Below are 55788 nucleotides of genomic sequence, written 5' to 3'. Positions count from 1 at the left end.
GACAACCACCATGGGTTCCGCCTCGAAGCAGTCCGGCAAGCCCGGCACGAACGACCGCCGCGCCCGGATAGCCGAGCTGCGCGCCGTCGAGCAGCGCCGTGACCGCCGCAACAAGATCATCGCCTCGGTGACGGCCGGTGTGCTGGTGATCGGCGCGATCGCCGCCGGCACCTGGATCGTCATGGACGCCAACCAGAGCAAGAAGGACAAGCAGGCCGCCGCCAACGCGGACATCCCGGGCGTGCAGACCTTCGGCGACCTGAGCCGCAACCACGTCAAGGACAAGGTCAGCTACCCGATGACCCCGCCGGTCGGCGGCGACCACAACGCCATCTGGCTGGACTGCATGGGCCACGTCTACGACCAGCCGGTCGAGAACGAGCGCGCCGTCCACTCACTGGAGCACGGCGCGGTCTGGGTGACGTACAACGGCAAGGCGACGCCGGACGACATCAAGACCCTGTCCGACAAGGTCAAGACCACCCCGTACTCGCTGATGAGCCCGTACCCGGACGAGAAGGGCACCATCACCCTGAACGCCTGGAGCACCCAGCTGATCGTGGACAGCGCCAGCGACCCCCGGGTGAACCAGTTCTTCACCAAGTACGTCCAGGGCAAGCAGACCCAGGAGCCGGGCGCCTCCTGCACCATGGGGCAGATGTGACCGCCGGCTCGGGCCTCCCCGAGGACGGCTCCGAGATCACCGCCGCGAACGCCGCGAACGCCGCGAACGCCTCCGAGGAGTTCGCCGGCGAGGCCGAGGCGTCCCGCCCGGCCCGCCGTCGGCTGTGGTGGCCGGCCGCGCTGGCCGCCGCGCTCGCGCTGGTGCTCGGGGTGCCCGCCCTAGTGGCGAGCGGGACGTCGGCGTCCGGGTCGGCCTCGGTGGCCGTCCCGGCGGACGACTCGCCCGAGGCCGGGTTCGCCCGTGACATGGCGACCCACCACCAGCAGGCGGTGGACCTGTCGTTCATCGTCCGGGACCGCACCAGCGACGACCCGACGCGCACCCTGGCCTTCGACATCATCAACACCCAGGCCAACCAGCGCGGGATGATGATGGGCTGGATCGACCAGTGGGGGTTGTCGCAGCACTCGACCGCCAAGCCGATGGCGTGGATGAAGATGGGCCACGACTACCAGGCCCACGACGGTTCGCTGATGCCCGGCATGGCCACCAACACCCAGCTGGCGAAGCTGCGTTCACTCCGCGGCCGGGACGCCGAGGTGTACTACCTGCAGCTGATGATCGAGCACCACAAGGGCGGCGTCGAGATGGCCCAGGGCTATGTGGACCTGGCGAAGAACGACGCCGAGAAGCGGCTCGCCCAGTCGATGGTGGTCGCCCAGACCTCGGAGATGCAGCTGATGACCGACATGCTCCAGGAGCGCGGCGCCGCCCCCGGCGTGCCCGACTCCTGATCCGCCCCCTCGCCCCGCTGTTCCCCGGACGGCCGGAGCGCGGTCGACGGTCCCGTCCCGTCCGTACCGCGCCCCGGCCGTCCGGCGTCCGCCGAGAGCCCCTGGAGATCCGGATGACCCCCGACGCGCCCTGGCTGATCGTCGGACTGGGCAACCCTGGCCCGTGGTTCCGGCTGACCCGGCACAATGCGGGCTTCCTGACCGTGGAGCGACTCGCCGAACGGTACGGCGCGCGGTTCCGGCGGCGCGGGATCGGCGCCCTGGTGGCGGTGATCGAGGTGGACGGCCACCGGGTGGTGCTGGCCAAGCCGCAGTGGTTCATCAACCTGTCCGGCCGCCCGGTGGCCGGCCTGATGCGGCGCCACGGCGTCCCGGTCGAGCACCTGGTGGTCGTGCAGGACGACCTCGACTTCGCGTTCGGCACCGGAAAGCTCAAGCGCGGCGGCGGCCCCGGCGGCCACAACGGCGTGCGTTCGGTGGGCGAGGTGCTCGGCACCCGCGACTTCGTACGGCTGCGCTTCGGCATCGGGCGCCCGCCGAAGGGGCAGAGCATCGGCGACTTCGTGCTGAAGAAGTTCTCGGACGCCGAACGGGCCGACCTGCCCGGAGTGTTGGACCGGTGCGCGGACGCGCTGGAGACCCTGGTACGGCGCGGCCTCAACCGGGCCCAGGACGCCCTGAACGTCCGTACGGAGGCATAGGGCCGGGCCCCACGGAAACCTCCGGCCTCACGGAGACTCAGGCAAGGCGGAAGGCTCAGGCCTGGCGGACCGGCCGGGTCAAGGCGACGGCCGCCACCGCGACCGCCGCGAGGGCGAGCAGCACCGTCCGGCCGCCGGACGCCGCGCCCGCCAGGTGGACGCCGAGGACAGGCAGCGCGGTGCCGAGCGCCGTCCCGAGGCTGCGGGCCATGTTCACCATGCCGCCGCCGACCGCCGAACACTGGGCCGGGATCGCCCGCATCACCAGCGCGTTGTTGGCGGGCAGCAGCAAGCCCAGCCCGTAGCCGGCGAGCAGCAGCGGGGCCGCCACGGCCGGTCCGGAGACCGGCACCAGGGCGAACAGCAGCAGCCCGGCGCCCGCGAGCACCGCGCCGGCACGGCAGCGGGCGACGTCCGACCAGCCGCGCGGCAGCAGCGCGCCGCCGACGGTCGCGGCGAGCGCGAACGCGGCGGGCAGCAGGGTGATCAGCAGGCCCGCCCGAGCCATCGGCACGCCCGCACCGGTGAGCAGCACCGGGCCGAGCACGAGCGGGCAGAACAGCAGCAGGTAGCCGATCAGCGAGACCAACAGGCCGGATCGCACCCCGGGGGTGTTGACCAGGCCGGGCGCGAGGATCGGCCGGGCGGCCCGCCGCTCCTGCCGGACCAGCCCGAGCGCGAGGACGACGGCGGCGAGCAGCAGGGCGGCGACGGCCCAGCCGGGCAATGGCAGTCCGGATGCGGTGGACAGGGCGAGCAGCAGCGCGGTGGTGGAGCCGGTGAGCAGCAGGAGGCCGGGCAGGTCGAAGCGGCCGTCCGCGCCGTCCGCCGGGGAGCTCGCGACGGCTCGCGCGAGCGGGCTCCCGGCGGGCCCGCTGTCGGCGGGCACCCTGTCAGCGGGCACCCTGTCAGCGGGCACCCTGTCGGCGGAAACCGCGAGGGCGCTCCCGGCACGCGTCACGAGCGGGCTCCCGACCCTGGTGCGGGGCAGCAGGAACCAGCCGGCCAGGATGCCGAGCACCCCGATCGGCACGTTGATCCAGAACACCCACCGCCAGGAGGCGTGCTCCACCAGCAGCCCGCCGAGGCTGGGGCCGAGCGCCAGGCCGAGCCCCTGCGCGGCCGCCTGGATGCCGAGCGCGCGCCGCATGGCGTGCTCCGGGACGCCGCGCGCCACCAGCGCGACGCTGTTGGCCTGCATCATCGCGCCCCCGACCGCCTGAACGGCCCGGAAGCCGACCAGGACGCCCAGGCTGCCGGCGCATCCGGCGCCGAGCGAGGCCAGCGCGAAGACGGCGAAGCCACCGAGGTACATGGTCTTGCGGCCGACCAGGTCGGAGAGCCAGCCGACCGGGGCGAGCAGGGCGACCAGCACCAGGAGGTAGGCGAGGGCGACCCACTCGACGGCCGCGAAGCCTGCGTCGAAGTGCCTGCCGAGGGCCGGGAAGACGAGGGCGGTGACGCTGGCGGTGAGCTGTCCGAGGAAGGCGCCGAGGCAGACGGTGGCGACGGCCAGCCAGTGGGCGTGGCGCCAGCCGGCTATGCCGCGCGGCCGGGGCCGCTCGGTGAGCAGCCTCGCGGCAAGGGCGGTGGCGTTCATGGGACAAATATATCTGATGCAGACATGTTCTTTCTACGAGCTGATCGCCCTCCGACGGGAGTCCCGGAGGAGGGCGACCAAGGGGCGGACAGCGCCGCCGGACCGGCCCGTACCAGGCGATACGCTGTCCGCCATGCCGTCGTCACCACACGTTCCCGACCCCGCCACCGAAACCCCCGAAGCAGCGGTCGAACACGCCCGGCGGCTCACCGACACCGTCACCCGGCTGCGCCGTGCCCTGCGCAGCAGCATCCGCACCGACTACCCGTGGGAGTCCCTGCCCATGGCGCAGGTCGAACTCCTCCAGACGCTCGCCGCCGCGCCCCTGCGGGTCGGCGAACTCGCCGCCCGGCAGCGGCTCGCCCCGAACACCGTCAGCGGGCTGGTCGGCAAACTCCTCGAAGCCGGGTTCGTCGACCGCCAGGCCGACCCCGGCGACCGCCGCACCGCCCGCATCGCCCTCACCCCGGCCGGCCGGCGCCAGCTCGACGACTGGCAGCGCGCCCACGAGCGCCGCATCGCCACCGCCCTCGGCACCCTCGCCCCCGCCGACCGCGACGCCGTCGTCCACGCCCTGCCCGCCCTCGAACAACTCGCCCGCGCCCTGGCCGAGCCGGGCCAGGGCCCCGAACAGGGCTGAGAACCCCCGGGCGCCCGGCGGCACCGCCTCACGCGCCGGTCGCCAAAACCGCTGGTCACCGGCCCGTACGGACCACTACCGTCCCTGGTATGACCACAGCACGGGTACTGATCGAGCCCTGGACGGACGCCGACCTCGCGCTGCTGCGCCGGGTCAACACCCCGGAGATGAAGAAGCACGTCGGCGGCCCGGAGAGCCCGGAGCAGCTGCTCGTCCGGCACCGGCGCTATCTGGACTTCGTCCCGTCCGGCCTGGGCTGCATGTACCGGATCGTGCTGCTTCCCGAGGGCGAAGCCGTCGGCACCGTCGGCTACGGCACCCGCACGTGGGAGGGCGAGACCGTCCATGAGATGGGGTGGAACGTCCTGCCCGGCCACCAGGGTCACGGCATCGCCGGCGCAGCCACCCGTGCCGCCGTCGCGGCCGCCCGCCGCGAGGCCGCCCACCGGTACCTGCACGCCTTCCCCTCGGTGGACCACCCGGCCTCCAACGCGGTCTGCGCGAAGGCCGGGTTCAGCCTCGTCGGCGAGACGGACTTCGAGTTCCCGCCCGGGCGGTTCATGCGCAGCCACAACTGGCGGGTAGACCTGCGGGCCCCGGCGAGCATGCTCTAGAACCGAGCACGCCCTAGAACAGCGTGCCGCTCTCCAGCTCCAGCAGCCGGCGCTTGCGGTCCACGCCCGCCGCGAAGCCCGTCAGCGAGCCGTTGGCGCCCATGACGCGGTGGCAGGGGCGGACGATGAGCAGCGGGTTGGCGCCCACCGCGCCGCCGACCGCCCGCACCGCGCGCGGCGACTCCCCGGCCAGATCGGCGAGTTGACCGTAGGTGACGGTCTCGCCGTACGGGATCTCGTCCAGGGCGGCCCAGATCCGGCGGCGGAACTCGGTGCCCACCGGGGCGAGCGGGAGGTCGAAGGTGGTGCGCTCGCCCGCGAAGTAGGCGGTCAGCTGGGCGACCGGCTCGGCGAGCGCCTCCGGGTCGAGGACCCAGTCGTCGGCGGGCTCGGCGAGCGCGTACTTCTGACCGGGCGCGGTGACGGTGGCCAGCGCGGCCGCACCGCCGTCCTCGGGTCGGACGCCGCTCAGCAGCAGCCGACCGAACGGGCTCTCCATGGTGGTGTAGACGGTGGTGTTCATTGCTGTGCGTTCTCCGTTCCAGTGCTGGTGCTCGCGGGCCCGGCCCACAGTCGGTGGACGGCGTAGGAGCGCCAAGGGGCCCACGCCTCGGCCGCGCGAGCGGCGTTCTTCGGGTCGCCGGGGGCGCCGAGCCGGGTGAGGCCGTGCTTGACGCCCACGTCGCTCGGGAGGAAGACGTCGGGGTCGGCGAGGGCCCGCATCCTCAGGTAGCCGACGGTCCATGGGCCGATGCCGGGCAGGGCCAGCAGTCGGGCCGCGGCCTCCTCCCGGTCCACGCCGCCGTCGAGCCGGACCACCCCTTCGGCCAGGGCGGCGCAGAGGCCGGTGAGCGCGAGACGGCGGGCGGCGGGCATCGCGAAGTCCTCGGGGTCGGCGGTGGCCAGCACCGCCGCGGTCGGGAACAGCAACCGCAGGCCGCCGTTCGGCTCGGGCAGCGCGGTGCCGTACTTCTCGGCGAGCCGGCCGGCCAGGGTACGGGCGGCGCCGACCGTGATCTGCTGGCCGAGGACGGCGCGGACGGCCAGCTCGTGCGGGTCCACGTGGCCGGGCGAACGAAGACCGGGGCGCTCCCGGACCAACGGGCCGAGCACCGGGTCGGCGCCGAGCTGCTCGTCGACCGCGTCCGGGTCGGCGTCCAGGTCGAACAGGCCGCGCAGGCGCTGGACGGCGGTCGGCAGGTCGCGCAGGTCGGCGAGCAGCAGGCGGCAGTCGAGCCAGCCGCGGGTGCGCGGTTCGCCCGGCGCCAGCCCGTCGACCTCGGCGATGCCGTGCCCGTACGGGAGCGCGAGGGTGCGCCGGTAGGTGCGGACGCCGGGACGGGCACCGGGGACGACCTCCTCCACACCGGGGACGGCGCGCAGGGCGAGGAAGTCGATCAGGTGGTCGCTGTCGAGCGCGCCGCGGTAGGCCAGCCGCAGGGTGAGGCCGCCGGCCGGGGTCGCGCTGCGGCGGCCGGCGGCGACCTCGGCGCGCAGCCCGGTGGGGGTGCGGTCGTAGACCTCGCGGACGGTGTCGTTGAACTGCCGCACCGAGGCGAAGCCGGCCGCGAACGCGATGTCGGTGACCGGTAGTTCGGTGGTCTGGAGCAGCAGGCGGGCGGTCTGGGCGCGGCGGGCTCGGGCCAGGGCGATCGGGCCGGCGCCCAGCTCGGCGATGAGCTGGCGCTGGAGCTGGCGGGCGCTGTAGCCGAGGCGGCCGGCCAGGCCTGCGACGCCCTCGCGGTCCACCACGCCGTCGCCGATCAGCCGCATCGCGCGGCCGACCAGGTCGGCACGGTGGTTCCACTCCGGCGAGCCCGGTACGGAGTCGGGGCGGCAGCGGCGGCAGGCGCGGAAGCCCGCCCCCTGGGCGGCTGCGGCGCTGGGGTAGAAGACGCAGTTCACGCGCTTGGGGGTCACGGCGGGGCAGCTCGGTCGGCAGTAGATGCCGGTCGAGGTGACGGCCGTGAAGAAGACGCCGTCAAAGCGGGCGTCGCGGCTGTCCACGGCTCGATACCGGATGTCGTCGTCGATCACGTTGTCCAGTCTGCGGCACCGGGTGAGGGGTGACTGGCGGGAATCAGACATCACCGTGTCGACCCCGACTCGCACCGATCGGCCGGGCCGGCGGCCGATCGGTGCGAGGGGTCAAGCCGAGCGGGCCTGGTCAGCGCTTCACCGGACCTCCCGCCGCTCGCATCGACTTGGTGATCGCCTTCCACTTGTTCAACCGGGCCTTGGCCACCCGGGCGTCCGAGCGGGAGGCGATCCACTCGTTCTCGCGCTGGAGCTTGAGGTAGCTGTCCATCCGGCGCTGCGGCAGGGTGCCGTCGGCCAGCGCGGCCTGCACCGCGCAGCCGGGCTCGGTGTGGTGGCCGCAGTCGTGGAACCGGCAGTCCTCGGCCAGCTCGGCGATGTCGGCGAAGGCCAGGTCCACGCCCTCGCCACCGTAGAGGCCGACCTCGCGCAGCCCGGGGGTGTCGATGAGCACGCCCCCGCCGGGCAGCAGGACCAGCTCGCGGGTGGTCGTGGTGTGGCGGCCCTTCTGGTCCACCGAGCGGGCCTCCTGGACGGCCATCGCCTCGACGCCGGCGAGCGCGTTGGTGAGCGTGGACTTGCCGACACCGGACTGGCCGATCACGGCCGTGGTGCCGGGCGTGCAGGCGCGCAGCACGTCCATGCCCTCGTCGGTCTCGGCACTGACCACGAGCACGGTGACGCCGGGCGCGATCGCCTCGACGTCGGCGCGGATGAACTCGGCGTCGTCCACCAGATCGGCCTTGGTGAGGACGACCAGGGGTTCGGCGCCGGACTCCCAGGCCAGGGCGAGGAAGCGCTCGATCCGGCCGAGGTCGGGATCGGCCGCGAGGGACGCGGCGATCTGGACGGTGTCGACGTTGGCGGCCAGCACCTGGCCGTCGGAGCGCTTGCCGGCCACCTTGCGGATGATCGCGGTCGAGCGGGGCAGCAGCGCCACCACGGCCGCCATCGGCTGGGCGTGGAGGTCGACGGCGGCCCAGTCGCCGGTGCACGGGCAGTTGATCATGTCGGCGTCGCCGACCGGGCGGGTGTCGAGCCGGACGGTGCGCGGCTCGCCCGTCTCCGGATCCGCGAGCACGGCGTCGCACTGGCCGCGGTCGACCCGGACGATCCGGGCCGGGACCAACCCGGCCTCGGCGAGCGGCGCGAACTGCTCGGCGAGCTCTGCCGTCCAGCCGTAGCCGGACAGCGGCAGCGGCGAGTCACCGGAGGAGAGCGAGGAAAGAGAAGAGAAAGAGGACGACGAAACGGAGGCAGCGTTGAACAACGCAGTGGGCCCTTCGGGAGGAGATCATCCCGGCGGGCAGCGGCTGGCGCGGAAAGGTCAGCCGGCGGCCGGGAAAAGGAGGTGAACGCGAGTGCTGCCCTGGGCAGCTATCGGGGCGACAACGACCACGGGGTCCACCTCCTGCTCTCTACTCCTCGGGGCGGCCACAACGGCCCCCGAACCGGACGCGACAAACGCTAGCCGACCGGCCCGCCCGGGCCAACCGGTTTTTGACCTGCGAAAACGCGGCGCAAACGCAGCGCACGGGCCAACATTGGCCCTGCAAAAGCGCCGGGGCCAGGGCCGCCTATCCGCCGTACCGGTGCTTGAGGTTCGGGTCGTCCAGCCACCAGGGCCGCATCCCGGCTTCCTCCTCGACCGGCAGCCCCGCCGCCTGCGCCTGGGCCGCCGCCGCCTCGAAGCGGGCGTCCAGCTCGGCGTCCACGGCCTTGATCTCCTCCCGCCCCTGCACCACCATCCGCCGCACCAGCGCGGCCAGGAACGGCAGTCCGACCAGGTCGCCCAGCACCCAGAACGCGTTGCCGCCCCAGGTCTGGTCCTGCGCCAGACTCGGCCCCCACGGCCGCCCGAGCGCCACGTAGTAGTGCTCGGCGACCAGGTGGCCGCCGTAGATCAGCACCAGCCCGAGCCCCGCGTCGAAGATCACCTCGGCGAAGGTGATGAACAACCCGACCAGGTGCGGGTACTCGTGCCCGACCGGGTCGATCTGCAGCCGCGGCCAGAAGTAGGCCAGGCCGAGCAGCACCAGCGCCAGGTGCAGCAGCACGTTCCCGAACGCGCTGGACACCGACTCCTCGTACCAGGGCGTGAAGTAGAGCAGCCACGGCGGAGCCATCAGCAGCGCGGTGGAGACGGCCGGGAACATCAGCACCTTGGAGGGCCCGCTGCGCAGCACCCGCAGGATCCGCTCCCGCCGGGCCGGCGGCGCGGCCGCGACCAGCAGCGAGACCGGTGCGCCGAGCGCGAGCAGCAGCGGGACGACCATGAGCAGCAGCACGACCTGGACGGCCCGGTCGGTGAACAGGATCCGCTCGTACACGCCGAGGCCGGAGCAGGTGCACCAGATCCACAGCAGCAGCCCGCCGAGGAAGGCGGCGGTGCGGGACGGCTGCCAGCGCTCGCCGCCGGCCCGGTGGACGGCGCGCACCGCGGACAGGTACCAGCCGGCGAGCAGCACCGAGAGGGCGAGCACGAGCGGTTCGGCCGTCCACGAGGTGGCCAGGTCGGACCACTGCCAGGGCGGCGGTCCGCTGTAGGCGAGCACTCGCACCGCGCCGTCCATCCGTCCGCTCACCTCGTATCGCGCCCCGCCGCCGGCGGCGCCGTCCGGTCGGCCGTCGGGCGCCGCGGGTCGGACCACGGCGCCCGGCCATGATGGCCTCCCGGACGGGGCCCGCCGCGCCCGGGGCCCACCTCTATACCCGCAGCTGAACAAAGCTTTACCGAGCCTGAACAAAGCTTTGCCCGGGCAAAGTTCCGGCCTCGATACCCCTCGGATCGCAACCGGCGGAGAGCCCCGTTCGTCTGGCAGGATGCACCGTCGGCGATACCGGCCGCGCGGGTGATGACAAGGGGACGACAAGGGTGCACAGCACTGCACGCGGCGAGGGCCGCCGGCTGGCGACGCGCCACCGCAACATCGAGTTGGGCCTGCTGGCGCTCGCGGTGGCCGTCTGTCTGGCGGGACACATCAACGCCGATCTGGCACTGACCGGCAAGATGCCGCACGGACTGCTGGTACACGGCCTGGCCCTGGGCGGACTGGCCGGGGCGGCACATCTGGCGGTGCGGCGGTTCGCCCCCTACGCGGATCCGCTGATCCTGCCCTTGGGCGTCTTCCTGACCGGCTTCGGGCTGATGCTGCTGGACCGGCTGGACATCTCCTACGCGGCGGCGCACGCCAGGAAGGGCGACTACCAGAAGCTCCCGGCCGCGCCCTCGCAGCTGATGTGGGTGTTCATCTCGGTCGCGGTGGCGATCGCGCTGATCGTGCTGATCAAGCACCACCGGTTCTTCCAGCGGTACGTGTACCTGCTGATGACGGGGGCACTGATCCTGCTGGCGGCGCCCGCGTTCTTCCCCGGCCGGGCGGAGGACTTCGGCGCCAAGCGCTGGATCCGCCTGTTCGGGCTCTCCTTCGAGCCGGACGAGTTCGTGAAGGTCGCGATCACGATCTTCTTCGCCGGCTACCTGATGGCGTCCCGGGACGCGCTCGCGCTGGCCGGCCGGAAGATCTGGGGGATGACCCTGCCGCGCGGGCGGCACGTCGGCCCGGTGCTGGCGATCTGGGTGGTCAGCCTGCTGGTGCTGGTCTTCGAGCGCGACCTCGGCACCTCGCTGATCTTCTTCGGCGTCTTCGTCGTGATGCTGTACGTGGCGACCGAGCGGACCAGCTGGGTGGTGCTCGGCGTGCTGATGGCGGTCGGCGGAGCGGCGGTGGTCGGCACCGTGGAACCGCACGTGCACGGGCGCGTCGAGGCCTGGCTGCACCCGCTCGACATCTACAAGGAGCACCACGACCCGGCGATCATCTCCGACCAGCCCGCCGAGGCGCTGTTCAGCCTGGGCACCGGGCACCTGACCGGGACGGGCCTGGGCTCGGGGCGACCGTGGCTGATCGGCTTCGCCGGGCGCAGCGACTTCGTCTTCACCACGATCGGCGAGGAGTTGGGCCTGGCCGGGGTGACGGCGGTGCTGCTGGTGTACCTGCTGCTGGTCCAGCGCGGGCTGCGGACGGCGGTCGGCTTGACCGACCCGTTCGGCAAGCTGCTGGCGGCGGGGCTGTCGACGGCGCTGGCGCTGCAGGTGTTCGTGGTGGTCGGCGGGGTGAGCGGGCTGGTGCCGCTGACCGGTAAGGCGCTGCCGTTCCTGGCGGCGGGCGGCTCGTCGCTGCTGGCGAACTGGCTGATCGTGGCGCTGCTGATCAAGCTGAGCGACTCGGCCGGGCGGACGGCCCTGGAGCCGGCGCCGCCGAGCCCCGATCCGCTCCCGGCGCAGGCCGGACCGGCCGACCGGTCGGCGGCCCCGGGCGGCTCGGCCCCGGCGGCCCCGGGCCCGACCCCGCCCCGCGGCTCGACCCTGACGGCCCCGATCTCCGTGAACCCGGCCGGCCCGGAGCCGACGGGGGCGGACCCGGCCGGCCCGCACGCCCCGGCCGAGCCGTCCGCGTACGGGTACGGGTACCCCCCGGCCCCGCAGTCCCCCTTCCCGCCGAACCCGGCCACCGCCTGACCCCCGTCCGACCACCCGGGCCCCGCCCGGGCCCACGGACCGACGCCCGCGCACCCGGCACCCGCCGAACACCAGGTGACGGCCGCACAGGAAGCGCGCAGGAAACGCACAGGGCCTCCCCCGCATCCCGCGGAGGAGGCCCTGCCCGTCGTGGCGTCGTGGCCCCCGGAGCCCCTACCGCTGCTGCTCCCACGGCGGCCTGGGCGGGTAGTCCGGCGCCTGCCGCTCCGGCGGCGGCCCGGTCGGCCGGTCGCTGTCCGGCGGGGGCGGCGCGGGCCGGTGGTGGGGCCCGCCGCGGGCGGTGAGGCGGCCGCGGACGTTCTCGGCGGCCAGCACGTCGGCCCAGCGCTCGGGGTACTCGGAGGGGACCTCGACGTCGTCGGCCTCCTCCTCGCCCCACTCCTCCTCGACGCCTTCGGCGAGGCCGAGTTCGCGGGCGCGCCGGGCCCGTTCGGCGGCCCGCCGGGCGGCGACCTCGCGGACCACGGCGGCGGCGGCCTCCTCGTGGGCGCGCTCGTTCTCGGCGCGCGCGTCGGCGGTCTCCAGGGTGGGCCAGCGGCGGTCTATGGCGGCGTTCATGGCGGCGCCGATGAGGACGGCCAGGGCGACCACGAAGATCCACAGCAGCACGGCCACCGGCGCGGCCAGCGAGCCGTACACCGAGGGGCCCTCGACCGAGCTGACCAGGTAGATCCGCAGGGCCACGCTGCAGAAGACCAGCACCACCAGGGCGACCAGGGCGCCGGGGATGTCCTCGCGCCAGGGCGTGGAGACGGGGACGGCCAGGTGGTACAGGGTGGTCAGGGAGACGATCAGCAGCACGATGGCGACCGGCCAGTACGCGGCGCCGACCAGCCCGGCGATCCCGGGCACGGCGTTCTCGACCAGTCCGGGTCCGGCCATCAGGAGCGGCAGCACCAGGGAGCCGATGACGAGGGCGCCGAGGTAGAGGCCGAGCGACATCAGCCGGGTCTTGACGATGCCTCGCTTGCCGTCGAGCCCGTACATGACGGTGATGGTGTCGATGAAGATGTAGAGCGCCCTGGAGCCGGACCACAGCGACAGCAGGAAGCCGATCGAGACGAGGTCGGGCCGGCTGCGGTCGAACACCTGGTTCAGCAGGGGCACCACGATCTCCCTGACGGACGAGTCCGACAGGACCGTCCCGGCGGCCGAGACGATGTCGTGCTTGAGCCGGTCGATGGTGCCGGCGCCGAGGAACTCGTCGAGGTAGCCGAGGGTGCCGGCCAGTCCGAGGAGCAGCGGCGGGATCGACAGCAGGGTGAAGAAGGCGGCCTCCGCGGCGAGGCCGGTGACCCGGTACTCGACGCAGGTGTTGGTGGTGTCCTTGACCAGCTCCCACGCCGTGCGGTGCCAGGTGGCCTGCTTGGCTGCACGCCTGGCGCCCTTGCCCCGACGCCGGGAGGGCCGTTCGGGGTTCGGTCTGCTCGTATCGCCTGCTGCTTCCACAGGACTAACGGTATCGGGCCGGGGCGGCCCGGTTGATCTCCCCCGGGGTGCGGGCGCGTGGCCGGGCTCCGACGCGGGGATCGGCGGGAATGGCCGGGAGTCTCACATGGCGAAACTTCAGCGTCCACCATGCGGATGTTAGTGGACCGCGGGTCCCGCGCCGTGCGAATCTCTTGCCATGCCGAGCGCCGGAACCACCCTAGTAGGTCGACTCCACGTCGATCTCCTTCGCGTGTCCAGCGCCATCTGTCCGGTGATCTGAGCCCACCCCGCCGCACCACCGCCCCCGGCGCCACCCTCCTCGCCGTCCCCGCTGAATCGGACGTGCAGGCGCCCGCCCGGTCACGGTCACTGCTCTCCCGGCCCTGGGAATACCCGCAGGTCACAGCAGCAGCGCACCGCCGAGCACGCCCAGCGACCCACCCGGCGTCAGAGCCACCTGCCTCGAAGGACTTCACCATGGCCACCACTCCCGAGACCGCCGAGCCCACGGCCGACCGCGCCGCCGCGCGCCGCCCCGCGGCGACGCGCAAGGCGACCCGCCACCGCGGCGAGGGCCAGTGGGGCATGGGCCACTTCACTCCTCTGAACGCCAACGAGCAGTTCAAGAAGGACGATGACGGTCTCAATGTGCGGACACGTATTGAGACGATCTACGCGCACCGCGGCTTCGACTCGATCGACCCCGCCGACCTGCGCGGCCGGATGCGCTGGTGGGGTCTGTACACCCAGCGCAAGGAGGGCATCGACGGCGGCAAGACCGCGATCCTGGACCCGCACGAGCTCGACGCCGAGTACTTCATGCTGCGCGTGCGCATCGACGGCGGCCGGCTGACGGTCGCCCAGCTGAAGGCGATCGCCGAGGTCTCCGAGCAGTACGCCCGCAACACCGCCGACCTGACCGACCGACAGAACGTCCAGTACCACTGGATCCGGATCGAGGACGTCCCGGCGATCTGGCAGAAGCTGGAGGCCGTCGGCCTGTCCACCACCGAGGCCTGCGGCGACACCCCGCGCGTCATCCTCGGCTCCCCGGTGGCCGGCATCGCCGAGGACGAGATCATCGACGGCACCCCGGCCATCGAGGAGATCCAGCGGCGCTTCATCGGCAACCCGGACTTCTCCAACCTGCCGCGCAAGTTCAAGTCCGCCGTCTCCGGCTCCCCGCTGCTGGACGTCGCGCACGAGATCAACGACGTCGCCTTCGTCGGCGTGGTCCACCCCGAGCACGGCCCCGGCTTCGACCTGTGGGTCGGCGGCGGCCTCTCCACCAACCCCAAGCTGGGCGTGCGCCTGGGCGCCTGGGTCCCGCTGGACGAGGTGGCCGACGTCTACGGCGGCGTCATCGGCATCTTCCGCGACTACGGCTACCGCCGGCTGCGCAACCGCGCCCGGCTGAAGTTCCTGGTCGCCGACTGGGGCGTGGAGAAGTTCCGTCAGGTGCTGGAGGACGAGTACCTCAAGTACCGGCTGGTCGACGGCCCCGCGCCGCAGGAGCCCAGCGGCCGCTGGCGCGACCACGTCGGTGTCCACCGGCAGCAGGACGGCAGGTACTACATCGGCTTCGCGCCGCGCGTCGGCCGCGTCGACGGCCGGCTGCTGGGTCGGATCGCCGACCTCGCCGCCGCGCACGGCAGCGACCGGCTGCGCACCACCGCCGAGCAGAAGATGCTGGTCCTCGACGTCGCCGAGGACCAGGTCGACGCGGTGGTGGCCGGTCTGGAGGCACTGGACCTGCGGGTCACCCCGTCGCCGTTCCGCCGCGGCACCATGGCCTGCACCGGCATCGAGTACTGCAAGCTCGCCATCGTCGAGACCAAGGAGCGCGGCCGCACGCTCATCGACGAACTGGAGAAGCGCCTGCCGGACTTCGCCGAGCCGCTGACCATCAACATCAACGGCTGCCCGAACGCCTGCGCCCGCATCCAGGTCGCCGACATCGGCCTCAAGGGCCAGCTGGTCACGGACGAGAACGGCGAGCAGGTCGAGGGCTACCAGGTGCACCTGGGCGGCGCGCTCGGCCTGGAGGCCGGCTTCGGCCGCAAGGTCCGCGGCCTCAAGGTCACCAAGGAGGGCCTGCCCGACTACGTCGAGCGCCTCCTGACCCGCTACCAGGCCGACCGCACCGAGGGCGAGCGCTTCGCCCAGTGGGCGGCCCGCGCCGGCGAGGAGCAGCTGTCGTGAGTGAACGCGCCGCCCCGTTCTTCTGCCCCTACTGCGGGGACGAGGACCTGCGCCCCTCGGAGGCCGGGCACGGGGCCTGGGAATGCCACGGCTGCCGCCGCGCCTTCCAGGTGAAGTTCCTCGGCCTGCTGTCTCCGACGAACCACGGGGGTGCGTCACATGAGCAACGTGATTGATCACGAGGAGGCGGCCGTCCGGGCCGGCCGCGAGCTGGAGGAGGCGACGCCCCAGGAGATCCTGGCCTGGGCCGCCGACACCTTCGGCAAGCGCTTCTGCGTCACCTCCTCGATGGAGGACGCGGTCGTCGCCCACCTCGCCTCCTCGGTGTTCCCCGGCGTGGACGTCGTGTTCCTGGACACCGGCTACCACTTCCCGGAGACCATCGGCACCCGCGACGCGGTGGCCGCGACCATGCCGGTCAACGTCATCACCCTCACGCCGCTGCGCACCGTCGCCGAGCAGGACGCGGAGCACGGTCCGAACCTGCACGACCGCGACCCGGACCTGTGCTGCTCGCTGCGCAAGGTCGAGCCGCTCAACCGCGGCCTCGGCGGCTACGACGCCTGGGCCACCGGGCTTCGCCGCGACGAGTCCCCGAGCCGGGCGAACACCCCGGTGGTCTCCTGGGACGCCAGGCGCCGCAAGGTCAAGATCGCCCCGATCGCCCGGTGGACGCAGGAGGACGTGGACGCCTACGTCGCCGCCCACGGGGTGCTGCTCAACCCGCTGTTGTGGGAGGGCTACACCTCGATCGGCTGCTCGCCGCTGTCCTGCACCCGCAAGCCCGCCGAGGGCGAGGACGCCCGGGCCGGCCGCTGGTCCGGATCCGGCAAGACCGAGTGCGGCATCCACCTCTGACCACCTGCCACCTACTCCCTAAGGACTTCGAAAAGTGACCACAGCCGACACCCCGGCCGCCGCCGACGGAGCCGCGGAGGCGGCCCCCGCGGCCGCCCCCTGCGAGCGCGGCGCCACCGTGTGGCTGACCGGGCTGCCGAGCGCGGGCAAGACCACGCTCGCCTTCGCCCTGGCCGAGCGGCTGCGCGCCGAGGGCCACAAGGTCGAGGTCCTGGACGGCGACGAGATCCGCGAGTTCCTCTCCAAGGGCCTCGGCTTCACCCGCGAGGACCGACACACCAACGTCACCCGGATCGGCTTCGTCGCCGAGAAGCTCGCCGCCAACGGCGTCAAGGTGCTCGCCCCGGTGATCGCCCCGTTCGCCGACTCCCGCGCCGCGGTGCGCGGGCGGCACGTCGCGGCCGGCACCGAGTTCCTGGAGATCCACGTCGCCACCCCGGTCGAGCTGTGCGCCGAACGCGACGTCAAGGGCCTGTACGCCAAGCAGGCCGCCGGCGAGATCGCCGGGCTCACCGGCGTGGACGACCCGTACGAGGCTCCGGAGAAGCCGGAGCTGCGGATCCGGACGCAGGGCCGCACGGTCGCCGAGTCCGCCGCCGAGCTGCACGCCTTCCTGACCGAGAGGGGTCTGGCATGACCACCGCGACCGACAGCCCGGTCCGCACCGACGACACGCCGTACGCGCTGTCCCACCTGGACGCGCTGGAGGCCGAGTCGGTGCACGTCTTCCGCGAGGTCGCGGGGGAGTTCGAGCGCCCGGTGATCCTGTTCTCCGGCGGCAAGGACTCCATCGTCATGCTGCACCTGGCACTCAAGGCCTTCCACCCGGCCGCCGTGCCCTTCTCCCTTCTGCACGTCGACACCGGGCACAACTTCCCCGAGGTCATCGCCTACCGCGACCGCGTCGTCGCCGAGCACAACCTGCGCCTGCACGTCGCCCACGTCCAGGACTTCATCGACGACGGCCGGCTGCGCGAGCGCCCGGACGGCACCCGCAACCCGCTGCAGACCGTCCCGCTGCTCGACGCCATCGAGAAGGGCCGCTTCGACGCGGTGTTCGGCGGCGGACGCCGCGACGAGGAGAAGGCCCGCGCCAAGGAGCGCGTCTTCTCCCTGCGCGACGAGTTCGGCGCCTGGGACCCGCGCCGCCAGCGCCCCGAGCTGTGGTCCCTCTACAACGGCCGCCACGCGGTCGGCGAACACGTCCGCGTCTTCCCGCTGTCCAACTGGACCGAGCTGGACGTCTGGCAGTACATCGAGCGCGAGGGCATCGACCTCCCGGAGATCTACTACGCCCACGAGCGCGACGTCTTCTCCCGCGGCGGCATGTGGCTGACCGCCGGCCAGTGGGGCGGCCCCAAGGACGACGAGCCCGTCGAGCGGCGGCTGATCCGCTACCGCACCGTCGGCGACATGTCCTGCACCGGCGCCGTCGACTCCGACGCCACCGACATCCAGGCCGTGATCGCCGAGATCGCCGCCAGCCGCCTCACCGAACGCGGCGCCACGCGGGCCGACGACAAGCTGTCCGAGGCCGCGATGGAAGACCGCAAGCGCGAGGGATACTTCTAAATGAGCACCGTCCAGGAAACCACCGCCACCTCCCTGCTGCGCTTCGCCACCGCCGGATCCGTCGACGACGGCAAGTCCACCCTGGTCGGCCGCCTCCTGCACGACTCCAAGTCGGTGCTCGCCGACCAGCTGGAGGCCGTCGAGCGCGTCTCCCTGGGCCGCGGCCAGGACGCGCCCGACCTCGCGCTGCTCACCGACGGCCTGCGCGCCGAGCGCGAGCAGGGCATCACCATCGACGTCGCCTACCGCTACTTCGCCACCCCCCGGCGGCGGTTCATTCTCGCCGACACCCCCGGGCACGTGCAGTACACCCGCAACATGGTGACCGGCGCCTCCACCGCCGAACTCGCCGTCGTCCTGGTCGACGCGCGCAACGGCGTCGTCGAGCAGACCCGCCGGCACGCCGCCGTCGCCGCGCTGCTGCGGGTGCCGCACGTGGTGCTGGCCGTCAACAAGATGGACCTGGTCGAGTACGCGGAGCCCGTCTTCGCCTCCATCGCCGAGGAGTTCACCGCCTACGCCGCCTCGCTCGGCGTGGGCGACGTGGTGGCCGTACCGATCTCCGCCCTCGCCGGGGACAACGTCGTCGAACCGTCCGCGCACATGGACTGGTACGGCGGCCCGACCCTGCTGGAGCACCTGGAGACCGTCCCGGTCGGCAGCGACCCGAGCGCCGAGCCGGCCCGCTTCCCGGTCCAGTACGTGATCCGCCCGCAGAGCGAGGAGCACCCCGACTACCGCGGCTACGCGGGCCAGTTGGCCTCCGGCGTGCTGCGGGTCGGCGACGCCGTGACGGTCCTGCCCTCGGGCCACACCACCACCGTCGCCGGGATCGACGCGCTCGGCCGGGAGACGCGGCTCGCCTGGGCGCCCCAGTCCGTCACCGTCCGCCTCGCCGACGACCTCGACGTCTCCCGCGGCGACCTGCTCGCGGCCGGCCCGGCCCCCGTCCCCACCAAGGACATCGAGGCCACCGTCAGCCACCTCAACGAGCGCCCGCTGCGCGCCGGGGACAAGGTGCTGCTCAAGCACACCACCCGCACCGTGCGAGCCCTCGTCAAGGAGATCTCCTACCGCATCGACATCGACACGCTCGAACGGCGAAGCGGCGCCGAGGGGTTGAACGTCAACGACATCGGCCACGTGGTGCTGCGCACCGCCGAGCCGCTGGCGCTCGACACCTACAGCGACAACCGCCGCACCGGCTCGTTCCTGCTGATCGACCCGGCCGACGGCACCACCCTCACCGCCGGCATGGCGGGCGAGGCCTTCGCGACCGTACGCGCCACCGAACCCGCTGAGGAGGACTGGGTCTGATGCCCAGCGAGGCGTTCTCGGGCATGGACAAGGAAGGCGGCCGCATCGGCAGCGGCGTCCTCGGCAGCGGCCAGGGCGGCCTGACCCGATGTGTGGGCCGACGGGGCTGAGAACGCCCCGTCACCGGGCCGGCTCCCCCGCAGCCGGCCCGGCTTGCCCGGCATCGACGATGCCGCAAGCACCACACCAGACCTTCCGCCCCAGGACCGCCTCCTGCCGGTCCGTCCGTGAACAGGACCCACCCTTGGCATCGAACCAGGCACCCGCCCGCAGCGCCCTCTCGCATAGGCCGGTCCGCCCGAACGCCGGCCGGATCAGACGCTCCGCCGTGGCCGCGGTGGCCGGCCTGACCGCCGTGACCCTGCTGTCGGCCTGCAGCTACGGCTCCAAGGCGGACGACAGGAAGTCCAACGCCGCCGACTCCACCGCCGGCTCGGCCGCCGCCTCCGGCGCGAGGCTCTCCGCGGACACCGTGAAGATCGGCTACTTCGCCAACCTGACCCACGGCACCGCGCTGGTCGGCCTCCAGGAGGGACTGTTCCAGAAGGAGTTGGGCGCCACCCAGATCAAGACCCAGGTCTTCAACGCGGGCCCGTCCGAGATCGAGGCGCTCAACGCCGGGTCGATCGACATCGGCTGGATCGGCCCCTCCCCCGCGATCAACGGCTACACCAAGTCCGACGGCAAGTCCCTGAAGATCATCGGCGGTTCGGCCTCCGGCGGGGTCAAGCTGGTGGTCAACCCGGACAAGATCTCCTCGCTGGACGACCTCAAGGGCAAGAAGATAGCCACCCCGCAACTGGGCAACACCCAGGACGTGGCACTGCTCAACTACCTGGCGGGCAAGGGCTACAAGATCGACGCGGCGACCGGCGCGGGCGACGTCTCGGTGGTGCGCACCGACAACAAGGTCGCCCCCGACGCCTACCGGCAGGGCTCCATCGACGGCGCCTGGGTGCCCGAGCCCACCGCCTCCAAGCTGGTCACCCTCGGCGCGAAGGTCCTGCTCAACGAGAAGGACGTCTGGCCGGACAAGAAGTTCGTGATCACCAACATCATCGTCTCGCAGAAGTTCCTCACGGAGCACCCGGACGTGGTGGAGGCCGTGCTGCGCGGTTCGGTGAACACCAACGCCTTCATCAAGGCCGACCCGGACAAGGCCAAGGCCGACGCCAACGAGGCGATCAAGAAGGAGGCCGGCAACGCGCTGGAGCCGGCCGTCCTCGACCCGGCCTGGGCCGACATCGACTTCCTCGACGACCCGCTGGCCGGCACCCTGCAGGCCGAGGCCGACCACGCCGTGACCGCCGGGCTGCTCAAGAAGCCCAACCTGAACGGCATCTACGACCTCACCCTGCTCAACAAGGTGCTCGCGGCCAAGGGCCAGGGGCCCGTGGCGGACGCCGGACTCGGCGGCAAGTAGCGCCGCGGTCCGCCCCCGACTCCGCGGTCCGGACCCCCGCCCACCCGGTCGATCCCCGATCGATGCCCACCGGGGCGGGCGGGGCCGGACCCCGGCCCCACCTCGCCAGCCTCTGACCACTCACGCAGGAGGTGTCCGGATGACCCCGGCACTGACCACCTCGGCGGACGCCGCCGGTGCCGACGCCGGCGGCGCCGCGCCCGCCGTCCGGATCTCACACGTGCACAAGTCCTTCGGCCGCCCGGGCGCGCAGACCCACGTCCTGGACGACATCACCCTCGATGTCGCGCCCGGTGAGTTCGTCACGCTGCTCGGCGCCTCGGGCTGCGGCAAGTCCACCCTGCTCAACCTGGTCGCCGGCCTCGACAAGCCCACCGCGGGCGCCATCGAGGTGCCCGGCGGCCGCCCCGCGCTGATGTTCCAGGAGCACGCGCTGTTCCCCTGGCTCACCGCCGGCCGCAACATCGAACTCGCCCTCAAGCTCGCCGGCGTCCCCCGCCCGGAGCGCCGCGCCGAGGCCGAGCGCCTGCTCGAACTCGTCCGCCTGGGCGGCTCGTACGGCAAGCGCGTGCACGAGCTGTCCGGCGGCATGCGCCAGCGCGTCGCGATGGCCCGCGCGCTCGCCCAGGGCAGCAAGGTGCTGCTGATGGACGAGCCGTTCGCCGCGCTGGACGCCATCACCCGCGACGTGCTGCACGACGAGATCACCCGGATCTGGGCCGAACGGCAGTTGTCCGTCCTGTTCGTCACCCACAACGTGCGCGAGGCCGTGCGGCTCGCCCAGCGCGTCGTCCTGCTCTCCTCGCGCCCCGGCCGGGTCGCCCGCGAGTGGCGGATCGACCTGCCGCAGCCGCGCCGCATCGAGTCCTCCGGCGTCGCCGACCTGTCCATCGAGATCACCGAAGAACTGCGTGGGGAGATCCGTCGCCATGGCCAGCACTGACACCACCCCGGTCCTGGAGTTGCGCAAGGCCGCCACCGACACCGCGGGCGTCGGCGCCGGCCTGGACGCCCTCGACACCGTCTCGGCCCAGCGCGGCTCGCTCGGCGAGGCGTTGCGGACCAAGGCGCTGCCGCCACTGATCGGCGTCCTCGTGGTGCTCGCCCTGTGGCAGGGCGCGTACAGCCTGCACCTCACCTCCTCCTACAAGCTGCCCAGCCCGACGGACGTGTGGCACTCCGCCCAGGACCTCTGGTACCAGGGCACCCTGTTCTCGATCATCTGGACCAGCGTCTGGCGCGGCCTGTCCGGCTTCCTGCTCGCCGTCGTCATCGGTACCCCGATCGGGCTGGTCGTCGCCCGGGTCCGCCCGGTGCGCACCGCCATCGGACCGGTCCTGCAGGGCCTGCAGTCGCTGCCCTCGGTCGCCTGGGTGCCGGCCGCGGTCATCTGGCTCGGCATCAACGACCAGATGATGTACGCGGTCATCCTGCTCGGCGCCGTCCCCTCCATCGCCAACGGCCTGGTCGCCGGCATCGACCAGGTGCCGCCGCTGTTCCTGCGCGCCGGTCGCACCATCGGCGCCACCGGCCTCACCGGCGCCCGGCACGTCCTGATCCCCGCCGCGCTGCCCGGCTACCTGGCCGGGCTCAAGCAGGGCTGGGCGTTCTCCTGGCGCTCCCTGATGGCCGCCGAACTGGTCGCCTCCTCCCCCGACCTCGGCCGCGGCCTGGGCCGGTTCCTGGAGGACCAGCGCGAGTTCTCCGACATGTCCGGGGTGCTGCTCGGCATCATCCTCATCCTGTTCGTCGGCATCGCCATCGAGCTGCTGGTCTTCACCCCGGTCGAGCGCCGGGTGCTGCGCAACCGCGGCCTGCTGGCCACCTCCAAGTAACACCGAGCAAGGACTCCCGCCATGCCCGCACTCCTCCTCATCGCGCACGGCAGCCGCGATCCGCGGCACGCCGCCACGGTCGCCGCGCTCGTCGACGGGGTGCGGGCGCAGCGCCCCGGGCTGGAGGTCGCCACCGCGTACCTGGACCACTGCGCACCGCGCATCCCGCAGGTGGTGGGGCGGCTCGACGACGCGGTGGCCGTCCCGCTGCTGCTCAACCGGGCGTACCACGCCAAGCACGACGTCCCCGCCGCGCTGCGTGCCGCCGGCTCCCGGCTGCCGGTGGCGGACGTGCTCGGCCCCTCCCCGCTGCTGCTCGCCGCGCTGGACCGGCGGCTGGCCGAGGCCGGGCCCGACCTCGCCTCGCCCGCCGTCCGGGCCCGGACCGGCGTCGTGCTCGCGGCAGCCGGCTCCTCCGACCCGGCCGCCGACGCCGCCACCCGCGCGGCGGCCGCCGAGTGGCGCCGCAGCCGGGGCTGGGCGGCCGTCGAGGTGGCCTACGCCTCCGCGGGCGGCCCGCGCGTCCCGGACGCCCTGACCGCCCTGCGCGCCGCCGGCGTCGCCCGTACCGCCGTCTCCCCCTACCTGCTGGCCCCGGGCCTGCTGCCCGACCGCATCGCCGAGGCCGCGACCGGGACGTCCGGAGCCGCCGGGGCGGACGTCGTGGCCGGCGTGCTCGGCCCCGCCCCCGAACTCGCCACCCTGCTGCTGGAGCGCTACGACGCCGCGCGCCGGGCCGCACTGACGGCCCCGGCCCGCACCGCCTGATCCCGGCGCCGGCTCAGGCGTGGTCCAGCACGCTGTGCTCACCGAGGTCGGCGGCATGCCGCGCCACGGTCCGGTAGTCCGCGTCGTCGTGGAGAACCGTGAGTCCGTGGTACGCGGCCGTCGCCGCGATCACGAGGTCCACGGCGGAGGCGCTCCGGTGCTGCCCGGCGAGCGCCATCCGCCGTTGCACCGTGTCGATCCAACGGCCCGCGCTCTTGGGCACCGAGACATCCGGGTAGAGCTCGGCGAACATCTCGGAGATCTCGTCGTACTCCCGGCCGTCGCACGCGCTGTAGAGGAACTCGGCCCGCTGCGGATAGCACGACGCGATCGACCCGGCGTCGATCGCGTCGTACCAAGCGGTCTGGAGCTTCGGCTCACGCAGCAGCCGGAACAGTGCGGAGGTGTCGAGGAGGTAGATCACCGAGCGTCCTTCTCGGCCCGGTGCAGCCGCTCGGCGTGCTCAACGGCTCCCCAGTGCCGTGCCCGCTCGAAATGGCGGCCGATGCGGGCCGCGCGCTCCTGCTGATCGGCGTAGAAGCGCAGCGCGAGGTTGACGGCGTCCTTCTTGGTGCGCACTCCGGCCAGGGCCATCGCCCGTTCCAGCGCCTCTTCGTCGATGTCGATCTGTGTCACGGACATTCGGCACCTCCGTCGATCGATGTTGGTGATGTACATACCACTGTACTTCACCAACATCGGGGAGGGCCATGGAGACGGTCAGATCCGGCGGAGGGTGAAGGTGTCCGCCGGGTGGCCGGTGTCGGAGGCGCCGAGGCCGCCGGAGAGCAGGTAGAGGGTGCCGGCCGGTCCCGGCATGACGGCGGTGGGGGTGGGGTCGGCGCCCTGAGCCGCGGGTCCGCCGCCCCGGCGGGGTTCCGGGGCGGCGGAGCGGACGGGTCGTCAGACCGGCAGGTTCCACTTCTGGTTGTCGGCGCCGTTGCAGTCCCAGATGCCCAGCTGGTTGCCGTTGGCGGTGGAGAAGCCGAGGTCGTCCAGGCAGCGACCGGACTGCGGGTTGAGCAGCGAGCCGTCGGGACGGGCCTGCCACTGCTGGGAGCCGGTGCCGTTGCAGTCGTAGATCTGGACCTTGGTGGCGTTCCCGGTGCCGCCGCCCGAGACGTCCAGGCACTTGCCGAGGGCGCGGATCGTGCCGTCGACGCCGATCCGCCACTTCTGCGCCCACGAGTCGTTGCAGTCGTAGATCTGGACGGGGGTGCCGTTGCCGACGTTGGCACCCTTCACGTCGACGCACTTGCTCGCGTAGCCCGTGATCTGGCCGGTCGGGCCCGCCGGCGGCACGGCGCCCAGGAGGACGCGCGGGAACATGACGGTGTCGCCGATGCCGCAGGCGGCGGACGCGTTGCCGTCGCCGATCGCCACGCCGCCGAACGCGGGGCGGAAGAACTGCACGGTGTGCTCGGCGTTCCAGTAGGAGCAGTTGGCGGTGACGGACCAGGTCTGCATCGGGTCGAGGCCGGTACAGGTGCCCAGGACGTTCCAGCCCACGACGCGGGCGGAACAGGCGGGCGCGGCCTGGGCGGAGGTGGCCGGGGCGGCCAGGGCGGCGGCCCCGGCGAGCAGGGCGGTGGTCAGCAGTGCGGAGGTGCGGCGCATCGGTACGGTCGTCCTTCCGGTCGGCGAGTGGTGTCGACTCACCCTCCGCGGCTCCGTGATGACGGTGCGACGGATGTGTGGGCCACGTGAAAGGCTCGGGGGCCCGTGGGCGACCGTCAACGGCAGTTCGACGGCAGCTGCCGGTGTGACCGGCGCTGGGCTGCGACGTCGTCCGGGGCGGCAGTTTCACCGCGCGGGCAGCGGCGTCGCGCCCGTCGGCCCCGCCCCGGAACGCGGAACGGGCCCCGCGGCCTCCCCCTGGTGCGGGGAGGTCCCGGGGCCCGTTCGGCGGGACTCGGACGACCGTCAGTCGAAGGTGCGGCGCTGGCGGCCGGTGCCGTAGTTGGAGCCGGTCTTGGCGCCGCTGCCGGGCTTGGCGCGGCCGGAGGAGCGGCCGATGAAGCCGGCCGCCTGGGGGCGGTCGCCCTGGGCGGAGGCGCCGAGGCGCTGCTTGGGGCGGGCGCGGCGCGGGTTGCCGTTCATGTCGACGTCGGCGGGCAGCCCGGAGCGCTTGCCGGGGCGGCGGCGCGGGTTGCCGGCCTTGGCCTCGGACTTGGCGGCGGGCGCCTCGACGGGCACCGGGACGGCGACCGCGACCGCGACGCCGCTGGGGGTGCGGGCGCCGGTGATCTTGGCGAGGTCGGCGTCGCCGGGACGGACCTTGGTGACGGTGGGGCGGATGCCGGCGACCGTCATCAGCCGGTTGACCTCGCGGCGCTGCTCGGGCAGGACGAGGGTGACGACCGTCCCGGACTCGCCGGCCCGGGCGGTGCGGCCGCCGCGGTGCAGGTAGTCCTTGTGGTCGACCGGCGGGTCCACGTTGACGACCAGGTCGAGGCCGTCGATGTGGATGCCGCGGGCGGCGACGTTGGTGGCGATCAGCGCGGTGACGTTTCCGTCCCGGAACTGGTCCAGCACCCGGTTGCGCTGCGGCTGGGACTTGCCGCCGTGCAGGGCCGCGGCCCTGACGCCGTTGGCGAGCAGCTGCTTGGCCAGCCGGTCGGCGCCGTGCTTGGTGTGCACGAACATGATCACCCGCCCGTCGCGGGAGGCGATGTGCGCGGTGGTCGACGCCTTGTCGGCCGGGTCGAGCTGGAGGACGTGGTGATCCATGGTGGTGACCGCGCCGGCCGACGGGTCGACCGAGTGGGTCACCGGGTCGGTCAGGAAGCGCTTGACCAGGCGGTCGACGTTGCGGTCCAGGGTGGCGGAGAAGAGCATCCGCTGCCCGCCCTCGGCGACCTGCTCCAGCAGCTTGCTGACCTGCGGCAGGAAGCCCATGTCCGCCATCTGGTCGGCCTCGTCGAGGACCGTGATGGTGACGTCGGAGAGGTTGACGTCGCCGCGCCCGATCAGGTCGTCGAGCCGGCCGGGGGTGGCGACCAGGACCTCGGTGCCGCGGCGGACGGCGTTGGACTGCCGGTTGATCGACATGCCGCCGACGACGGTGGTGATCCGCAGGTTGACGGCGGTCGCGTAGGGGGTGAGCGCCTCGGTGACCTGCTGGGCCAGCTCGCGGGTCGGGACCAGGACGAGCGCCAGCGGGTACCGGGCGACGGCGCGGCGGCCGGCGGTACGGGCGAGCAGCGGCAGGCCGAAGGCGAGGGTCTTGCCGGAGCCGGTGCGGCCGCGGCCGAGCACGTCGCGGCCGGCGATCGAGTCCGGCAGGGTGGCGCCCTGGATCGGGAACGGCGCGGTGACGCCTTCGCGGGTGAGCGCGCTGAGGATCGCCTTGGGCAGGTCGAGCTCGGCGAAGGTCTCCGCCGGGGGCCGGGCCGGTGTGCCCTCGACGACGGTGAAGTCGGCAGGCTCGGACACGGCCGCGGCACGGGTGTTCTTGGGGGCGCCGGTGCGGTTGCGCGGCTTGCGCGAGCGCTCGGCGTTGCCGGTGGCACGCGGGTTCTCGCCGCGGCGGGCGCGCTCCGGGTTCTCGGCGCGGCCGGCGTTCCCGGTGCGGCGCGGGTTCTCGCCGCGGCGGGTCTGGTCGGTGCTGCGGGCGGCGCGGTCGCGCGGCGGGCGGGCAGGGGTGGTCACGAAATCTCCGTACGTCGGTCGGCAGCCCCGGTCAGGGACTGGTCGGCCGTCGGTGGGAAGATCGCCGCCCCGGCCGTACGGCGGCATGGGCGAGGGCCCGCACCGTGTGGTACGGGCCCCCGCTTCGCGAGATCGCGAGTCAGCGCGGAGGCTGACGTCAGGCGATGACGCGGATGTTCTCGGCCTGCGGGCCCTTCTGGCCCTGGGTGACGTCGAACTCGACCTGCTGGCCCTCGACGAGCTCACGGAAGCCGTTCGCCTGGATGTTCGAGTAGTGGGCGAACACGTCCGGGCCACCCTCGGCCTGCTCGATGAAGCCGAAGCCCTTTTCGCTGTTGAACCACTTCACGGTGCCGGTAGCCATAACCGTCTCCTCTAACTGGGGCATCAGGGATTCACACCGCGTGAACCCCGGAGTAGCCGCGATCCCCATCCGGAGACTGAAACACCGGACAAAACAAATGCGCCTGTTGGTTGGAACCAGCAGGCGCACACATACGTTCATGGGAACCAAAACTGCAACTGGGTCGATCGTAGCACGGCGACACCCCGATTGACCGGGGACTTTTGTGCTCGGCAGATCACGTTTGACGGCCGCGGAAAGGGGGCAGGCGGCGCCCCGCCGAAGCGGGGCGCCGCCTGTTGGCGCGCCTTCGGTGGCGCCGACCGTGTCCGAACGAACCGGTCGGTACCGGCATCCGGACGAACCGGTCAGTACCGGCCGGCCGGCTCCGGCACGCCGTGCGCACCCGCCACCGGCGCCGGGCCGGTGCCGTGACCCTGCCCGTGGCCGTGACCGTGGCCCGGGGTGCCGCCGTGACCGGGCCACCAGGCGCGGTTGCCGATCAGCGCGGTGAGCGCCGGGGTGAAGAACATCGCCATCACGAAGGCCGCCAGCACGATGCCGAAGGCCATCGCGAAGCCGAACTCCATCATGAAGGTGTTGCCCGCGAGCATGAACGTCCCGAACGAGGCCGCCAGGATGAAGCCGGCCGCGGCGACGGTCGGGCCGCCGTGGCGCAGCGCCTCACGGGCCGCCTCGCGCGGGCTGCGGCCCGCGCGGGCCTCCTCGCGCAGGCGGGCGATGATCAGGATGTTGTAGTCGGTCCCGATCGCCACCACGAAGAGGTAGATGAGGATCGGCATCATGAACATCAGGCCGGTCTCGTTGCCGATCTTCTGGAAGAGCAGCGTGGTGGCGCCCAGCGTGGCGCTGAAGCCGAGCCCGACCGAGGCCATCAGGTACCAGGGGGCGACCACGCTGCGCAGCTGGAGCGCGAGGATCAGCAGGATCAGCAGCCCGGCGATCGGGAAGACCAGCTTGTAGTCGTGGGCCATCGCCAGGTTGATGTCCTTGAACACCGAGGTGAGACCGGCGACCTTGGCCTCCGTGCCGGCCGGGGCCTGCCCGTGGGCGACCGTGCGCAGCTCGGTGATCGTGCTGATCGCCTCGTTGCTGGCCGGGGCGTCCTTGAGCATGACGGTGAACTGGGCGGTCTCGCCGTCGGCGCTGATGCTCTTGGCGTCGGCGCTCGGCAGGAAGACCTTGGACACCCCGCCGACCTGCTGGAGCTTGTCGGCGTAGGCCGGGAAGGAGGCCGGGTCGAGCTTCTTGCCGTCGGTGGAGCTCAGGTAGACCTGGCTCGGGTCGGCGGCGCCGGCGGAGAAGCCGGTGGCCATCTTGTCCTGGACGACCATCGACTCCTTGTCCTTGGGCATCGAGCTGCCGGCCATGTCGAAGAGGCCGTTGTAGCTCAGCGCGCCCACGGACAGGGCGACCAGCACACCGCCGGAGACGGCGGCGGCCAGCGCCGGGCGCTTCTGGACGACCCGGCCGAGCGCGGCGAACCGGGCATCGCTCGGCTCGTTCATCCACTTCTTGCCGGGCCAGAAGACGGCGCGGGCCGGGATGACGGCGAGCAGCGCCGGGGCCAGGGTGAGCGAGGCCAGGGCGGTGACGACCACCGCGATGGCCAGGGCCGGGCCGAGGGCCTGGAACATGCCGAGGCTGGAGAGGATCAGCGCGGCGAAGGCGATGGTGACGGCGCCGGCCGCGGAGGCGATCGCCTCGCCGACCCGGCCGACCGCGTTGGCCACGGCGTCCTTGCGGTCGTCGCCGGCCCGCAGCCGCTCGCGGTAGCGGAAGGCGAGGAAGAGGAAGTAGTCGGTGCCGACGCCGAGCACGACGACGATCAGGATCGCCATCAGGATCGGCGTGCTCTTGAGGTCGAACGCCTTGGTGGCGTAGTTGATCAGGCCCATGGAGGCGGGCAGCGCGATCATCAGCGAGACCAGGATCGGCAGCAGGCCGGCCAGGATGCTGCGGAAGATGATGCCGACGATCACGATGACCAGCAGGAGCGTGGCCATGGTGATGATGCCCTCGGCCGAGCCGGAGGCGTCCTTCTGGTCGAGCGCCTGCGCGGCGGGGCCGCCGAGCTGGAACTTCAGGTCGGTGCCGGCGGCCAGCGCCTTGCCGTCGTCGCGGATGGCCTTGGCCACGTCCGCCGTCTGGTTCTGGTCCTGCTGCTTCGACTTGTCGATGGCTATCAAGGCCATCGCGTACTTGTGGTCGGGCGAGATGGACTGCTTGTCCGGCGGGAGGATCGTCTCGACGCCGTCGATCTTCTTCGCCGTCAGGTCCTGGACCAGCTTGACCATCGCGGTCTGGTCGGCGTCGGTCAGCGCGGCGCCGTCGTTGCGCTCGAAGAGCGCGAGCGCGGACGGGGTGAAGGCGGCGGGGAAGGCCCGCTCCTGCACCTGCGCGGCCTGGATGGACTCGTAGTGCTTGGGCAGGAACGAGGCCTCGTCGGCCTGCGAGCTGACCTTCGGCGCGGTCATGATGATGGCGATCATCCCGATCACCCACGCGATGATCACCCACCACGCGCGGCGAACGACGAATTGTCCTAGTCGGTGGAACATGCTCGATGCCTCCTGGGCATGGTTCACCGCAGCCCTTGGGGGACGGGACGCCGGGCGACGGCAGGACCGACCGGGAGACGCACGGCGGCGCTCCCTAGCCGGTCGGCAGGTAAGTAGGTCTGGGCGTCATCCTACGAGTACTTGCTTGCCGCCCGGCAAGGAGCCCCCGTGTTCCAACCCCCGTTGGGCCGCCCCGAAGCGGCCCCGTCCCAGTCTCACCCGGGCGCACCCTCCTTGACCTCGTGCTCCGGGTGGAGACAGCTCCCCCTCAGGGTGGATCCCACCCCTACCCCCTGGGAGGAGATGTCAGGGTGGGAGGGTAGGGAAAACCCCACCCCGCACCCCTCGTGCGTCATGATGATCACCGTCCGGAGGCCTCCGGATGAACGCCGGCACAACGGAGCACCGTCATGATCCCCTTCGACGAAGGCCGCGCCCGGCTGCTGCTCGCCCACGCCTGCGAGTCCGCCGGGCTGCCCGGCCCCGGCGACGCCCGGCTGCTCGCACTCGGCGAGAACGCCGTCTTCGACCTCGGCGACCCGGCCGTGGTCGCCAAGGTCGGCCGCGGCCCCGAGCTGTACGAGCGGGCGCAGCGCGAACTCGCCGTCGCCCACTGGCTCGCCGCCCAGGGCGTCCCGGTGGTCCGGCCGTACGACGCGGTGGCGCCCGAGCCCCAGCTCGCGCACGGGCACCCGGTCACCTTCTGGCACCGGCTCGTCCCCGCCGTCCGCCCCGCCCGCCCCGCCGACCTCGCCCCGCTGCTGCGCGCCCTGCACCGGCTGCCGCTGCCGCCGTTCCCGCTCGCCCACCGCGACCTGCTGGCCCCGGTCGAACGCTGGCTGGCCTCCGCCGAGGGGCACGTCGACCCGGAGGACGTCGCCTTCCTGCGCCACCGCCGGGACGGCTTCGCCGCCGCGCTGCCCGACCTCGCCCCGCACCTGCACCCCGGGGTGATCCACGGCGACGCGCTGCCCCGCAACGTCCAGGTCGGCCCGGACGGGCCCGTCCTGCTCGACCTGGAGAACGTCTCGCACGACCTGCGCGAGCACGACCTGGTGGTCCTCGCGCTCAGCCACGACCGGTACGGCGTGCCCGGCGAGGAGTACCGGGCGTTCGTCGAGGCGTACGGCTGGGACGTGCGGGACTGGCCCGGCTTCGCGGTGCTGCGCGGGGCCCGGGAGACCGCCAGCGCCTCCTGGGTGGCCCAGCAGGCACCGGGCAACCCGGCCGCGCTGGCGGAGTTCCGACGCCGGGTCGCCTCGCTGCGGGAGGGCGCCACCGAGGTGCGCTGGTACCCCTTCTGAGGCGTCCGGTCACCCGTCGGACGGAGGACTCGGGATACCCGCCGGGCGGCGGCGTCCGGATACCCGGCGGGCCGCGGGGCGCCAACTCGGGCGCGTGTGAGAAGACTCCTACGGCGATCCGGTCCGGTCCGCAACCGGGGTAACTACGATCGGCGTCCTATCGGACGGTCATCCTGACCGAGGGATTGGCACCCGTCCGCTGCACCCCCCTGCACCACAGGAGCCGCCGCCATGCCCCAGCCCGCCACCCGCCGGCCCTCCCTCCCGACCCCCACTCCCCGCACCGCCCGTCGCCGGCTGATCGTGGGCTGTGTCGCGGTGGGCGCCGCCCTGGGCCTGGCCGCGTGCGGCACCGCCAGCGGAGCCCTCCAGTCGCAGCACAGCCCGAGTGGCCAGCCCCCGATCACCATCGCGCCGGCCACCGACCAGCCGACCAGCAGCCCGGTCGCCACCATCGTGCCCACCCCCGACTCCGGCGGCGCCTCCGCCTCCGCCGCCCCGCCGGTCGTCCCGAAGCCGCGCACGCCCCAGGCGCCGACCGGGACGGCCACCGCGACCACGGGCGTCCCCGCGACGCCGGCCGGCAGCACGACCCACCCGGCCGCCCCGGCCACCCCCACCGCGCAGCCCGCGCCACCCGCACCGACCGCGCCGCCCGCCCCCGTCAAGCCGGGCACCGTGATCGGCTCCACCGCCTCCGGCGGCCGCACCGTGGCGCTCACCTTCGACGACGGCCCCGGCCCCGCCACCGGCCAGATCCTCGACCTGCTGGCGCAGTACAAGGTCAAGGCCACCTTCTGCGAGATCGGCCAGAACGCCGCCGCCAACCCGGCCCTGGTCAAGCGCGTCCTCGCGGCCGGCCACCGGCTCTGCGACCACAGCGTCCACCACCCGCAGCCGTTCGCGAAGCTCCCGCACGACCAGGCGGCCTACGAGATCTCCGCCGCCAAGGACATGATCGTCCAGGCCGGTGGCCCCGGCACCCGGGTCACCTGGTTCCGCGCGCCCGGTGGCGGCTTCAACGCCGACAACGAGCAGATCACCGCGGGCCTCGGTATGTCCTCGCTCGCCTGGTCCGTCGACCCGCGCGACTGGTCCCGCCCCGGCGTGCCCGCCATCGTCTCCACCGTCCAGAAGCAGCTCAAGCCCGGCGGCGTGATCCTGATGCACGACGGCGGCGGCGACCGCAGCCAGACCGTGGCCGCGCTCAAGCAGCTGCTGCCCTGGCTGGTCGCGCAGGGCTACACCTTCGACTTCCCGGCCGCGTAGACCGGCCGGCGGTCCGCGCACGCGGGCCGGTCCCCGGGGTGCGGCTGCCCGTCGCCGTCCTCCACCACCGTCGCCAGGCCCCGCTCGACGTGCCGGGCGACGGCCCGGTGGAAGCCGGGCTCGGCCACCATCGGGCCGAACCGGTGCTCGACCTCGGCGGCGAGCGCGAGGAAGCCGGGCAGGTCGGCGGGCCGGGCGAGTCGTACCGTCGCCCCGGCGGTCCGCCGGCGGCGGCTACCTCATCGGCCAGCGCGGGTCGACCACGGCCTGCGGGTCCTTGCCGCGGCGCAGCCACTCCTGCAGGCCCTCGGCCCACTCCCGGTACCAGCCGATCTGACGCTGGTGCAGCTCGGCCGGCGCGACGTCGCCGACCTCGGCCCGGTAGCGCTCGGCGAGGGCGACGGCGACGCGGACGGCGGCCAGCGCGTCGCTGCCGGCCTCGTGCGCGTCCGTCAGCTCGACGCCGTACACCTCGCAGACCCGCTGCAGGGTGCGCGAGCCCTTGCGGTACCGGTCGACCGCCCGGTCGACGACCAGCGCGTCCAGCACCGGCCCGACCGGCCCGCCGAGGCGCGCGGCCAGCGGCACCAGCCCGTACCGGCGCAGCTCGGCGTCGAGCAGCGACAGGTCGAAGGGCGCGTTGAAGGCGACCACCGGGCGCCCGGCGGCGAGCCGCTCGCAGAGCGCGACGGCTATCTCCTCCACCGCCTCCTTGGCCGGCCGGCCCTTGCCGCGGGCCACGTCGTCGCCGATGCCGTGGATCGCCTCCGCCTCGGCCGGGATCGGCACTCCGGGGTCGAGCAGCCAGTGGACGGCGCCCACCCGGCCGGCCCCGACGGTGTCCACGAGCGCGGCCGTGACGATGCGGTCCACGGCCGGGTCGGTGCCCGTGGTCTCCAGGTCGAAGCCGACCAGTGGCTGCTGCCACCAGCTCATAAGGGTGTGTCCTTCCGTCCTGCTGCTCGAAACAGCCCCTATCATCACCCGCCCCACCGACAACCCGGCCGCTGGGTCGGTCGGCGGCGGGGTCGGCGGGGGCCGGGCCCACCCCCTCGGGCGCGGGCCCGGCGGGGCGGGTGGCCCGAACGCCGGGTGGCGGCGGGCCTGGTAGGGCGGTGGACGGGAGGGCGACGGGTCGCGCCGGTGGCGCGCAGCGGGGCGTCAGGCGGCCGCGAGGAGGGTGCGGCCGAGCCAGTCGGTGGCGTCGCGGACGCCGGGCAGGACGTAGAAGTAGCCGCCGCCGGTGGGACGGAGGTGGCGGGCGAGGGGTTCGGTGTCGAGGCGGATCTGGACGGCCTCGAACTGGCGGGCCACGTCCTGCTGGTAGCAGCAGAAGGCGAGGCCGAGCTCGGGTTCGCCGTCGGGGTCGAGGCCGCGGTCGTAGTTGAAGGCGCGGCGCAGGATGCGGCTGTCGCGGGCGCCGTCGGTGCGGGGGTTGGCGAGGCGGATGTGGGAGTCGAGCGGGATGACGGCGCCGGCGGGGGTCGTTGCGGTAGTCGGGGGTGTCGGTCTCGCCGGCGGCGCCGAGCGGGGCGCCGTCGCTCTTGCGCCGGCCGATCATGCGTTCCTGCTCCTGGAGCGGCACCTCGTCCCAGCCGGCGACGAGGATGCGGATGGCGCGGATGACCTGGTAGCTGCCGCCCGCGGCCCAGCGCGGTTCGTCGCCGCCGTCGCCGACCCAGACGAGGGCGTCCATGTCCCGGGCGTTCCCGGTGTCGGGGTTCTCGACGCCGTCCTTGAAGCCGAGCAGGTTGCGGGCGGCGCCGGTGGGGCGGGAGCGGTTCTGGAAGCCGTCGAGCTGCCAGCGGGGCCGGATCAGGCCGTGGGTGCTGCGCAGCAGGTCTCGGATGGTGTGCTGGACGGTGTCGCGACTCTCGGCGCAGATCTGGAGCGAGAGGTCGCCGTGGCATTCGGCGGGGCGCAGCGCGTCGACGGGGAAGGGGCGCATGGCGGTGAGCCGGCGGGGGCGCAGGGCGCCGAGGCCGTAGCGGGTGTCGAAGAGGGAGGCGCCGACGGCGACGGTGACGGTGAGCTCGTCGGCGGGCAGGACGGGGCCGAGGGTGCCGCTGTCGGCGGGGGCGGCGTCGGGGCCGAGGTCGGGCGGGGTGCCGCCGGCGGTGAGGAAGCGGATGCGGTCGGTGAGGGTGCGCAGGAGGGTTTCGAGGTCCTTGCGGTCGCGGGCCTTGACGTCGAGGGCGAGGAAGGTGCCGTAGCCGGGGGGCGGGTTGGTGATGCCGGCCTGGTGGGCGCCGTGGAAGGCGGTCCGCCCGGCGGCGGCGCGGGGTGCGGCGTGGGCGGGGCGGGCGCCGGTGAGGGCGAGGGCCCCGGCGGTGGAGGCGCCGAGGGCGGTGCGCAGGAGGCCGCGCCGGGTGGCGTGGGGGTGCTCGGAGCCGGTGGGGTGCGGGCTGTCGATCATGGACGGGACGCTAACAAGCGGGCCGGGCCCCGGCGCGCGCTCGCACCGGGTCTGACGTCCTATCGGCTGACTACCGGTCGGTTACCAGCCGTCCGGCCTATCGTCACACCGGTCCGGTTCAGGCGGCGGGTTCGCGGACCAGGTAGACGTCGATCGGGTCCTCGTGGTCGAGGACGAAGCCGTGGCGTTCGTACAGGCGGCGGGCGGGGCTGCCCTGGAGGACGTCGAGCCGGACGGGTTCGCGGGCGGCGTCGGCCTGGGCGAGGAGGTGGCGCAGGACGGCGGTGCCGAGGCCGCGGCCCTGGTGGGCGGGGGCGAGGTAGAAGTGCTCGATCCAGCGGCCGCCCTGGTCGGCGGGGCGGACGGTGACGGAGCCGGCGAAGGCGCCGTCGACGAGGATGACCGAGCTGTGCCGGCTGGAGAAGCCGTCCCGCAGGCGCCGGCGGACCCGGTCGTCGTCGTAGCGGCCGAGGCGTTCGAGGTCGGCGCGCAGGACGACGGCCTTGAGTTCGGCGACGGGTTCGACGTCGGCGGCGGTGGCGGGGCGCAGGGTCCACTGGGGGAGGCTGTTCACGGCCCGCAGTGTGGCAGCGGGCGCACCCGTGCGACCAGCGGTTTTCCCGGCATGCGGACGCTCGGGAGACCTGTGCTCGCTCGGGACACCGGCGCTCGGGGCGGCGGCGCTCAGGACACCGGCCGGGAGTCGCCCCAGGCGCCCTCGAACTCCTCCCGGTAGACCTCCAGCAGCCCGGCCTCGGTGCCGCCGGGCTGCTGGCCGGCGCCGCCGCGCAGGACCAGTGCGGGGGACTCCATGCCGCGGGCCCGGCGCAGGTAGGGCTGGATGACGCCGAGGTCGCGGGTCTGCCGGCGGCCGCCGACCTGGCCGGTCGGGCGCGGGCCCTCGACCAGGTAGGCGGTGAAGCGCGGGGTCTCGTCGAAGACGCGGATCTCGAAGCCGCCCTGGTCGCGCAGCCGGGCCCGCACCCGGCGCACGTGCATGATGTTCATCTCGATGGATCGGGACAACTCGCCGCGCCCGAGGCCCAGTTCGCGTTCACGGCGGCGGACGGCACTGCTCGCCGGGTTGAGGAAGAGCAGCCGGACCCGGCAGCCGTCGCCGGCGAGGCGGACGAGCCGCTTGCCGGTGTAGTTCTGGCAGAGCATGCCGAGGCCGATGCCGAGCGCGTCCAGCCGGCGGGCGCCCTCCAGGAGGTCCTCGACGGGCAGGTCGCGCTGGAGCCGGACGCGGTCGGCGTGCACGGCGACGACGTCCGCGTACCGGCCGGCCACCAGGGACTCGACGACGTCGGCGGGCACTCCCCCGGCGCCGCCGTCGAGGACGGCGAGCAGGCGGGCGGCGGCCCGCTCGGTCTGGGCGAGGACGGTCTGGGTGAGCACCCGGTTGCGGGAGACCACGTGCCGGGCCACCTCCAGCTCGTCCAGGGCGAGTTCGATCTCGCGCCGGTCGGCCAGGTAGGGCTCGAAGCAGGGCCAGTGCTGGACCATCAGCTCGCGCAGCTGGGGCAGGGTGAGGAAGACCAGCGGGTCGTCGTCGGCCGGGTCGAGCAGGTAGCCCTTGCGGCGGCTGACCTCGCGGACGGCGCCGGCCCGGTGGGCCCACTCCTCGCCGGCGGGGCCGGCGGCGGCGGTGACCCAGTCCTCGCCGTGGGCGGGTGCGTAGATGGGGTGCAGCACCTCGTCGACGAGGGAGCGCAGCCGCTGCTCGACGAGGTTGAGCCAGACGTAGGCGCGGCCGGACAGCCGTACCCGCTGGTAGGCGTCCTCCCACTCGGCGGCGGACCAGGCCAGGGCGGGGATCTCGACCGGGCCGCCCTGCGCGGGCACCAGGGCGCGGCCGGTCATGGTGGGGCGCATGACGACCGTGGGCGCCTCGCTGCGGGCGCCGCCCCGGTCGGGGCCGTCGGACCCCGAGCCGCGGCCGCCGGCGGGGAACACCATGCGCCACCTCACCTGGTTGCTGCTGACTTGCGCCCCCGCCCGGCTGATGGAGCGCCACCAGCCCGGGGCGGCCGGACGATCAAGGGTACTGCCCGCCGCGAGCCGTGCGCAGCCGGATGGCCCACGGGGCCCGGCCCCACCACTGGCCCCACCCTTCACAGGCTCCGCCCGTCACCGGCCCCGCTTATCAGAGGAATGCCCACTGGACACCCGTTCGGGCGAACCGGGATCACATGTCCCGGCCGCCGGGGGAAGGCTCGGGGAGTATGCGGACTGTGCCGTGCGTCACGGCGCGCGAGCGCCGCACATGCCCGGCCGCCCGGCCGGGAAGAGAGCGTCCGGGTCCGGGCAGGTTGTCGGACTACATGTCAGTTTCCGTTGACTGCAAGGAAGTTGAGGACTCATGCAGGTCTGGCCCGGTAAGCCCTACCCCCTCGGCGCCACCTACGACGGGGTCGGCACCAACTTCGCGGTGTTCTCCGAGAGCGCCGACCGGATCGAGCTGTGCCTGATCGACGAGGACGGCTCGGAGACGGCCGTCGAACTGCGCGAGACGGACGCCTTCGTCCGGCACGCCTACCTCCCGGGCGTCCAGCCCGGCCAGCGCTACGGCTTCCGAGTCCACGGCCCGTACAACCCCGGCCTCGGCCAGCGCCACAACAGCGCCAAGCTGCTGCTGGACCCGTACGCCAAGGCGATGAGCGGGCACATCGACTGGGACGAGGCGGTCTACGGCTACCACTTCGGCGCCCCCGAGCGCCGCAACGACCTCGACTCCGCCCCGCACACCATGCACTCGGTGGTGATCAACCCGTACTTCGACTGGGGCACCGACCACCCGCCGCGCACCGACTACCACCGCACCGTCATCTACGAGGCCCACGTCAAGGGCCTCACCCGGCTGCACCCGGGCATCCCCGAGGAGATCCGCGGAACGTACGCGGGCCTGGCCCACCCGGCGGTGATCGAGCACCTGGCCAAGCTCGGCGTCACCGCGATCGAGCTGATGCCGGTGCACCAGTTCGTCCGCGACCACCGGCTGCGCGACCTGGGCCTGGCCAACTACTGGGGCTACAACACCATCGGCTTCTTCGCCCCGCACTCCTCCTTCTCCTCCACCGGCGACCGGGGCCAGCAGGTGCAGGAGTTCAAGTCGATGGTCAAGGCGCTGCACGCGGCCGGGATCGAGGTGATCCTGGACGTCGTCTACAACCACACCGCCGAGGGCAACCACCTCGGGCCGACGCTGTCGCTGCGCGGCCTGGACAACGTCTCCTACTACCGCCTCGCCCAGGACCAGCGCTTCTACGAGGACACCACCGGCACCGGCAACAGCCTGCTGATGCGCAGCCCGCACGTGCTCCAGCTGATCATGGACTCGCTGCGCTACTGGGTCACCGAGATGCACGTCGACGGCTTCCGCTTCGACCTCGCCGCCACCCTGGCCCGCCAGTTCCACGAGGTCGACCGGCTCTCCTCCTTCTTCGACCTCGTCCAGCAGGACCCGGTGGTCTCCCAGGCGAAGCTGATCGCCGAACCCTGGGACCTCGGCGAGGGCGGCTACCAGGTCGGCAACTTCCCACCGCTGTGGACGGAGTGGAACGGCATGTACCGGGACACCGTGCGCGACCTGTGGCGCGGCGAGACCGCCGCCCTCGCCGAGTTCGGCTCCCGGCTCACCGGCTCCTCCGACCTCTACCAGGACGACGGCCGCCGCCCCATCGCCTCCATCAACTTCGTCACCTGCCACGACGGTTTCACCCTGCGCGACCTGGTCTCCTACAACGAGAAGCACAACCAGGCCAACGGCGAGGACAACCGCGACGGCGAGTCCTTCAACCGCTCCTGGAACTGCGGCACCGAGGGCCCGAGCACCGATCCGGCCGTCGAGGAGCTCAGAGCCCGCCAGCAGCGCAACTTCATCGCCACCCTGATGCTCTCCCAGGGCGTGCCGATGATCTCCCACGGCGACGAACTCGGCCGCACCCAGCACGGCAACAACAACACCTACTGCCAGGACAACGAGCTCACCTGGGTGCACTGGCCCGAGGGCGACGGACCGCAGGCACGGCTGCTGGAGTTCACCCAGGGGATGATCTGGCTGCGCCGCGACCACCCGGTGTTCCGGCGGCGGCGCTTCTTCCACGGGCGGCCGGTCTCCGGGCGGCACGGGGCCGGGGCGCCGGCCGCCGGCGGCTACGACGACCTCACCGACATCGCCTGGTTCACGCCCGGCGGGGAGGAGATGACCAAGCGCAACTGGGGCGCCAGCTACGCCAAGTCGCTGACCGTCTTCCTCAACGGCTACGCCATCTCCGAGCCGGACCGGCGCGGCGGGCGGATCGTCGACGACTCCTTCCTGCTGATGTTCAACGCGCACTTCGAGCCGCTGGAGTTCACCGTGCCCGCCGACCACGGGCAGGAGTGGCAGGTCGTGGTCGACACCGCGCAGCCCCGGCTGCCCGCCCCGGGCGCGGGCACCCGGGTCAAGGCCGGGGACGCGCTGTGGCTCACCGACCGCTCGCTGATGGTGCTCCAGCGGCCTGCCTGAACGGGCGTGCGGTCACCTGTTCGGGCCAGCAGCGGGTCTTGGCGGCGGGCTCCCCCGGGTACTCATGGACCTATGACCTCCGCCGCCGAGCCCGCGCAGCCCCGCCCGGCCGCTACCTCCCCCTCACCCGGTCCCCCCACCGCCAGCTACCGCCTCCAGCTGCAGCCCGGCTTCACCCTCCACGACGCCACCGCCGCCGTCCCCTACCTCGCCGCCCTCGGTGTCTCCCACCTGCACCTGTCCCCGCTGCTGGAGGCCACCCCCGGCTCCACCCACGGCTACGACACCGTCGACCACGGCCGGATCAGCGAGCAGCTCGGCGGCGAGGGCGCGCTGCGCGCCCTGGCCGCCGCCGCTCACCGGCACGGCCTGCGGCTGATCGTCGACGTGGTGCCCAACCACATGGCCGTGCCCGTCCCCGAACGGCTCAACCAGCCGCTGTGGCAGGTGCTGCGGGACGGGCCCGACTCGCCGTACGCGCACTGGTTCGACATCGACTGGGCCGCCCAGCCCGGGCCCGCCGACGCCCCCGGTCGCGGCCGGGTGCTGCTGCCGCTCCTCGGCGACCGGCTCGGCGCCGTCCTGGACCAGCTGGTGGTGGACGGCGACGTGCTGCGCTACCACCAGCACGAGCTGCCGCTGCGGCCCGGCACCGCCGACCTGCCACTGACCGGGCTGCTCGCCCGCCAGTGGTACCGGCTCGCCTGGTGGCGGCTGGCCCGCACCGAACTCAACTACCGGCGCTTCTTCACCGTCAACGAGCTGATCGCCGTCCGGGTCGAGGAGCCCGAGGTGTTCGCCGCCACCCACGCCGTCCTGCTGCGGCTGCACGCCGAGGGCGTCGTCGACGGCTTCCGGATCGACCACCCCGACGGGCTCGCCGACCCGCGCGGCTACCTGCGGCGCCTCGCCCGGGCCAGCGGCGGGGCGTACACCGTCGTCGAGAAGATCCTCACCGGCGACGAGCGGCTGCCCGCCGACTGGCCGGTCGCCGGCACCACCGGCTACGACGCGTTGCGGCGCATCGACGGCGTGCTCACCGACCGCGCGGGCGCCGACCGGCTGGCCGGGGCGTACGAGGACTTCCTCGGCGGTCACCCCGCCCGGGTGCCCGGCGCCGGCCCCCACCCGGCGGTCGCCGCCGCCCGGCACGGACGGGCCGACATGACCGGGCCGCGCGGCGAGCTGGCCGCCGAGGTCGAACGGCTGGTGCGCTGCGCCCTGCGGATCGGCGCCGCCGAGCCGGCGTACGCCGACCACGCGCCCTGGCAGCTGCGCGCGGCGCTGCGGCGGCTGCTCACCGGCTACCCGGCGTACCGGCCGTACGCCCACCCCGGGGAGCCGGCGCCGCCGGGCTCCGCCGAGCAGCTGCGGGCGGCGCTGGACGGCTCGGCCGACCCGACGGACCGGCTGGTCGCCGCCCTGGCCCTCGGGGAGCTGGGGCGCGGGGCGGACCGGGACGAGTTCTGCGTCCGCTTCGCGCAGACCGCCGCGGCCGTCGCCGCCAAGGGCGTCGAGGACACCGCCTTCTACCGGTGGAACGCGCTGCCCGGCCTCAACGAGGTCGGCGGCGAGCCCGGCCGGCCGGGGCTGCACCCCGCCGAGTTCCACGACTGGTGCCGCCACCTGGAACGCAGCTGGCCGCACAGCATGACCGCGCTGTCCACCCACGACACCAAGCGCAGCGCCGACGCCCGCGCCCGGCTCGCCGTCCTCGCCGAGCAGCCCGAGGCCTGGGCCGCCGAGGCCGCCGCCTGGTCCACCGCCGCCGGGCCCGGCCCCGACCGCGACGGCGACTGGCTGCTCTGGCACACCCTCGTCGCCGCCTGGCCGATCGACCCCGACCGGCTCGCCGCCGCCCTGCTCAAGTCCGCCCGAGAGGCCAAGCTGCGCACGTCGTGGACCGCCCCCGACGCCGGCTACGAGCAGGCGCTCGCCGACCGCGCCCGCGCCGTCCTGGCCGACCCCGGGCTGCGGCCCCGGATCGAGGGCCTGGTGCACGCCCTCGCCCCGTACGCCCGCTCCAACACCCTCGCCGCCGCGCTGCTGCACCTCACCATCCCGGGCGTGCCCGACCTCTACCAGGGCAGCGAGGAGCCGCTGTACACCCTCGTCGACCCGGACAACCGGGGTGTGGTGGACCTCGGCGCGCTCGCCGTCCGGCTCACCGACTCGGCCACCGCGCGCCCCGGCGACCTCGCCCGCGAGAAGCTGCACCTCACCACGACGGCGCTGCACCTGCGGCGCTCCCGTCCGCTCGGGCCCTACCGGCCGCTGACCGCCGTCGGCGGCGGCGCCGACCACCTGCTGGCCTTCGCCCGCGGAGCGGACGTGGTCACCGCCGTCACCCGGCTGCCGTACGGGCTGGAGCGGGCCGGCGGCTGGCGGGACACCGTCCTGGAGCTGCCCGGGGGCGGGCCCTGGACGGACCGGCTGACCCTGCGGACCCACCCGGCGGGCGCGGTGCCGGTCACCGAACTGCTGGCGGACCACCCGGTGGCGCTGCTGACCAGGAGGGGCGAGAAGTGAGGACCTACCAGGTGTGGGCGCCGTCCGCGGCCGCCGTCTCGGTCGACGTCGACGGCGCCGCCCACGCGTTGGCGCGCTGCCCGGACCGGGCCGGCTGGTGGTCGGGCGACGCGCCGGAGGGCGACTACGCGTTCCGCCTCGACGGCGGGCCGCCCCTGCCCGACCCGCGCTCGCCCTGGCAGCCGCACGGCCCGGACGGTCCCAGCCGGCCGGTCGACCACGCCGCGTTCCGCTGGTCGCAGACCGGCTGGCGCGGCCGCGCGCTGCCCGGCGCGGTGCTGTACGAGCTGCACATCGGCACCTTCACCGCCCGCGGCACCTTCGACTCCGCGGCCGAACACCTGGACCACCTGGTCGAGTTGGGCGTCGACTTCGTCGAACTGATGCCGGTCTGCCCGTTCCCCGGCCGGCACGGCTGGGGCTACGACGGGGTCTCGCTCTGGGCCGTGCACGAGCCGTACGGCGGGCCCGAAGGGCTGAAGCGGTTCGTCGACGCCGCCCACCGCAAGGGCCTCGGGGTGGTACTGGACGTGGTCCACAACCACCTCGGCCCCTCCGGCAACCACCTTCCCGCGTACGGCCCGTACTTAACCGACCGGCACCACACGCCGTGGGGCTCGGCCGTCAACCTGGACGCCCCCGGCTCCGACGAGGTGCGCCGCTACCTGATCGGCAGCGCGCTCGCCTGGCTGCGCGACTACCGGATCGACGGCCTGCGGCTGGACGCCGTACACGCCCTCGCGGACGACCGGGCGGTGCACTTCCTGGAGGAACTGTCCGACGAAGTCGAGAGGTTGGCCGTCTCGACCAACCGCCCGCTGTTCCTGATCGCCGAATCCGACCTCAACACCCCGCGCACCACCGCCCCGCGCGAAGCCGGCGGCCAGGGCCTCACCGCGCAGTGGAGCGACGACTTCCACCACGCCCTGCACTGCGCGCTCACCGGCGAATCCCAGGGCTACTACGGCGACTTCGCCCACCGGCCGCTCGCCGCCGTGGCCAAGACCCTCACCCGCGGGTTCTTCCACGACGGCACCTGGTCCACCTTCCGCGGCCGCGGCCACGGCCGGCCGTTCCCCCCGGACGGCGGGCACCGGCTGCTCGGCTACCTGCAGACCCACGACCAGATCGGCAACCGGGCGCTCGGCGACCGCGTCTCCACCAGCCTGCCCCCCGGCCGGCTCGCCTGCGGCGCCGCGCTGGTGCTCACCTCGCCGTTCACCCCGATGCTGTTCATGGGCGAGGAGTGGGGCGCCGCCACCCCCTGGCAGTACTTCACCGACCACACCGACCCGCAGCTCGCGGAGGCCGTCCGGCAGGGCCGGCGGCGGGAGTTCGCCGAACACGACTGGGCCGCGGAGGCCGTCCCCGACCCGCAGGAGCCCGCCACCGTCCTGCGGTCCGTCCTCGACTGGACCGAGCCCCGGCGTCCGCCGCACCGCGAACTCCTCGCCTGGTACCGGACGTTGATCCGGTTGCGGCGCGAACGGCCGGAGCTGTCCGACCCCGACCTCGGCGCGGTGCGGGTGGCGTACGACGAGGCGGCGCGCTGGCTGGTGGTGCACCGGGGGCCGTACCGGGTCGCCGTCAACCTCGGCCCGGCCGAGGCCGTGCCGCCGCTGGACGGGACCGGGCGCGAGCTGGTCGCGGCCTTCGGGACGGCGGCGGTGGACGGGACGGCGGTACGGCTGGGGGCGGACGCGGTGGCGATCCTCGCGGTGTGACTCACCACGCGCGTCACCAGAGGAAGGTGCCGATCCGCTCCCGCAGCGAGGCGGCGTCCAGCCCGTACGCGGCCAGGTGCTCGTCGATCGAGCCGTAGTGCCGGTGCTCCTCGCGCGGCACGCCCAGGCCCAGCACCCGGTGCGGGCGGTCGGCCAGCGCCGCGTGCGCCTCGTTCGCGGAGGTGCCCGCCAGGTACGGCTCGACCAGCACCACGTCCGCCCGCTCCCCCGTCGCCGCCCGCAGCGAGGCCGCGTCGAAGGGGCGCACCGTCGCCGCGTACAGCACGGTGACGTCCAGGCCCTCGGTGGCCGCCAGCACCGCGTCCAGCATCGGCCCGACCGCGACGACCACGCCGCGCGAGCCCTGCCGCACGGTGCTGAACCGGCCCGCCTCGACCGGCACCGGCGCCGCGTTCTGGTGCGCCGAGAGCCGGACGTACACGTTGCGGTCGCCGTCCGCGACGGCGTGGCGCAGCAGCTGCTCGGCCTCGTCCGGGTGGCCCGGCACGTGGACCGTCCAGTCCGGCAGGGTGTCCAGCAGCGCGACGTCACCCGGGGACATGTGGGTGCGGCCGCCGGCCGGCCAGTCGTAGGAGCCGGCCGCGCTCACCAGGACGGCGCCGACGCCCTGGTGGGTCAGGTCCAACTTGACCTGCTCGAAGGGCCGCTCGATGAGGAAGCTGGCGAAGGTGTGGGCGATCGGGCGCATCCCGGTCAGGGCCAGGCCGCCGGCCGCGCCGATCAGCAGCTGCTCGCGGATGCCGACGTTGACCACCCGGTCCGGGTGGCGCTCCTGCGCCGGGCCGAAGGCGGCCGCGCTGATGTCGGCGAGCACCACGGCCAGCCGCGGGTCCTCGTCCAGCAGTCGGGAGGTGACGTCGATGAAGCGGTCGCGCATGGTGTCCATCGGTGAAGTGCCTTTCACGGTGAGCTTCTTGGTGTGAGCAGGGGGTTCCGGGGCCTGGGGCGGGCCGTTGCCCGGGACGGGTCGGCCGCGCCGCTACGCGTCCTTGGGCTCGACCCGGGCGACCACCACGTGCGGGCGGCCCGGGTGCTCGGCCGTGAAGGCCCGGTACAGCGCCTCGTGGTCGCGGCCGTCCACCGTCTGCGTCGACCAGCCCTCGGCCGCGAACCGGGCCGCGATCCCGCCCTGCCAGCCGTGCGTGGCCGAGGAGTTGTCGATCACCACCACGTGCAGCCGGTCCAGCCCGTACGCGCCGGCGAAGGCCACCGCCTCGTGGTTGGAGCCCTCGTCGAACTCGGCGTCGCCGACCAGCACCCACACCGCCGGGTCGGCCAGGCCCTGCGCCCGCAGGCCCAGCGCGGTACCGACGCCCAGCGGCAGCCCGTGCCCGAGCGAGCCGGAGGCGATCTCCACCCCGGGGATCAGCGTCCGGTCCGGGTGGTGCCCGAGCGGCGAGTCGTAGCCGCCGAAGCTCGGCAGCACTCCGGGGTCGACGAAGCCCTTGGCCGCCAGCACCGCGTAGTACGCCATCGGGCCGTGGCCCTTGGAGAGCAGGAAGCGGTCCCGGTCCTGCGCCGTGGCACGCTCCGGAGTCACTCGCAGCACCCGGTCGTACAGCACCCAGAGCACGTCCAGGGTGGAGGTGGCGGCGGGGCCGTGCTTCTCGGCGCCGGTCATCAGGCCCATCAGGGCGGGCAGGTCCTCGAAACGGACGGTGTCCACGTTCGCGTTCGTCGTCATGCGACCATCGTGCAACTTAAAGCTGACTTGAGGTCAAGCGGCTACAGTGGCTTCCCATGACCGCGATACCCGACCACGGCCGCGCGCCCGGCCCGCACCGCGACGACCTGGTCACCATCGGCCAGCTCGCCCGCCGCAGCGGCCTCGCCGCGTCCGCGCTGCGCTACTACGAGAGCCTCGGCCTCATCCACGCCACCCGCACCACCGGCGGCCAGCGCCGCTACACCCGCGGTACGCTGCGCCGGATCGCCTTCGTCCGCGCCGCCCAGCGCGTCGGCCTCTCCCTCGACGAGGCCCGGGTCGCGCTCGACCGGCTCCCCGAACGCCCCGCCCCCAGCGGCAGCGAATGGGACCGCGTCGCCGAGTCCTGGCAGAGCCGCATCGACGAGCAGATCGCCGAGCTCCAGCGCCTCAAGGCCAAGCTGACCGGCTGCATCGGCTGCGGCTGCCTCTCCCTCTCCCGCTGCGCCCTCTACAACGCCGCCGACCGCGCCGGCGACACCGGCCCCGGCGCCCGCTACCTCCTCACCCGCGACCCGGACGGCGGACCGGAACCCGTCTCCCCGGACGCCGACGACTGCGGCACCTGCTGAGCCTCCTGGCCCAAAACCCTTTGCCGCAGCCGTGCCCACCCGCCTACCGTGCGCCCATGCTGCCTGTGGTGGAGACGGAAGAGCAGTGGGACGCGATCCTCCCCGACGAGGCGGTGATGCGCCCGGGCGCCGCGGCGCTCTGCGCCGAACTCGGGCTCGCCGGGCTGCCGTTGGAGCGCTTCACGGAAGGGTCCGTCCCGGTCTACGCGGTCGGCCGGGAGCACGTCCTCAAGCTGTTTCCGGCGGCCGGCGCCGAGGACGGCGTCACCGAGGAGCGCGTCCTCACCCACCTCCAGGGCGCCCTGCCGATCCCCACCCCGGACGTCCGGGCCGCCGGCGCGTACGTCAACGGCTGGCGCTACGTGCTGATGTCACGCCTGCCAGGCGGGGGCCTGGCCCCCGCCTGGCCGCGGATCCCGCAGACCGACCGGGAGCGGATCGTCCACGACTGCGGCGAGGCCCTGGCCGTCCTGCACGCCCTCGACCCCGAACCGCTCGCCGACGTCCTCGGCCCCGGCGACTGGGGCGCCTTTCTCGCCCGGCAGCGGGCCGGCACGGTGGCCCGGCAGCGCGAACGCGGCCTGGCCGAGGCCTGGTTGGAGCAGATTCCGGACTTCCTGGCCGCCGCGCCGCTCCCGCAGGCACCGCAACGCGCCCTGCTGCACACCGAGTTCATGCGCGAGCACCTGCTCGTCGACCCGGCCGACGGCTGGCGCCTCACCGGCCTGATCGACTTCGAACCCGCCATGGTCGGCGATCCGGCCTACGACCTCGTCGCCGTCGGCCTCTTCACCACCCGCGCCGACCGCCACCTGCTCGGCCGCCTCCTCGCCGAATACGGGCACGACTTCGACCCGCGGCTGCTGATGGCGTACACGCTGCTCCATGTGTACAGCCATCTGCCGTGGTACCTACGGGAGTTGAAGCCTTTTTCACGGACCTTGGACGACCTGGCCGAGGAGTGGTTCGGGGTCGCCTAGGGCCTGGGGTCCGTACGCAGCAGGCTGTAGAGGACACCGTCGCGCCACTCGCCGTCCCGGAAGGTGACGCTGCGCCGCACGCCCTCGCGGGTGAATCCGCACTTCTCCAGGGCGCGCTGTTCGGCGTAGTTGGTCGCCTCCGTGTCGGCCTCCAGCCTCATCACCGGCGAGTGCGCGAACAGGTAGTCCACCAGGAGGCGTTGGGCCTCGGTGCCGATGCCGCGGCCGCGCCACTCGGGGCGGAGCATGATGCCGAGGTTCCAGTAGTGGCAGGAGCTCATGGATTCCACCTGCCGCCAGCCGACGAAGCCCGCGAACTCGTCCCCGCAGCGGACGGCCAGCACCGACTGCGCGGGCGCCAGCAGGCCGTTCTCCGCCCATTGGCGCCGGTGCCGACCGGGGTCGCGCCACCCGAACCACTGGAACGGGCCCGCCGCCTCGGGGTCGAGGAGCAGCGCTTCGAAGTGGCCGAGGTCGGCTTCGTCGATCGGTCTGAGGGACACCGGTGCATCGTTCATGCAGACCCCAACGCGCCACGTCCGGGCCCGGGTTCCCCGGGTCGCGCCTTCAGACGGTGATCGACCGGGCGAGCCGGAAGCCGACGTCGTCGATCCGCAGGGTGGGGTGGCTGCGGCGGCGGACGGAGGCGCGGCAGCTCCAGTGCTCGTCGAACCAGCCGCCGCCGCGCAGCACGCGGTAGCCGCCGTACACCTCGGCGTCGTACACGTCCCAGCACCACTCCCACACGTTGCCGAGCAGGTCGTACAGGCCGAACCCGTTGGGCCGCAGGCCGCCCACCTCGTGCGGGCGCTCGCCCGAGTTGCCGCGGTGCCAGGCGATCTCGTCGAGCGGCCCGTAGCGGGGGCCGTCCGTCCCGGCGCGGCAGGCGTGCTCCCACTCGGCCTCGGTGGGCAGCCGGTAGCCGTCGGCGGCGCGGTCCCAGGTGACGGACTCGCCGTCCTGGTGGTAGGCGGGGGTGAGGCCGTGGCGCCGGGACAGCTCGTTGCAGTAGCGCACGGCGTCGCACCAGGAGACGCTGTGCGCGGGGCGACGGTCGCCCGCCAGGTCCTGGTACTGCTCGCGGGTCACCGGACAGGGCGCCAGCTCGTAAGGGGCGAGCTCGACCGTCCAACTCCGCTGCGTGCGGCGGTCGGAGAGCGTGACGCGGCCGGGCGGGACGGCGATCAGTCCAGTGCTCAGGTCCATGATCGACGATCCTACGGCGCCGGACCCCGCCGCCACGGACCTCGGCAGTCAGTCGTCCAGCGCGGCCGGGGTCGCGCGGGACGACCGACTGTGCCGCCGACCGGCCCGTCCCCTGGCGCCCGCCCCGGACGCGGCACCAGGATGGTGCCCGACCACGCGACGGAGCGGACGAAAGGCGGCGACGACCATGGCGGTCATCACGGTCAGCACGGTGGTGGAGGCCCCGGCCGAGCGGGTGTGGGAGCTGGTCGGAGACTTCCACGCCCTCGGGGACTGGCACCCGCATCTCCCGGCGAGCCGGCTCGGCAACGAGCTGGCGGGCAACGCGATCGGCTCGGCACGACTCTTCGATCTCGACGGCGTCGTGCTGCACGAGACGCTGCTCGCCTACGACGACGAAGCGCGCAGCTACACGTACAGCTTCCCCGACGGCACGTTCCACTTCGACAACTACCGGGCCACCCTCCGGGTCACTCCGGTCACCGAACTGGGCGCCAGCTTCGTGGAGTGGAGCGTCACCTACGACATCGACGCCGAGCACCGCGAGGAGTCCACGGCCCGGGTGCACGGGGTGTTCACGGTCGGCCTGGCGGCGCTGCGCGAGCGCTTCGCCGCCTGACGGCCGGCTACCACCGATTCGTCAGGAGAAGGCGACCGGCAGCCAGCCGGCCACCGAGGCCACTCCCACGCACCAGCCGAACGCGGCCGCCGCCAGGACGACCAGCCGCGACCGGCACACCACGGCCGCGAGGCCCGCCGTCCGATCTCCCCGAGTTGCCGTGGCGCTACCACGACGGCAAGGCCGGGTGCGGCTCCGTGCCGCACCCCGGCCCGGCTCGGAGCGCTCCGAACCACCGTGGTCGAAACGTTACTTCGGGCCCTTCCCGGCCCACCCCCTCGCCCCGCAGAACCAGCTCTTCCCGGCCTCCGGCCGGGTCGCCGCCGTACGCCGGCCGGGGCCCGAAACGCCCGTCCCAGTCACCATCCCGGAGCCCTCAACAGCCCGCCCCGCAGCGGGTTTTGCGTCACTCGAACCCGCTCGCCGAACCACCTACGCTCGGCCGCATGAACCGTACGATCCGCACCACCGAAGACGTTCTCGCCCTCCTCGACGGCCTCTTCCCACCGGCCGAACCCTTCTGGGACGGATTCTACGAGAATCGCGCCGCCGACCGCCCGTTCTTCACACCCAAGCCGGACGAGAACCTGGTCTCCTACCTCGACCGCGGCCTGTTCTCCCCCGGCCGCGCGCTCGACCTCGGCTGCGGCCCCGGCCGCAACGCGCTCCACCTGGCTTCGCTCGGCTTCGACGTCGACGCCGTCGATCTCTCCCCCGCCGCCATCGCCTGGGCCGAGGAACGCTCCCACGAGGCCGGTACCGGCGCCAACCTGCGGTTCCACCAGGCGAGCATCTTCGAGGTCGAACTGCCCCACGACCGGTACGACCTGGTCTACGACTCCGGTTGCCTGCACCACCTGCCCCCGCACCGCCGGATCAGCTACCTGGCCCTGCTCGACCGTGTCCTCGCCCCCGGCGGGCACTTCGCCGTCGCCGCCTTCGCCGCCGGTGCGATGGGCTCCGAGCGCCCCGACGAGGAGCTCTACCGGCTCGGCGGACTGGAGGGCGGGCTCGCCTACTCGCCGGACGAACTCCGCGCGCTCTTCGCCGACTTCACGCCCCTCGAAGTCCGTCCGATGACCCCCCAGCCGTCCGGCTCCCCCCTCTTCGGCGTCCCCTTCCTCCTCACCGCCCTCTTTCAGCGCGCCGGCTGACCCGGAACCGACCGGACGGGCTGCGCGGGAAGTCGGACGGGTCGACTTCCCGCGCAGCCCGCACGAGCGCTCGACGTCCCACCGTCCTCACAGCCTTCTTCCAGCGACCTACCAGCCTTTCATCCGCTTCTCATCTACCACCCCTAGCCTCCGCCAGATGAACGTCTCCCTGCTCGGCGGCTGGTTCCCGTGGACCGTCCAGGCCGTGGCCCTCGCCCTGTTCCTGGCCGCCCTGGGCTGGCGGGACCGGACGTGGCGGCTCAAGTGGGGTCCGATCGCCCTCGGGACGGCGCTGCTGCTCATCGCCCTCACCGCCGTCGGCGTGCTCACACTGGCCGGGATCACCGACCCGATCCCGTTCGGGGTGTGGCTGTGGGGCGGGGTGGCGATCGCGGCGTTCAGCGTGCTCGGGTTCGGCTGGCGCGGCGCCCGCTGGTGGCGCCGCGCCCTCGCGCCGCCGGCCGCGCTGCTGGCGCTGTTCTGCGCCGCGAACAGCGTGAACATCGCCACCGGCTACTACCCGACCCTCGACGACGCGATCGGCGAACTGAGCGGGCAGCCGCTGCCGGAGCAGATCACGCTCGCCGAACTCGGCTCCATCCACGGGAAGACCAGAACCGGCCGCATCGTCCAGGTGGACATCCCGGACACCGCCAGCGGCTTCACCCACCGGCAGGAGCTGGTCTACCTGCCGCCCGCGTGGTTCCGCAGCCAGAACCGGCCGAAGCTGCCGGCGTTGGAGATGATCGGTGGCGAGTTCGCGGCGCCCGACAACTGGATCCGCTCCGGCAACGCCGTCAGGACCGCGGACGACTTCGCCGCCAAGCACAACGGCTTCGCGCCGATCCTCGTCTTCGTCGACGCGACCGGCGGCTTCCGGGTGGACACCGAGTGTGTGGACGGCCCGCACGGCAACTCCGAGAGCCACCTGCTCAAGGACGTCCCGCCGTTCGTCCAGAAGACCTTCAATGCCGCCACCGACCCGCACAAGTGGGGCGTGGCCGGCTGGTCGATGGGCGGCACCTGCGCCGTCGACCTCACCGTCGAACACCCCAACGTCTTCACCCACTTCGGCGACTTCTCGGGCGACAAGGGCCCCGCCATCGGCGACAAGGACCACACCGTCCAGGAGCTGTACGGCGGCGACGCGGCGGCCTGGACGGCCCACGACCCGCTGACCGTCCTCGCCCACCACCCCAAGTACCAGGGCGTCTCCGGCTACTTCGGGCAGGGCGACGAGGAGCACGGCCAGATCGAGTCCGCCAAGGCCCTCAACGACGCCGCCAAGAGGGACGGCATCCGTACCACCACCGGCACCGGCTCCGGCAAGCACACCTGGCAGACCGGCGCCGCCACCTTCGCCCAGGCCCTCCCCTGGCTCGCCCAACAACTCGGCGTCCCGGGCACCCACGCCTGACCTCCGCCCGGCAGCCGATGGCGTTCTACCGGCGGCCGGCCCGGCTCGACGGCGTGGCGTACGGGACCGATCCGCAGCGCGAGCCGGGCGCCGCGAGGCGGACGAATCCCGCCGGGGGAAAGCCTTGGCATCGGCGGCCCACGGCGGCGCGGGCGGCGACGTCCCGACGAAGGGGTGCGACGGTGCCCGCGGGCGGGCGAACCCCGTCCCGGCAGCGGAGATCCCCGGCCGTGCGCCGTCCCACCGTTCGGCGAACCGCCCGGTCGGCCCACGGCCGCCACCCCGGCCCGGCCATCGCTTCCGCCTCGCCCGCACACATCTTCCCCACCAACCCCCTGCAAGCGGCCGGGGACGCGGGCTACCCGCCGGTATCCCGCTTTGCTCCGGGCGGCCGGGTGGCATAAGTTTCGACCGCCGTCGGAGCAACCGGCCCTGACCGCCCCTCGGAACAGAGGAGCGCGGCGGGCCGGGAGGCCGGGCGGCAGAACGTACGGGGGAAGGAACAGCCATGCCGAGTGCCCGCATCGACGGGTCCGCCGGGCGGCGGGAGCAGGCGGTCGGGGCCGCGCGCCCGGCCCCGGTCCACGACACCGGACACGTGAGGACTCGTCCGTCGCGCAGCGCCGCAATGACCGCCGCCGCAGCGATCGTCCGCCAGGGCGCGCCGAGCGTCTGCGGGCCGGACAGCGGCGTGACGGCGCCGGCCTGCGAGGCCCTGCCGGGCTGCTGACACGCAGCCCCGAAGACCGCCCCGGCACTGCCGGGGCGCACGGCGGTCGGCCCGTCCGGCACAGGGGACCGGACGGACCGACCGCCACACCGCTGAAGGCGTCAAACGCCCAGACGTCGGAGACCGAGGGCGCAGAGGACCGAGGACTCAGCGGCCGAAGCGTCAGAGACCGAGGCGGCTGAGCGCGGTGGTCCAGTCGCTCGCGATGGCGCTGCGGGCGGCGTCGAGGCCGACCCGGCCGTTGCAGACCGCGTTCTTCAGCTTGGTCTCGACGCCGTCCTTGCCGGTCGCGGTCTGGGTGCCGTAGCGGGGCTCGGGCCAGAGGTTGCGCGGGTCGCGCGGGGCGCCGCCGAGCTCCAGCGGGACGAAGTGGTCCTCCTCGTAGTCGGACAGGTTGGTGTCCGAGTAGCCGTACTGCGCGATCTGCTGCGCCTTGAGCGCGTTGGTGTAGCTGGTCGGCGGGCGGACGGTGGAGGTCCAGCCGGAGACGCAGATGGTCTGGCCGATGGTGGCCTGGGTGACGTCCGGGTTGTAGGCGCCCGGCGTGCAGGACGGATCGGGCAGCGGCAGGTAGGCCTGCGAACAACTCGCCGCGAGCGGACGGGCCTTGACGGGCGAGCCCTTCGCGGGGGCGGCCTGCGCGGTGCCGGCCGCGAGCCCGGCGGCGGCGAGGGCGGCCGCCGCGGCGACGACGGTGAGACGCTGACGGAGCATCATGTGGGCGATCTCCTGGGCCGGCCCGGCCTGTCACCGGGCGACTGTGCCCATGACAGCACCGCTTGAGCAACCACCGTCAGGCCCGGGACGTGAACGCCTGGTGATCGCGCCTCCACATCAGCGCACCCGCATCAGCGCGGCCGCGTTGGCACACCCGCCCGGGAAAGCCGCCCGGGACGGCCGGCCCCTACTCGCCCAGCAGCCGCGCCAGCAGTGCCGCCGGCCCCTCCGGGAGGCTGCCGTGCACCAGTTCGGTGCGGTGCACCAGTCGCGGGGCCGCGATCGGCGCGGACGCGACGCCGGGAGCATCGGCGAGGGCGGACGCCGGGAGCAGGGTGAGCCCGTGACCGGTGGCGACCAGGGCGAGCAGCCCGTGCACGTCGGTGCCCCGGTAGCGGGTGGCGGGGCGGAAGCCGTCGACGCCGGCCGCGGCGCACAGCCGGACCGCGGTGGGGGTGAGGTCGGGGGCGTCGAGCCAGCGGGCGGCGGAGAGGTCGGCGAGGGCGACACCGCTGCGGCCCGCCAGCGGGTGGCCGGCCGGGAGGGCGACGGCGACCGGCTGCTCGTCGACGGCGCGGGTGGCGAGCGGGCCGACGTCGGGCAGCGGCAGCGGGTCGCTGGGGGCGGCGAGGCCGTCGATCAGGGCGAGGTCGACCTCGCCGGTGGCGACCTGGGCGGGCAGCGCACCCTGGGCGAGGACCCGGACGACGAGTTCGGCCGCCGGATAGGCCCGGCGCACCTCGCCGAGCGCGCGCCCCAACTCCGCTCCGACCGCCAGTGGGGTGGCGCCGAGCACCAGGCGGGCGCTCGGGGCACCGGCCAGGCGCGCGACGTCGGCGCGCGCCGCCTCCAGCCGGACCAGCAGCGGCGCCGCGTGCTCCAGCAGCCGCCGGCCGGCCTCGGTCGGGCCGACCGGGCGGCGGTTGAGCAGACCGGCCCCGAGGTCGGCCTCCAGGGCGGCGATCTGCTGGGAGACGGCGGACTGGGTGTAGCCGAGTTCCCGCGCGGCCTCGGAGAAGGAGCCGAGGCGGGTGACGGTGACGAAGGTGCGCAGGTGCTGCGGATCCACGGTGGCCATCAACTTTTCTGATCGAGAGGTAAGTAATCATCGTTGGCGCTGATCTCGGGTGCGGGGCCAGGATAGCCCCATGACCTACCTGACCCCGCGGGTCGCCCTGGTCGGCGACCGCTCCCCCGCCGTCCGCTCGCACGCCCGCATCCCCGGCCTGCTCGACGCCCTCGCCGAGCGCGACCAGCTCGTCCTGGACGCCTACTGGATCCCCACCGAGGACGCCTGGGCACCCGGCACCCTGGACGGCTTCGACGCGATCTGGCTGCTCCCCGGCAGCCCCTACCGCAGCGAGGCGGGCGCGCTGGCCGCCGTCCGGACCGCCCGCGAGCGCGGCATCCCCTTCCTCGGCACCTGTGCCGGCTTCCAGCACGCGGTGCTGGAGTACGCCCGGAACGTCTGCGGCCTCGACGGGGCCGTCCACGGCGAGGAACACCCGGAGCGGGACGAGCAGGTGATCGTCCCGCTGGCCTGCTCCCTGGTCGGCCACGAGGGGGCGGTGGAGATCACCCCGGACACGCTCGCCGAACGCGTCCTCGGCACCACCCGCACCCTGGAGCGCTACCACTGCGCGTACGGCCTGAACGCCGACTACCTGGACCGGCTGCGCGCGCACGGGCTGCGGTTCAGCGGCGTGGACGGGACGGGCGAGGTGCGCGTCCTGGAGCTGCCGGACCACCCGTTCTTCCTCGCCTCGCTGTTCCAGCCGGAGCTGTCCGGCGACGGCACCCGGGCGCACGCGATGATCCGCGCACTGGCCGCCGCCGCCGTCGCGTACGCAGCCACCCCGGCCACCGCGTCCCCGGGCGCCACGGCCTGACTCCCAGGCCCGCCCTGGGCAGGTCACATCGGCAGCGAGCGCAACCGCACCGGCCCCTCCGGCCACCCGGCGCCCTCCGCCAGCGGCGCCCACATGGTGCGCAGCGGCATCACCGCCAACCGCCCCTCGGGCTGCTCCACCGTCACCTCCTCCGCCACCTCGCGGAATCCGAGCCCCCGGTAGAACGCGGCCAACGGCGGGCGGCAGAACAGCAGCGCGTAGCGGTGGCCGAGCGTGCGGGCGTGGTCGAGGGCGGCCCCGACGACGGCCTGCGCCAGGCCGGCGCCGCGCCGGTCGGGGGCGACGGCGACGCCGCCGACGCCGATCGCCGTCAGATCGGTGCCGCCGACGGTGAGCGGGAGCGGCAGCAGGCCGGTGTGGGCGACGAGCCGGCCGTCGGCGGCCCGGATGCCGAAGTGGATGTCCTTGGGCAGCCAGGTCAGTCCGGTGTAGGCGACACCGTACGGGTCGTCACCGGGGCCGAGGATCTCGTCCTGGTCGGTGCGGGTGTACTGCGGCAGCCGGACGACGGGCGGCGGCTCGGGAGAGAAACGATCAGCCATCCGACCATGATCTCTTCCCCGGAAGGTGATTTCCAGGCTGTTCCCGGCCACTGCGACCCACTGGCCACCACGGGCCGGACAGGGTGTGCGAGCATGCCCCCATGCGCCAGTCCACCCGCCAGCGGCCCCGACTCCGGCGTCCCGAACGCCAGTTGGGCTCCAACGGCCCGTCGGATCCCGCCGGCCACCCGTCGCACCCCGTCGGCGACCCACCGAGTCCCGCCGGCCTGCCGGACACCCCCGACCAGTGGGACTCGGCCCTCGCCGCGATGCCGCTGCCGGGCCCGCCGCTGCGCCTGCCCCGCCCGGTCGTCGCCCTGGGGCCGACGGTCCTGATACTGCTGGTGCTCGTCCCGCTCTCCGCGAACGACCCCGATGTCGGGCCGACCACCTCGGCGCCGCTCAACACGGCCCTGATGGCCGCCGGCGCGCTCGCCCTCGCCGTCCGACGGCGCCACCCGGCGGCGGTCGCCGCCGTCACCCTGCTCGGCGGCCAACTCCCGCTCACCGTCGCCCTCTACGGGCTGGCTGCCCGACGCGGCGCGACCCGGACGCTTGCCGCGCTCGCGGTCCTGGCCGAGGTGCGCCTGCTCGTCCCCATGGATCTCGGGGACCTCAGCAGCCTCTCCGCCCTCGCCAATCTGGCCGAGGACCCACTGGTCCTCGGCGCCGTCCCGCTCGCCCTCGGCCTCACCGCCCACCAGCGCGCCCGCGCCGTCGCCGTGCTCGCCGAGCGCAACCGGCTGCTGGAGGTGGCCCGGCGGCACGCCGAGGAACGCGCCGCCGCCGCCGAACGCGCCCGGCTCGCCCGGGAGATGCACGACGTGGTGTCCAACCGGGTCTCGCTGATCACCCTGCACGCGGGGGCCTTACAGGTCGCGGCAGCCGACGACCCGGCCACCGTCCGGGAGACCCTCACCCTGATCC

At 73.6% G+C, this 55788-nt stretch carries 53 protein-coding genes and 1 pseudogene (1 of these 54 cut by a window edge); 30 read left to right on the top strand and 24 right to left on the bottom strand.

Annotated elements, in window-relative coordinates; translation table 11 throughout:
• Positions 1-10 precede the first annotated feature (10 nt).
• The 3 genes from ACIO5E_RS03110 (at position 11) to pth (ending at position 2120) form a co-directional block, all read left to right on the top strand.
• Positions 11-664 (top strand): DUF3105 domain-containing protein, encoded by a 654-nt coding sequence (locus ACIO5E_RS03110; protein WP_400662962.1) that lies wholly within the window; start codon positions 11-13, stop codon positions 662-664.
• A complete protein-coding gene (locus tag ACIO5E_RS03105) occupies positions 661-1419 on the top strand; it encodes a DUF305 domain-containing protein (protein ID WP_400662960.1) in 759 nt (252 codons plus the stop codon). The genes ACIO5E_RS03110 and ACIO5E_RS03105 overlap by 4 nt, the downstream gene beginning before the upstream one ends.
• A 113-nt stretch (positions 1420-1532) precedes the next feature.
• Positions 1533-2120, top strand: a complete 588-nt coding sequence (gene pth, locus ACIO5E_RS03100; protein WP_400662956.1) for an aminoacyl-tRNA hydrolase — start codon at positions 1533-1535, stop codon at positions 2118-2120.
• A 55-nt stretch (positions 2121-2175) separates the two neighbouring features.
• Here the strand turns inward: pth and ACIO5E_RS03095 are convergent, their stop codons facing one another.
• Positions 2176-3720: an MFS transporter gene (locus ACIO5E_RS03095; protein ID WP_400662953.1), complete on the bottom strand. Its 1545-nt coding sequence runs from the start codon at positions 3718-3720 to the stop codon at positions 2176-2178.
• 133 nt (positions 3721-3853) lie between these two features.
• On the opposite strand from ACIO5E_RS03095, the gene ACIO5E_RS03090 reads away from it, so the two are divergent.
• Together ACIO5E_RS03090 and ACIO5E_RS03085 are read left to right on the top strand one after the other, a co-directional pair.
• Complete coding sequence (locus tag ACIO5E_RS03090) at positions 3854-4360, top strand: MarR family winged helix-turn-helix transcriptional regulator (RefSeq protein ID WP_400662950.1); 507 nt, start codon at positions 3854-3856, stop codon at positions 4358-4360.
• An 89-nt stretch (positions 4361-4449) separates the two neighbouring features.
• Complete coding sequence (locus ACIO5E_RS03085) at positions 4450-4974, top strand: GNAT family N-acetyltransferase (protein WP_400662948.1); 525 nt, start codon at positions 4450-4452, stop codon at positions 4972-4974.
• Between the two features lie 13 nt (positions 4975-4987).
• Here ACIO5E_RS03085 and ACIO5E_RS03080 read toward each other — a convergent pair whose 3' ends face one another.
• The 4 genes from ACIO5E_RS03080 to ACIO5E_RS03065 all read right to left on the bottom strand — a co-directional run bounded on the left by ACIO5E_RS03080 (position 4988) and on the right by ACIO5E_RS03065 (position 9584).
• Positions 4988-5497, bottom strand: coding sequence for a methylated-DNA--[protein]-cysteine S-methyltransferase (locus ACIO5E_RS03080; RefSeq protein ID WP_400662945.1), 510 nt, complete (start codon positions 5495-5497; stop codon positions 4988-4990).
• On the bottom strand, positions 5494-7062 hold the full coding sequence (locus tag ACIO5E_RS03075) for a DNA-3-methyladenine glycosylase 2 family protein (RefSeq protein WP_400662942.1): 1569 nt from the start codon (positions 7060-7062) through the stop codon (positions 5494-5496). Before ACIO5E_RS03075 ends, ACIO5E_RS03080 begins: the two co-directional genes overlap by 4 nt.
• A gap of 79 nt (positions 7063-7141) precedes the next feature.
• Complete coding sequence (rsgA, locus tag ACIO5E_RS03070) at positions 7142-8281, bottom strand: ribosome small subunit-dependent GTPase A (protein WP_400662940.1); 1140 nt, start codon at positions 8279-8281, stop codon at positions 7142-7144.
• 307 nt (positions 8282-8588) lie between these two features.
• Positions 8589-9584: a cytochrome c oxidase assembly protein gene (locus ACIO5E_RS03065; RefSeq protein ID WP_400662937.1), complete on the bottom strand. Its 996-nt coding sequence runs from the start codon at positions 9582-9584 to the stop codon at positions 8589-8591.
• A gap of 302 nt (positions 9585-9886) precedes the next feature.
• Between ACIO5E_RS03065 and ACIO5E_RS03060 the strand changes: the two genes are divergently transcribed.
• Positions 9887-11533, top strand: coding sequence for an FtsW/RodA/SpoVE family cell cycle protein (locus ACIO5E_RS03060; RefSeq protein WP_400662934.1), 1647 nt, complete (start codon positions 9887-9889; stop codon positions 11531-11533).
• Between the two features lie 174 nt (positions 11534-11707).
• Here ACIO5E_RS03060 and ACIO5E_RS03055 read toward each other — a convergent pair whose 3' ends face one another.
• Complete coding sequence (locus ACIO5E_RS03055; protein ID WP_400662932.1) at positions 11708-13003, bottom strand: YihY/virulence factor BrkB family protein; 1296 nt, start codon at positions 13001-13003, stop codon at positions 11708-11710.
• 178 nt (positions 13004-13181) lie between these two features.
• Here ACIO5E_RS03055 and ACIO5E_RS03050 point away from each other — a divergent pair, with 178 nt between their 5' ends.
• The 11 genes from ACIO5E_RS03050 (at position 13182) to ACIO5E_RS03000 (ending at position 22960) form a co-directional block, all read left to right on the top strand.
• Complete coding sequence (locus tag ACIO5E_RS03050) at positions 13182-13265, top strand: putative leader peptide (protein ID WP_329492070.1); 84 nt, start codon at positions 13182-13184, stop codon at positions 13263-13265.
• A gap of 197 nt (positions 13266-13462) precedes the next feature.
• A complete protein-coding gene (locus ACIO5E_RS03045; protein WP_400662929.1) occupies positions 13463-15187 on the top strand; it encodes a nitrite/sulfite reductase in 1725 nt (574 codons plus the stop codon).
• A complete protein-coding gene (locus tag ACIO5E_RS03040) occupies positions 15184-15363 on the top strand; it encodes a hypothetical protein (RefSeq protein WP_400662926.1) in 180 nt (59 codons plus the stop codon). Before ACIO5E_RS03045 ends, ACIO5E_RS03040 begins: the two co-directional genes overlap by 4 nt.
• On the top strand, positions 15347-16045 hold the full coding sequence (locus ACIO5E_RS03035) for a phosphoadenylyl-sulfate reductase (RefSeq protein ID WP_400662914.1): 699 nt from the start codon (positions 15347-15349) through the stop codon (positions 16043-16045). The genes ACIO5E_RS03040 and ACIO5E_RS03035 overlap by 17 nt, the downstream gene beginning before the upstream one ends.
• 34 nt (positions 16046-16079) lie before the next feature.
• The gene (cysC, locus tag ACIO5E_RS03030; RefSeq protein WP_400662912.1) at positions 16080-16682 is read left to right on the top strand and encodes an adenylyl-sulfate kinase; all 603 of its coding nucleotides are present in this window, start codon (positions 16080-16082) and stop codon (positions 16680-16682) included.
• The gene (gene cysD, locus ACIO5E_RS03025; protein WP_400662909.1) at positions 16679-17617 is read left to right on the top strand and encodes a sulfate adenylyltransferase subunit CysD; all 939 of its coding nucleotides are present in this window, start codon (positions 16679-16681) and stop codon (positions 17615-17617) included. Before cysC ends, cysD begins: the two co-directional genes overlap by 4 nt.
• Complete coding sequence (locus ACIO5E_RS03020; RefSeq protein ID WP_400662907.1) at positions 17618-18934, top strand: sulfate adenylyltransferase subunit 1; 1317 nt, start codon at positions 17618-17620, stop codon at positions 18932-18934.
• 328 nt (positions 18935-19262) lie between these two features.
• Entirely contained in the window at positions 19263-20357 is a 1095-nt protein-coding gene (locus tag ACIO5E_RS03015; RefSeq protein ID WP_400662905.1) for an aliphatic sulfonate ABC transporter substrate-binding protein, read from the top strand.
• Between the two features lie 139 nt (positions 20358-20496).
• Positions 20497-21300 carry an ABC transporter ATP-binding protein gene (locus tag ACIO5E_RS03010; RefSeq protein WP_400662902.1) on the top strand — a complete coding sequence of 268 codons (804 nt, stop codon included), beginning with the start codon at positions 20497-20499 and terminating at the stop codon, positions 21298-21300.
• The gene (locus ACIO5E_RS03005; protein ID WP_400662899.1) at positions 21287-22192 is read left to right on the top strand and encodes an ABC transporter permease; all 906 of its coding nucleotides are present in this window, start codon (positions 21287-21289) and stop codon (positions 22190-22192) included. Before ACIO5E_RS03010 ends, ACIO5E_RS03005 begins: the two co-directional genes overlap by 14 nt.
• A gap of 21 nt (positions 22193-22213) precedes the next feature.
• Complete coding sequence (locus ACIO5E_RS03000; RefSeq protein ID WP_400662896.1) at positions 22214-22960, top strand: sirohydrochlorin chelatase; 747 nt, start codon at positions 22214-22216, stop codon at positions 22958-22960.
• Positions 22961-22973: 13 nt separating this feature from the next.
• On the opposite strand, the gene ACIO5E_RS02995 is transcribed toward ACIO5E_RS03000, so the two are convergent.
• The 6 genes from ACIO5E_RS02995 to ACIO5E_RS02970 all read right to left on the bottom strand — a co-directional run bounded on the left by ACIO5E_RS02995 (position 22974) and on the right by ACIO5E_RS02970 (position 29536).
• Positions 22974-23384 (bottom strand): PIN domain-containing protein, encoded by a 411-nt coding sequence (locus ACIO5E_RS02995; RefSeq protein WP_400662894.1) that lies wholly within the window; start codon positions 23382-23384, stop codon positions 22974-22976.
• Positions 23381-23602: a type II toxin-antitoxin system VapB family antitoxin gene (locus tag ACIO5E_RS02990; RefSeq protein ID WP_400662891.1), complete on the bottom strand. Its 222-nt coding sequence runs from the start codon at positions 23600-23602 to the stop codon at positions 23381-23383. The genes ACIO5E_RS02995 and ACIO5E_RS02990 overlap by 4 nt, the downstream gene beginning before the upstream one ends.
• Before the next feature lie 261 nt (positions 23603-23863).
• Positions 23864-24577 (bottom strand): ricin-type beta-trefoil lectin domain protein, encoded by a 714-nt coding sequence (locus ACIO5E_RS02985; RefSeq protein ID WP_400662888.1) that lies wholly within the window; start codon positions 24575-24577, stop codon positions 23864-23866.
• Positions 24578-24883: 306 nt separating this feature from the next.
• On the bottom strand, positions 24884-26611 hold the full coding sequence (locus tag ACIO5E_RS02980; protein ID WP_400662886.1) for a DEAD/DEAH box helicase: 1728 nt from the start codon (positions 26609-26611) through the stop codon (positions 24884-24886).
• A 157-nt stretch (positions 26612-26768) separates the two neighbouring features.
• Positions 26769-26975, bottom strand: a complete 207-nt coding sequence (locus ACIO5E_RS02975; protein WP_400662883.1) for a cold-shock protein — start codon at positions 26973-26975, stop codon at positions 26769-26771.
• A 347-nt stretch (positions 26976-27322) separates the two neighbouring features.
• Positions 27323-29536: an MMPL family transporter gene (locus ACIO5E_RS02970; protein ID WP_400662880.1), complete on the bottom strand. Its 2214-nt coding sequence runs from the start codon at positions 29534-29536 to the stop codon at positions 27323-27325.
• A 410-nt stretch (positions 29537-29946) separates the two neighbouring features.
• Between ACIO5E_RS02970 and ACIO5E_RS02965 the strand changes: the two genes are divergently transcribed.
• Complete coding sequence (locus ACIO5E_RS02965) at positions 29947-30840, top strand: phosphotransferase enzyme family protein (RefSeq protein ID WP_400662877.1); 894 nt, start codon at positions 29947-29949, stop codon at positions 30838-30840.
• Positions 30841-31071: 231 nt separating this feature from the next.
• Positions 31072-32109, top strand: a complete 1038-nt coding sequence (locus ACIO5E_RS02960; protein WP_400662874.1) for a polysaccharide deacetylase family protein — start codon at positions 31072-31074, stop codon at positions 32107-32109.
• Here ACIO5E_RS02960 and ACIO5E_RS02955 read toward each other — a convergent pair.
• From ACIO5E_RS02955 to ACIO5E_RS02935, 5 genes and pseudogenes are all read right to left on the bottom strand, one after another.
• Positions 32082-32240: a hypothetical protein gene (locus ACIO5E_RS02955; protein ID WP_400662871.1), complete on the bottom strand. Its 159-nt coding sequence runs from the start codon at positions 32238-32240 to the stop codon at positions 32082-32084. The two genes, ACIO5E_RS02960 and ACIO5E_RS02955, sit on opposite strands and share 28 nt — an antisense overlap.
• Before the next feature lie 103 nt (positions 32241-32343).
• On the bottom strand, positions 32344-33045 hold the full coding sequence (locus tag ACIO5E_RS02950; protein ID WP_400662868.1) for an exonuclease domain-containing protein: 702 nt from the start codon (positions 33043-33045) through the stop codon (positions 32344-32346).
• Positions 33046-33270: 225 nt separating this feature from the next.
• Positions 33271-34525: pseudogene (gene efeB / locus ACIO5E_RS02945) on the bottom strand (iron uptake transporter deferrochelatase/peroxidase subunit).
• Between the two features lie 118 nt (positions 34526-34643).
• Positions 34644-35099: a GNAT family N-acetyltransferase gene (locus tag ACIO5E_RS02940; RefSeq protein ID WP_400662865.1), complete on the bottom strand. Its 456-nt coding sequence runs from the start codon at positions 35097-35099 to the stop codon at positions 34644-34646.
• Between the two features lie 110 nt (positions 35100-35209).
• Positions 35210-36484, bottom strand: coding sequence for an SAV2148 family HEPN domain-containing protein (locus tag ACIO5E_RS02935; protein ID WP_400662863.1), 1275 nt, complete (start codon positions 36482-36484; stop codon positions 35210-35212).
• A 403-nt stretch (positions 36485-36887) separates the two neighbouring features.
• Between ACIO5E_RS02935 and glgX the strand changes: the two genes are divergently transcribed.
• The 3 genes from glgX (at position 36888) to treZ (ending at position 43288) form a co-directional block, all read left to right on the top strand.
• The gene (gene glgX / locus ACIO5E_RS02930) at positions 36888-39035 is read left to right on the top strand and encodes a glycogen debranching protein GlgX (RefSeq protein ID WP_400662860.1); all 2148 of its coding nucleotides are present in this window, start codon (positions 36888-36890) and stop codon (positions 39033-39035) included.
• A 72-nt stretch (positions 39036-39107) separates the two neighbouring features.
• Positions 39108-41564: a malto-oligosyltrehalose synthase gene (treY, locus tag ACIO5E_RS02925; RefSeq protein WP_400662857.1), complete on the top strand. Its 2457-nt coding sequence runs from the start codon at positions 39108-39110 to the stop codon at positions 41562-41564.
• On the top strand, positions 41561-43288 hold the full coding sequence (gene treZ, locus ACIO5E_RS02920) for a malto-oligosyltrehalose trehalohydrolase (RefSeq protein WP_400662855.1): 1728 nt from the start codon (positions 41561-41563) through the stop codon (positions 43286-43288). The genes treY and treZ overlap by 4 nt, the downstream gene beginning before the upstream one ends.
• Before the next feature lie 13 nt (positions 43289-43301).
• On the opposite strand, the gene ACIO5E_RS02915 is transcribed toward treZ, so the two are convergent.
• A complete protein-coding gene (locus tag ACIO5E_RS02915; protein ID WP_400663439.1) occupies positions 43302-44195 on the bottom strand; it encodes a transketolase family protein in 894 nt (297 codons plus the stop codon).
• 93 nt (positions 44196-44288) lie between these two features.
• Entirely contained in the window at positions 44289-44993 is a 705-nt protein-coding gene (locus tag ACIO5E_RS02910) for a transketolase (protein WP_400662853.1), read from the bottom strand.
• Positions 44994-45049: 56 nt separating this feature from the next.
• Here ACIO5E_RS02910 and soxR point away from each other — a divergent pair, with 56 nt between their 5' ends.
• Both soxR and ACIO5E_RS02900 read left to right on the top strand, forming a co-directional pair.
• Positions 45050-45586, top strand: a complete 537-nt coding sequence (gene soxR, locus ACIO5E_RS02905) for a redox-sensitive transcriptional activator SoxR (RefSeq protein WP_400662850.1) — start codon at positions 45050-45052, stop codon at positions 45584-45586.
• Between the two features lie 56 nt (positions 45587-45642).
• A complete protein-coding gene (locus tag ACIO5E_RS02900) occupies positions 45643-46566 on the top strand; it encodes a phosphotransferase family protein (RefSeq protein WP_400662847.1) in 924 nt (307 codons plus the stop codon).
• Here the strand turns inward: ACIO5E_RS02900 and ACIO5E_RS02895 are convergent.
• Positions 46563-47069, bottom strand: a complete 507-nt coding sequence (locus ACIO5E_RS02895) for a GNAT family N-acetyltransferase (protein WP_400662844.1) — start codon at positions 47067-47069, stop codon at positions 46563-46565. The two genes, ACIO5E_RS02900 and ACIO5E_RS02895, sit on opposite strands and share 4 nt — an antisense overlap.
• A gap of 64 nt (positions 47070-47133) precedes the next feature.
• Positions 47134-47772 (bottom strand): formylglycine-generating enzyme family protein, encoded by a 639-nt coding sequence (locus tag ACIO5E_RS02890; protein ID WP_400662842.1) that lies wholly within the window; start codon positions 47770-47772, stop codon positions 47134-47136.
• A 187-nt stretch (positions 47773-47959) separates the two neighbouring features.
• Here ACIO5E_RS02890 and ACIO5E_RS02885 point away from each other — a divergent pair, with 187 nt between their 5' ends.
• The 4 genes from ACIO5E_RS02885 to ACIO5E_RS02870 all read left to right on the top strand — a co-directional run bounded on the left by ACIO5E_RS02885 (position 47960) and on the right by ACIO5E_RS02870 (position 51692).
• The gene (locus ACIO5E_RS02885; protein ID WP_400662840.1) at positions 47960-48391 is read left to right on the top strand and encodes an SRPBCC family protein; all 432 of its coding nucleotides are present in this window, start codon (positions 47960-47962) and stop codon (positions 48389-48391) included.
• Between the two features lie 446 nt (positions 48392-48837).
• Positions 48838-49545 (top strand): class I SAM-dependent methyltransferase, encoded by a 708-nt coding sequence (locus ACIO5E_RS02880; RefSeq protein WP_400662837.1) that lies wholly within the window; start codon positions 48838-48840, stop codon positions 49543-49545.
• A 157-nt stretch (positions 49546-49702) separates the two neighbouring features.
• The gene (locus ACIO5E_RS02875; protein WP_400662834.1) at positions 49703-50962 is read left to right on the top strand and encodes an alpha/beta hydrolase; all 1260 of its coding nucleotides are present in this window, start codon (positions 49703-49705) and stop codon (positions 50960-50962) included.
• A 508-nt stretch (positions 50963-51470) separates the two neighbouring features.
• On the top strand, positions 51471-51692 hold the full coding sequence (locus ACIO5E_RS02870) for a hypothetical protein (RefSeq protein WP_400662832.1): 222 nt from the start codon (positions 51471-51473) through the stop codon (positions 51690-51692).
• Between the two features lie 162 nt (positions 51693-51854).
• Here the strand turns inward: ACIO5E_RS02870 and ACIO5E_RS02865 are convergent, their stop codons facing one another.
• Together ACIO5E_RS02865 and ACIO5E_RS02860 are read right to left on the bottom strand one after the other, a co-directional pair.
• The gene (locus tag ACIO5E_RS02865; protein WP_400662830.1) at positions 51855-52409 is read right to left on the bottom strand and encodes a hypothetical protein; all 555 of its coding nucleotides are present in this window, start codon (positions 52407-52409) and stop codon (positions 51855-51857) included.
• Positions 52410-52596: 187 nt separating this feature from the next.
• Positions 52597-53487 (bottom strand): LysR family transcriptional regulator, encoded by an 891-nt coding sequence (locus ACIO5E_RS02860; RefSeq protein ID WP_400662827.1) that lies wholly within the window; start codon positions 53485-53487, stop codon positions 52597-52599.
• A gap of 70 nt (positions 53488-53557) precedes the next feature.
• On the opposite strand from ACIO5E_RS02860, the gene ACIO5E_RS02855 reads away from it, so the two are divergent.
• Positions 53558-54298, top strand: coding sequence for a hypothetical protein (locus ACIO5E_RS02855; protein ID WP_400662824.1), 741 nt, complete (start codon positions 53558-53560; stop codon positions 54296-54298).
• Positions 54299-54321: 23 nt separating this feature from the next.
• Here the strand turns inward: ACIO5E_RS02855 and ACIO5E_RS02850 are convergent, their stop codons facing one another.
• Positions 54322-54861, bottom strand: a complete 540-nt coding sequence (locus ACIO5E_RS02850; RefSeq protein ID WP_400662821.1) for a GNAT family N-acetyltransferase — start codon at positions 54859-54861, stop codon at positions 54322-54324.
• Positions 54862-54962: 101 nt separating this feature from the next.
• Between ACIO5E_RS02850 and ACIO5E_RS02845 the strand changes: the two genes are divergently transcribed.
• Positions 54963-55788 carry the 5' portion of a sensor histidine kinase gene (locus tag ACIO5E_RS02845; RefSeq protein ID WP_400662818.1) on the top strand. It continues 461 nt past the right edge of the window, so only the first 826 of its 1287 coding nucleotides appear in the window; its start codon is at positions 54963-54965; its stop codon lies beyond the right edge, outside the window.

This window comes from Kitasatospora sp. NPDC087314 (genome assembly GCF_044744365.1).
GTDB lineage: Bacteria > Actinomycetota > Actinomycetes > Streptomycetales > Streptomycetaceae > Kitasatospora.
Note: the sequence above shows the minus strand (reverse complement) of the source record. Positions and strands in the feature narration are given on the sequence as shown.

Excerpts from the sequence above, each read along its gene's own strand:
- ACIO5E_RS03110 (WP_400662962.1), top strand. The coding sequence starts at position 11 with ATGGGTTCCGCCTCGAAGCAGTCCGGCAAGCCCGGCACGAACGACCGC.
- pth (WP_400662956.1), top strand. The coding sequence starts at position 1,533 with ATGACCCCCGACGCGCCCTGGCTGATCGTCGGACTGGGCAACCCTGGC.
- ACIO5E_RS03095 (WP_400662953.1), bottom strand. The coding sequence starts at position 3,720 with ATGAACGCCACCGCCCTTGCCGCGAGGCTGCTCACCGAGCGGCCCCGG.
- ACIO5E_RS03090 (WP_400662950.1), top strand. The coding sequence starts at position 3,854 with ATGCCGTCGTCACCACACGTTCCCGACCCCGCCACCGAAACCCCCGAA.
- ACIO5E_RS03085 (WP_400662948.1), top strand. The coding sequence starts at position 4,450 with ATGACCACAGCACGGGTACTGATCGAGCCCTGGACGGACGCCGACCTC.
- ACIO5E_RS03080 (WP_400662945.1), bottom strand. The coding sequence starts at position 5,497 with ATGAACACCACCGTCTACACCACCATGGAGAGCCCGTTCGGTCGGCTG.
- ACIO5E_RS03075 (WP_400662942.1), bottom strand. The coding sequence starts at position 7,062 with ATGTCTGATTCCCGCCAGTCACCCCTCACCCGGTGCCGCAGACTGGAC.
- ACIO5E_RS03065 (WP_400662937.1), bottom strand. The coding sequence starts at position 9,584 with ATGGACGGCGCGGTGCGAGTGCTCGCCTACAGCGGACCGCCGCCCTGG.
- ACIO5E_RS03050 (WP_329492070.1), top strand. The coding sequence starts at position 13,182 with ATGCCGAGCGCCGGAACCACCCTAGTAGGTCGACTCCACGTCGATCTC.
- ACIO5E_RS03045 (WP_400662929.1), top strand. The coding sequence starts at position 13,463 with ATGGCCACCACTCCCGAGACCGCCGAGCCCACGGCCGACCGCGCCGCC.
- ACIO5E_RS03035 (WP_400662914.1), top strand. The coding sequence starts at position 15,347 with ATGAGCAACGTGATTGATCACGAGGAGGCGGCCGTCCGGGCCGGCCGC.
- cysD (WP_400662909.1), top strand. The coding sequence starts at position 16,679 with ATGACCACCGCGACCGACAGCCCGGTCCGCACCGACGACACGCCGTAC.
- ACIO5E_RS03020 (WP_400662907.1), top strand. The coding sequence starts at position 17,618 with ATGAGCACCGTCCAGGAAACCACCGCCACCTCCCTGCTGCGCTTCGCC.
- ACIO5E_RS03010 (WP_400662902.1), top strand. The coding sequence starts at position 20,497 with ATGACCCCGGCACTGACCACCTCGGCGGACGCCGCCGGTGCCGACGCC.
- ACIO5E_RS03005 (WP_400662899.1), top strand. The coding sequence starts at position 21,287 with ATGGCCAGCACTGACACCACCCCGGTCCTGGAGTTGCGCAAGGCCGCC.
- ACIO5E_RS03000 (WP_400662896.1), top strand. The coding sequence starts at position 22,214 with ATGCCCGCACTCCTCCTCATCGCGCACGGCAGCCGCGATCCGCGGCAC.
- ACIO5E_RS02990 (WP_400662891.1), bottom strand. The coding sequence starts at position 23,602 with ATGTCCGTGACACAGATCGACATCGACGAAGAGGCGCTGGAACGGGCG.
- ACIO5E_RS02985 (WP_400662888.1), bottom strand. The coding sequence starts at position 24,577 with ATGCGCCGCACCTCCGCACTGCTGACCACCGCCCTGCTCGCCGGGGCC.
- ACIO5E_RS02975 (WP_400662883.1), bottom strand. The coding sequence starts at position 26,975 with ATGGCTACCGGCACCGTGAAGTGGTTCAACAGCGAAAAGGGCTTCGGC.
- ACIO5E_RS02970 (WP_400662880.1), bottom strand. The coding sequence starts at position 29,536 with ATGTTCCACCGACTAGGACAATTCGTCGTTCGCCGCGCGTGGTGGGTG.
- ACIO5E_RS02965 (WP_400662877.1), top strand. The coding sequence starts at position 29,947 with ATGATCCCCTTCGACGAAGGCCGCGCCCGGCTGCTGCTCGCCCACGCC.
- ACIO5E_RS02960 (WP_400662874.1), top strand. The coding sequence starts at position 31,072 with ATGCCCCAGCCCGCCACCCGCCGGCCCTCCCTCCCGACCCCCACTCCC.
- ACIO5E_RS02955 (WP_400662871.1), bottom strand. The coding sequence starts at position 32,240 with ATGGTGGCCGAGCCCGGCTTCCACCGGGCCGTCGCCCGGCACGTCGAG.
- ACIO5E_RS02950 (WP_400662868.1), bottom strand. The coding sequence starts at position 33,045 with ATGAGCTGGTGGCAGCAGCCACTGGTCGGCTTCGACCTGGAGACCACG.
- ACIO5E_RS02935 (WP_400662863.1), bottom strand. The coding sequence starts at position 36,484 with ATGGTGTTCCCCGCCGGCGGCCGCGGCTCGGGGTCCGACGGCCCCGAC.
- glgX (WP_400662860.1), top strand. The coding sequence starts at position 36,888 with ATGCAGGTCTGGCCCGGTAAGCCCTACCCCCTCGGCGCCACCTACGAC.
- treY (WP_400662857.1), top strand. The coding sequence starts at position 39,108 with ATGACCTCCGCCGCCGAGCCCGCGCAGCCCCGCCCGGCCGCTACCTCC.
- ACIO5E_RS02915 (WP_400663439.1), bottom strand. The coding sequence starts at position 44,195 with ATGGACACCATGCGCGACCGCTTCATCGACGTCACCTCCCGACTGCTG.
- ACIO5E_RS02910 (WP_400662853.1), bottom strand. The coding sequence starts at position 44,993 with ATGACGACGAACGCGAACGTGGACACCGTCCGTTTCGAGGACCTGCCC.
- soxR (WP_400662850.1), top strand. The coding sequence starts at position 45,050 with ATGACCGCGATACCCGACCACGGCCGCGCGCCCGGCCCGCACCGCGAC.
- ACIO5E_RS02900 (WP_400662847.1), top strand. The coding sequence starts at position 45,643 with ATGCTGCCTGTGGTGGAGACGGAAGAGCAGTGGGACGCGATCCTCCCC.
- ACIO5E_RS02890 (WP_400662842.1), bottom strand. The coding sequence starts at position 47,772 with ATGGACCTGAGCACTGGACTGATCGCCGTCCCGCCCGGCCGCGTCACG.
- ACIO5E_RS02885 (WP_400662840.1), top strand. The coding sequence starts at position 47,960 with ATGGCGGTCATCACGGTCAGCACGGTGGTGGAGGCCCCGGCCGAGCGG.
- ACIO5E_RS02880 (WP_400662837.1), top strand. The coding sequence starts at position 48,838 with ATGAACCGTACGATCCGCACCACCGAAGACGTTCTCGCCCTCCTCGAC.
- ACIO5E_RS02875 (WP_400662834.1), top strand. The coding sequence starts at position 49,703 with ATGAACGTCTCCCTGCTCGGCGGCTGGTTCCCGTGGACCGTCCAGGCC.
- ACIO5E_RS02870 (WP_400662832.1), top strand. The coding sequence starts at position 51,471 with ATGCCGAGTGCCCGCATCGACGGGTCCGCCGGGCGGCGGGAGCAGGCG.
- ACIO5E_RS02865 (WP_400662830.1), bottom strand. The coding sequence starts at position 52,409 with ATGATGCTCCGTCAGCGTCTCACCGTCGTCGCCGCGGCGGCCGCCCTC.
- ACIO5E_RS02860 (WP_400662827.1), bottom strand. The coding sequence starts at position 53,487 with ATGGCCACCGTGGATCCGCAGCACCTGCGCACCTTCGTCACCGTCACC.
- ACIO5E_RS02855 (WP_400662824.1), top strand. The coding sequence starts at position 53,558 with ATGACCTACCTGACCCCGCGGGTCGCCCTGGTCGGCGACCGCTCCCCC.
- ACIO5E_RS02850 (WP_400662821.1), bottom strand. The coding sequence starts at position 54,861 with ATGGCTGATCGTTTCTCTCCCGAGCCGCCGCCCGTCGTCCGGCTGCCG.